General features: G+C 55.4%; 50 protein-coding genes and 2 tRNA genes (1 of these 52 running past the window's edge). 31 read left to right on the top strand and 21 right to left on the bottom strand.

Features of this window, described 5'->3' with window-relative positions:
* From dnaK to ACT3TF_RS13700, 3 genes are all read left to right on the top strand, one after another.
* Positions 1-1,666, top strand: partial view of a molecular chaperone DnaK gene (gene dnaK / locus ACT3TF_RS13710; RefSeq protein ID WP_441686524.1) — the 3' portion only. Its footprint begins 269 nt before the window's first position; 1,666 of the gene's 1,935 nt are visible here — the last part of the coding sequence; its start codon lies off the left edge, out of view; it ends in the stop codon at positions 1,664-1,666.
* Positions 1,667-1,804: 138 nt separating this feature from the next.
* Complete coding sequence (gene dnaJ / locus ACT3TF_RS13705; RefSeq protein ID WP_096276265.1) at positions 1,805-2,950, top strand: molecular chaperone DnaJ; 1,146 nt, start codon at positions 1,805-1,807, stop codon at positions 2,948-2,950.
* Positions 2,951-3,038: 88 nt separating this feature from the next.
* Positions 3,039-3,950, top strand: coding sequence for a DMT family transporter (locus tag ACT3TF_RS13700; RefSeq protein ID WP_444672363.1), 912 nt, complete (start codon positions 3,039-3,041; stop codon positions 3,948-3,950).
* On the opposite strand, the gene ACT3TF_RS13695 is transcribed toward ACT3TF_RS13700, so the two are convergent.
* Genes ACT3TF_RS13695 through ACT3TF_RS13685 form a run of 3 tightly spaced genes read right to left on the bottom strand, consistent with a single transcriptional unit; the run spans position 3,928 to position 6,879 of the window.
* Positions 3,928-4,677 carry an ABC transporter ATP-binding protein gene (locus ACT3TF_RS13695; protein ID WP_444672362.1) on the bottom strand — a complete coding sequence of 250 codons (750 nt, stop codon included), beginning with the start codon at positions 4,675-4,677 and terminating at the stop codon, positions 3,928-3,930. The genes ACT3TF_RS13700 and ACT3TF_RS13695 overlap by 23 nt on opposite strands.
* On the bottom strand, positions 4,671-5,756 hold the full coding sequence (locus ACT3TF_RS13690) for a FecCD family ABC transporter permease (RefSeq protein WP_444625799.1): 1,086 nt from the start codon (positions 5,754-5,756) through the stop codon (positions 4,671-4,673). The genes ACT3TF_RS13695 and ACT3TF_RS13690 overlap by 7 nt, the downstream gene beginning before the upstream one ends.
* Complete coding sequence (locus tag ACT3TF_RS13685) at positions 5,746-6,879, bottom strand: ABC transporter substrate-binding protein (RefSeq protein ID WP_444672361.1); 1,134 nt, start codon at positions 6,877-6,879, stop codon at positions 5,746-5,748. Before ACT3TF_RS13685 ends, ACT3TF_RS13690 begins: the two co-directional genes overlap by 11 nt.
* Before the next feature lie 312 nt (positions 6,880-7,191).
* Here ACT3TF_RS13685 and ACT3TF_RS13680 point away from each other — a divergent pair, with 312 nt between their 5' ends.
* From ACT3TF_RS13680 to greA, 5 genes are all read left to right on the top strand, one after another.
* Entirely contained in the window at positions 7,192-7,473 is a 282-nt protein-coding gene (locus ACT3TF_RS13680; protein ID WP_444672360.1) for a DUF2218 domain-containing protein, read from the top strand.
* A 92-nt stretch (positions 7,474-7,565) separates the two neighbouring features.
* Positions 7,566-8,372, top strand: a complete 807-nt coding sequence (gene dapB, locus ACT3TF_RS13675; protein WP_444625802.1) for a 4-hydroxy-tetrahydrodipicolinate reductase — start codon at positions 7,566-7,568, stop codon at positions 8,370-8,372.
* A 393-nt stretch (positions 8,373-8,765) separates the two neighbouring features.
* Positions 8,766-9,911, top strand: a complete 1,146-nt coding sequence (gene carA / locus ACT3TF_RS13670) for a glutamine-hydrolyzing carbamoyl-phosphate synthase small subunit (RefSeq protein ID WP_444672411.1) — start codon at positions 8,766-8,768, stop codon at positions 9,909-9,911.
* A 98-nt stretch (positions 9,912-10,009) separates the two neighbouring features.
* Entirely contained in the window at positions 10,010-13,240 is a 3,231-nt protein-coding gene (gene carB / locus ACT3TF_RS13665; RefSeq protein WP_444672359.1) for a carbamoyl-phosphate synthase large subunit, read from the top strand.
* Complete coding sequence (greA, locus tag ACT3TF_RS13660) at positions 13,237-13,713, top strand: transcription elongation factor GreA (RefSeq protein WP_096276249.1); 477 nt, start codon at positions 13,237-13,239, stop codon at positions 13,711-13,713. Before carB ends, greA begins: the two co-directional genes overlap by 4 nt.
* Before the next feature lie 118 nt (positions 13,714-13,831).
* On the opposite strand, the gene yhbY is transcribed toward greA, so the two are convergent.
* Complete coding sequence (gene yhbY / locus ACT3TF_RS13655; protein ID WP_096276247.1) at positions 13,832-14,158, bottom strand: ribosome assembly RNA-binding protein YhbY; 327 nt, start codon at positions 14,156-14,158, stop codon at positions 13,832-13,834.
* A gap of 114 nt (positions 14,159-14,272) precedes the next feature.
* On the opposite strand from yhbY, the gene rlmE reads away from it, so the two are divergent.
* From rlmE to ACT3TF_RS13560, 19 genes are all read left to right on the top strand, one after another.
* Positions 14,273-14,920: a 23S rRNA (uridine(2552)-2'-O)-methyltransferase RlmE gene (gene rlmE / locus ACT3TF_RS13650; RefSeq protein WP_096276245.1), complete on the top strand. Its 648-nt coding sequence runs from the start codon at positions 14,273-14,275 to the stop codon at positions 14,918-14,920.
* Between the two features lie 254 nt (positions 14,921-15,174).
* Positions 15,175-17,178, top strand: a complete 2,004-nt coding sequence (gene ftsH, locus ACT3TF_RS13645; protein WP_096276243.1) for an ATP-dependent zinc metalloprotease FtsH — start codon at positions 15,175-15,177, stop codon at positions 17,176-17,178.
* 103 nt (positions 17,179-17,281) lie between these two features.
* A complete protein-coding gene (gene folP, locus ACT3TF_RS13640) occupies positions 17,282-18,208 on the top strand; it encodes a dihydropteroate synthase (RefSeq protein WP_096276241.1) in 927 nt (308 codons plus the stop codon).
* Positions 18,205-19,554 (top strand): phosphoglucosamine mutase, encoded by a 1,350-nt coding sequence (gene glmM / locus ACT3TF_RS13635; protein ID WP_096276239.1) that lies wholly within the window; start codon positions 18,205-18,207, stop codon positions 19,552-19,554. Before folP ends, glmM begins: the two co-directional genes overlap by 4 nt.
* A gap of 93 nt (positions 19,555-19,647) precedes the next feature.
* Positions 19,648-20,397, top strand: coding sequence for a triose-phosphate isomerase (gene tpiA, locus ACT3TF_RS13630; protein WP_441685306.1), 750 nt, complete (start codon positions 19,648-19,650; stop codon positions 20,395-20,397).
* A gap of 4 nt (positions 20,398-20,401) precedes the next feature.
* Positions 20,402-20,761, top strand: coding sequence for a preprotein translocase subunit SecG (gene secG / locus ACT3TF_RS13625; protein ID WP_096276235.1), 360 nt, complete (start codon positions 20,402-20,404; stop codon positions 20,759-20,761).
* A 45-nt stretch (positions 20,762-20,806) separates the two neighbouring features.
* Positions 20,807-20,893: transfer RNA gene (locus ACT3TF_RS13620), tRNA-Leu, on the top strand.
* A gap of 162 nt (positions 20,894-21,055) precedes the next feature.
* Positions 21,056-21,132 (top strand) — tRNA-Met (locus ACT3TF_RS13615).
* A gap of 312 nt (positions 21,133-21,444) precedes the next feature.
* The gene (rimP, locus tag ACT3TF_RS13610) at positions 21,445-21,906 is read left to right on the top strand and encodes a ribosome maturation factor RimP (protein WP_096276233.1); all 462 of its coding nucleotides are present in this window, start codon (positions 21,445-21,447) and stop codon (positions 21,904-21,906) included.
* Positions 21,907-21,978: 72 nt separating this feature from the next.
* Positions 21,979-23,493, top strand: a complete 1,515-nt coding sequence (nusA, locus tag ACT3TF_RS13605) for a transcription termination factor NusA (protein WP_096276231.1) — start codon at positions 21,979-21,981, stop codon at positions 23,491-23,493.
* A gap of 27 nt (positions 23,494-23,520) precedes the next feature.
* On the top strand, positions 23,521-26,073 hold the full coding sequence (infB, locus tag ACT3TF_RS13600; RefSeq protein ID WP_444672358.1) for a translation initiation factor IF-2: 2,553 nt from the start codon (positions 23,521-23,523) through the stop codon (positions 26,071-26,073).
* 18 nt (positions 26,074-26,091) lie between these two features.
* Complete coding sequence (rbfA, locus tag ACT3TF_RS13595; RefSeq protein ID WP_441685309.1) at positions 26,092-26,526, top strand: 30S ribosome-binding factor RbfA; 435 nt, start codon at positions 26,092-26,094, stop codon at positions 26,524-26,526.
* Positions 26,526-27,446: a tRNA pseudouridine(55) synthase TruB gene (gene truB / locus ACT3TF_RS13590; protein WP_444672357.1), complete on the top strand. Its 921-nt coding sequence runs from the start codon at positions 26,526-26,528 to the stop codon at positions 27,444-27,446. The genes rbfA and truB overlap by 1 nt, the downstream gene beginning before the upstream one ends.
* 206 nt (positions 27,447-27,652) lie before the next feature.
* Positions 27,653-27,922 carry a 30S ribosomal protein S15 gene (gene rpsO, locus ACT3TF_RS13585; RefSeq protein WP_007111823.1) on the top strand — a complete coding sequence of 90 codons (270 nt, stop codon included), beginning with the start codon at positions 27,653-27,655 and terminating at the stop codon, positions 27,920-27,922.
* A 314-nt stretch (positions 27,923-28,236) separates the two neighbouring features.
* Entirely contained in the window at positions 28,237-29,037 is an 801-nt protein-coding gene (locus ACT3TF_RS13580) for a DUF4886 domain-containing protein (RefSeq protein WP_441685313.1), read from the top strand.
* A gap of 163 nt (positions 29,038-29,200) precedes the next feature.
* On the top strand, positions 29,201-30,124 hold the full coding sequence (locus tag ACT3TF_RS13575) for a hypothetical protein (protein ID WP_441685314.1): 924 nt from the start codon (positions 29,201-29,203) through the stop codon (positions 30,122-30,124).
* 57 nt (positions 30,125-30,181) lie between these two features.
* Positions 30,182-31,705: an OprO/OprP family phosphate-selective porin gene (locus ACT3TF_RS13570; RefSeq protein WP_444672356.1), complete on the top strand. Its 1,524-nt coding sequence runs from the start codon at positions 30,182-30,184 to the stop codon at positions 31,703-31,705.
* Positions 31,706-31,905: 200 nt separating this feature from the next.
* On the top strand, positions 31,906-34,074 hold the full coding sequence (gene pnp, locus ACT3TF_RS13565; protein WP_444672355.1) for a polyribonucleotide nucleotidyltransferase: 2,169 nt from the start codon (positions 31,906-31,908) through the stop codon (positions 34,072-34,074).
* A gap of 119 nt (positions 34,075-34,193) precedes the next feature.
* On the top strand, positions 34,194-35,363 hold the full coding sequence (locus tag ACT3TF_RS13560; RefSeq protein WP_441685320.1) for an MFS transporter: 1,170 nt from the start codon (positions 34,194-34,196) through the stop codon (positions 35,361-35,363).
* 72 nt (positions 35,364-35,435) lie between these two features.
* Here the strand turns inward: ACT3TF_RS13560 and ACT3TF_RS13555 are convergent, their stop codons facing one another.
* The 11 genes from ACT3TF_RS13555 to dksA form a co-directional block, all read right to left on the bottom strand.
* Complete coding sequence (locus tag ACT3TF_RS13555; protein ID WP_444672354.1) at positions 35,436-36,614, bottom strand: acetyl-CoA C-acetyltransferase; 1,179 nt, start codon at positions 36,612-36,614, stop codon at positions 35,436-35,438.
* A gap of 189 nt (positions 36,615-36,803) precedes the next feature.
* Positions 36,804-37,184, bottom strand: a complete 381-nt coding sequence (panD, locus tag ACT3TF_RS13550; RefSeq protein WP_096276210.1) for an aspartate 1-decarboxylase — start codon at positions 37,182-37,184, stop codon at positions 36,804-36,806.
* A 28-nt stretch (positions 37,185-37,212) separates the two neighbouring features.
* A complete protein-coding gene (gene panC, locus ACT3TF_RS13545; protein ID WP_444672353.1) occupies positions 37,213-38,085 on the bottom strand; it encodes a pantoate--beta-alanine ligase in 873 nt (290 codons plus the stop codon).
* Between the two features lie 83 nt (positions 38,086-38,168).
* A complete protein-coding gene (panB, locus tag ACT3TF_RS13540; protein ID WP_444625813.1) occupies positions 38,169-38,960 on the bottom strand; it encodes a 3-methyl-2-oxobutanoate hydroxymethyltransferase in 792 nt (263 codons plus the stop codon).
* A 146-nt stretch (positions 38,961-39,106) separates the two neighbouring features.
* Complete coding sequence (gene folK / locus ACT3TF_RS13535; RefSeq protein WP_096276204.1) at positions 39,107-39,604, bottom strand: 2-amino-4-hydroxy-6-hydroxymethyldihydropteridine diphosphokinase; 498 nt, start codon at positions 39,602-39,604, stop codon at positions 39,107-39,109.
* Positions 39,605-39,610: 6 nt separating this feature from the next.
* The gene (gene pcnB / locus ACT3TF_RS13530) at positions 39,611-40,999 is read right to left on the bottom strand and encodes a polynucleotide adenylyltransferase PcnB (protein WP_096276202.1); all 1,389 of its coding nucleotides are present in this window, start codon (positions 40,997-40,999) and stop codon (positions 39,611-39,613) included.
* Positions 41,000-41,872: 873 nt separating this feature from the next.
* Positions 41,873-43,261 (bottom strand): sigma-54-dependent transcriptional regulator, encoded by a 1,389-nt coding sequence (locus ACT3TF_RS13525; RefSeq protein ID WP_096276200.1) that lies wholly within the window; start codon positions 43,259-43,261, stop codon positions 41,873-41,875.
* Positions 43,239-46,187 carry an ATP-binding protein gene (locus tag ACT3TF_RS13520; RefSeq protein WP_444672352.1) on the bottom strand — a complete coding sequence of 983 codons (2,949 nt, stop codon included), beginning with the start codon at positions 46,185-46,187 and terminating at the stop codon, positions 43,239-43,241. Before ACT3TF_RS13520 ends, ACT3TF_RS13525 begins: the two co-directional genes overlap by 23 nt.
* Positions 46,177-46,353 (bottom strand): hypothetical protein, encoded by a 177-nt coding sequence (locus ACT3TF_RS13515; RefSeq protein WP_007111811.1) that lies wholly within the window; start codon positions 46,351-46,353, stop codon positions 46,177-46,179. Before ACT3TF_RS13515 ends, ACT3TF_RS13520 begins: the two co-directional genes overlap by 11 nt.
* Before the next feature lie 42 nt (positions 46,354-46,395).
* A complete protein-coding gene (gene gluQRS / locus ACT3TF_RS13510) occupies positions 46,396-47,289 on the bottom strand; it encodes a tRNA glutamyl-Q(34) synthetase GluQRS (protein ID WP_444672351.1) in 894 nt (297 codons plus the stop codon).
* A gap of 109 nt (positions 47,290-47,398) precedes the next feature.
* A complete protein-coding gene (gene dksA, locus ACT3TF_RS13505; protein WP_007111809.1) occupies positions 47,399-47,836 on the bottom strand; it encodes an RNA polymerase-binding protein DksA in 438 nt (145 codons plus the stop codon).
* Between the two features lie 196 nt (positions 47,837-48,032).
* Between dksA and ACT3TF_RS13500 the strand changes: the two genes are divergently transcribed.
* Both ACT3TF_RS13500 and sfsA read left to right on the top strand, forming a co-directional pair.
* On the top strand, positions 48,033-49,193 hold the full coding sequence (locus tag ACT3TF_RS13500) for an aminotransferase class I/II-fold pyridoxal phosphate-dependent enzyme (RefSeq protein WP_444672350.1): 1,161 nt from the start codon (positions 48,033-48,035) through the stop codon (positions 49,191-49,193).
* Positions 49,190-49,978 carry a DNA/RNA nuclease SfsA gene (gene sfsA, locus ACT3TF_RS13495; RefSeq protein WP_444672349.1) on the top strand — a complete coding sequence of 263 codons (789 nt, stop codon included), beginning with the start codon at positions 49,190-49,192 and terminating at the stop codon, positions 49,976-49,978. Before ACT3TF_RS13500 ends, sfsA begins: the two co-directional genes overlap by 4 nt.
* On the opposite strand, the gene metW is transcribed toward sfsA, so the two are convergent.
* The 5 genes from metW to ACT3TF_RS13470 all read right to left on the bottom strand — a co-directional run bounded on the left by metW (position 49,925) and on the right by ACT3TF_RS13470 (position 54,062).
* Entirely contained in the window at positions 49,925-50,518 is a 594-nt protein-coding gene (gene metW, locus ACT3TF_RS13490) for a methionine biosynthesis protein MetW (protein WP_441672411.1), read from the bottom strand. The genes sfsA and metW overlap by 54 nt on opposite strands.
* The gene (gene metX / locus ACT3TF_RS13485; RefSeq protein WP_096276188.1) at positions 50,518-51,729 is read right to left on the bottom strand and encodes a homoserine O-succinyltransferase MetX; all 1,212 of its coding nucleotides are present in this window, start codon (positions 51,727-51,729) and stop codon (positions 50,518-50,520) included. The genes metW and metX overlap by 1 nt, the downstream gene beginning before the upstream one ends.
* 84 nt (positions 51,730-51,813) lie before the next feature.
* Positions 51,814-52,407 carry a YggT family protein gene (locus tag ACT3TF_RS13480; protein WP_096276186.1) on the bottom strand — a complete coding sequence of 198 codons (594 nt, stop codon included), beginning with the start codon at positions 52,405-52,407 and terminating at the stop codon, positions 51,814-51,816.
* Between the two features lie 38 nt (positions 52,408-52,445).
* Positions 52,446-53,270 carry a pyrroline-5-carboxylate reductase gene (proC, locus tag ACT3TF_RS13475; RefSeq protein WP_444672348.1) on the bottom strand — a complete coding sequence of 275 codons (825 nt, stop codon included), beginning with the start codon at positions 53,268-53,270 and terminating at the stop codon, positions 52,446-52,448.
* Between the two features lie 75 nt (positions 53,271-53,345).
* Positions 53,346-54,062 (bottom strand): YggS family pyridoxal phosphate-dependent enzyme, encoded by a 717-nt coding sequence (locus ACT3TF_RS13470; RefSeq protein WP_444672347.1) that lies wholly within the window; start codon positions 54,060-54,062, stop codon positions 53,346-53,348.
* 32 nt (positions 54,063-54,094) lie between these two features.
* On the opposite strand from ACT3TF_RS13470, the gene ACT3TF_RS13465 reads away from it, so the two are divergent.
* Positions 54,095-55,138: a type IV pilus twitching motility protein PilT gene (locus ACT3TF_RS13465; protein WP_096276180.1), complete on the top strand. Its 1,044-nt coding sequence runs from the start codon at positions 54,095-54,097 to the stop codon at positions 55,136-55,138.
* A 47-nt stretch (positions 55,139-55,185) separates the two neighbouring features.
* Here the strand turns inward: ACT3TF_RS13465 and ACT3TF_RS13460 are convergent, their stop codons facing one another.
* Positions 55,186-56,328 carry an anhydro-N-acetylmuramic acid kinase gene (locus ACT3TF_RS13460; RefSeq protein ID WP_444672346.1) on the bottom strand — a complete coding sequence of 381 codons (1,143 nt, stop codon included), beginning with the start codon at positions 56,326-56,328 and terminating at the stop codon, positions 55,186-55,188.
* Between the two features lie 129 nt (positions 56,329-56,457).
* Between ACT3TF_RS13460 and tyrS the strand changes: the two genes are divergently transcribed.
* Entirely contained in the window at positions 56,458-57,657 is a 1,200-nt protein-coding gene (gene tyrS / locus ACT3TF_RS13455) for a tyrosine--tRNA ligase (protein WP_444672345.1), read from the top strand.
* Positions 57,658-57,671: the final 14 nt, after the last annotated feature.

Below are 57,671 nucleotides of genomic sequence, written 5' to 3'. Positions count from 1 at the left end.
TTACAAAATTGCCGAAGCAGACAATGGTGATGCGTGGGTTGAAGTAAAAGGCAAAAAAATGGCACCCCCGCAGGTTAGTGCGGAAGTGCTGAAGAAAATGAAAAAGACCGCCGAAGACTACTTGGGCGAAGCGGTGACCGAAGCGGTTATTACTGTGCCGGCCTACTTTAACGACAGCCAGCGTCAGGCGACTAAAGATGCCGGCCGCATCGCGGGTCTAGACGTTAAGCGCATTATCAACGAGCCGACCGCTGCCGCACTGGCTTACGGTATGGACAAGTCGCGCGGCGACAAAACCATCGCGGTTTATGACTTGGGTGGCGGTACTTTCGATATTTCTATCATCGAAATTGCTGACGTTGACGGCGAAACTCAGTTTGAAGTGCTGGCCACCAATGGCGACACCTTCCTGGGCGGTGAAGATTTCGATTTGGCGCTGATTAACTACCTGGTTGACCAGTTCAAAGCGGATAGCGGTATTAATCTTTCCGGCGACAACCTGGCTATGCAGCGCCTGAAAGAAGCGGCTGAGAAAGCTAAAATTGAGCTGTCTAGCGCGCAACATACCGACGTCAACCTGCCGTACATCACGGCTGATAACACCGGTCCGAAACACCTTAACGTTAAAGTGACACGCGCTAAGCTTGAATCACTGGTAGAAGACCTGGTTCAGCGTTCGCTTGAGCCGTGCAAAATGGCGCTGAAAGACGCCGGTTTGTCCGCTTCTGAAATCGACGAAGTCATCTTGGTCGGTGGTCAGACACGTATGCCGATGGTGCAGAAGAAAGCCGCTGACTTCTTTGGTAAAGAAGCCCGCAAAGACGTTAACCCTGACGAAGCGGTTGCTGTAGGTGCAGCGATTCAGGGCGGTGTATTGGGCGGTGACGTTAAAGACGTGCTGCTGCTTGACGTGACGCCGCTGACCCTGGGTATCGAAACCCTGGGCGGCGTAATGACGCCGCTGATAGATAAGAACACCACTATCCCGACCAAGAAGACGCAAACCTTCTCGACCGCGGACGACAACCAAACGGCGGTCACCATTCACGCCGTGCAGGGTGAGCGTAAACAGGTCTCGCAAAACAAATCGCTGGGTCGTTTTGACCTTGCCGACATCCCGCCTGCACCGCGCGGCGTGCCGCAGATCGAAGTCGCTTTTGACTTGGATGCTAACGGTATCCTTAACGTGTCGGCGAAAGACAAGGCAACGGGTAAAGAGCAGTCCATCATCATCAAGGCGTCTAGCGGCTTGTCGGATGAAGAAGTCGAGCAGATGGTGCGCGACGCTGAAGCACACGCGGAAGAGGACAAAAAGTTCGAAACGCTGGTACAGCTGCGCAACCAGGCTGATGGCATGATTCACGCCACGCGCAAAACGTTGGAAGAAGCTGGTGATAAAGCGACTGATGACGAGAAACAGGCTATCGAGACCGCTATCACTGAGCTGGAAGAGGCCGTGAAAGGCGACGATGTCGATAACATCCAGAAGAAGCTGGATGCGCTGACCGAAGCTTCTGGCCAGCTAGCCCAGAAGATGTACGCCGAGCAGGCAGAAGCGGCTCAGCAAGAGGGCGGTGAAGGCGATGAAAATGCAAGCACCAAGCCGGAAGATGATGTCGTTGATGCCGAGTATGAAGAAGTTAACGACGATCAGAAAAAGCCGTAAGTAACGTCTTTCTGACAAGCAGTGCGGTGACGCGGGAGCCTACTCCCGCGTTGCTGTTTCCGCAGCCAAGACGCGCGTCGTTAAATGTGTGTTAAAAGGCGCAGTGAAATGCGCAGCTAACCAGGAGGCGTAGGGCCTATGTCCAAACGCGATTATTACGAAGTCCTGGGTGTTGAAAAAGGGGCCGATCAGAAACAGATCAAGCAGGCCTATCGCCGTCTGGCGCAAAAATTCCACCCTGATAGAAACCCGGACGATAACACCTCAGCAGAGAAATTCCGCGAGGTGTCTGAAGCCTATGAAGTGCTTAGCGATGGCGAAAAGCGCGCTGCTTATGACCAGTTTGGCCATGCGGGCGTTGACGGTCAGGGCGGCGGTTTCGGCGGCGCGGGTGCCGGCGCAGGTGATTTCAGCGATATCTTTGGCGATGTGTTTGGCGATATCTTTGGTGGCGGCGGTGGTCGTCGTCGTGGCCCTAACGCACCCGCTCGTGGTTCAGACCTACGCTACAACCTAGAGCTGGACCTGGAAAGCGCGGTGGCTGGCACCACGGTCGATATTCGTGTGCCGCGTCATATTGAATGCGATCGCTGTGACGGCGGTGGCGCTGAACCTGGTTCCTCTAAAGATACGTGCCCTACCTGCCATGGCCACGGCCAGGTGCGCATGCAGCAAGGCTTCTTTGCCGTGCAGCAAACGTGCCCGACGTGTCACGGGTCTGGTCAGCACATCAAGGTGCCATGCCATAAGTGTAATAGCGAAGGGCGCGTGCGCGAAACGCGGACACTCTCCGTTAAGATTCCGCCCGGCGTGGATACCGGTGACCGCATTCGTTTAAACAGCGAAGGCGAAAGCGGCGTCAACGGTGGTCCGGCAGGCGATCTTTACGTTCAGGTATCGATCAAACCGCACCACATCTTCCAGCGTGACGGTAAGCATCTGCAGTGCGAAGTGCCGATCAACTTTGTGGATGCTGCGCTAGGTGGTGAGCTTGAGGTGCCGACGCTCAATGGCCGTGTGAAGCTGAAGATTCCGCCGGAAACTCAAACCGGCAAGCTTTTCCGCTTACGTGGTAAAGGCGTTAAGCCGGTACGTGGCGGCGTCGCTGGCGACCTACTGTGCAAAGTGGTCGTGGAAACGCCGGTGAAACTCAACGACGAGCAGCGTGATTTACTGCGCCAGCTTCAGGAGAGTTTTGACGGCAGCAACAGCCATAGCCATTCGCCTAAGAAAAGTGGCTTCTTCGATAGCGTGAAAAGCTTCTTCGAAGATATGAAGCCCTAATCTGAGATGATGGATCTACGCTAGATATCTGGTTCAAAAACCCTCGGTTCGTCCGGGGGTTTTTGCTGTTTAGGAAATGCTACGCGCCATGGATAATCTTCAAGAAAAAGTGTCTCTGGGCATCTGGCTGAGGATTCTCTCAGGGATGCTGTTCACGGGAATGCTGGTGTGCATTAAAGCCGTGAGTGATGACGTGCCGGTCGGGCAGTCGGTCTTTTTTCGCTCGCTGTTTGCATTACTCCCCGTGGTGATTTTTCTCATGCTGCGGCGAGAATTTCCGCGCGGACTGGCCACTCGCCGCCCGGTAGGGCATGCGCTGCGTTCAGGGTTGGGAGCGGCGGCAATGTTTGCCTCTTTCGCAGCCGTTGCGTTACTGCCGGTGGCGGAGGCGACGCTGCTGGCCCAGCTTACGCCGGTGTTTATGGCGTTGGGTGGCGTGCTGCTACTGGGTGAACGGTTCTCGCGCTACCGTATGGGGGGCGTGGCGCTAGCGCTTGCTGGGGTGGCGGTGCTGATATTGCCTGGGTTAAATGCGAGTGCCGCCAGTGGGCAAGCGACCGGGTATGCGCTAGGCGCGCTCGGTGCGCTGTTAACGGCGGGAGCGCTATTAACCGTCCGGCGAATTTCGCGAACCGAAAGTGCGGCTTCGATTGCATTCTACTTTATTGTGGTCGCGACGCTGGCTGGGCTTGCCACGCTTCCGTTGGGGTGGGCCGCATTGACGCGGGTGGAATTTGTGCTGTTAGTGCTGTCGGGCCTGTTTGGCGGCGCTGCCCATATCGCGATGACATTAGCGCTGCGTTATGCCGAGGCGTCGCGGTTGGCGCCTTTTGAATATATTGCCCTGGTGTGGCCTGTGCTCGCCGACTGGGTGCTGTTTGGCATACCGGTCTCCAGCGGCTTCCTGCTAGCGCTACCGCTGATGTTAAGCGGGGTAGCGCTAGCGGCGATGGAAGGGCGGCGGCTTAGGTTAACGGCTAAATGGCTGCTTCGACGATAAGCTGCGGCTGGCCTTTCGAGCACGGTTCAATTCGGGCCGTGACTTTATATACTTGCTGCAACAGCGCTGGCGTAATCACTTCAGCGGTGGGGCCGCAGGCAATCAGGCGGCCATTTTCCAGCAGCATAGCGGCGTCGGCGAAGCGTAGCGCATGCCCCAGGTCGTGGAGTGCCACCAGAATCAGCATCTGGCGCTCATCGGCCAGCCGGCGCAGCACCGTCAACAGACTAATTTGCCGGTTAAGGTCGAGTGCCGAAGTGGGCTCATCCAGCATCAGAATCTCCGGCTCTTGCACCAGCGCTTGGGCGGCGCTGACCAACTGGCGCTGGCCGCCGCTGAGGTCGCCAATATCGCGCTCGCCAAGGACCGTAATCGCCAGCTCGTCCAATGCGCGATCCACCTGGGCTAAATCCTCAGGCTGCACTTTTAATCCACGCCCCTGCATGCGCGCCAAAAGCACTGATTCGTATACCGTGAGTACCGCTTTAGCGCCCGTGTCTTGGGGCATATAACCCACTGGCCGCTCGGCGCTGGTGCCGCTAATTGTCACCTCGCCTTCGCCTTTCAAGAGCCCTAAAATACGCCTAAAAAGCGTCGATTTGCCCGCCGCATTGGGGCCCAGCAGCGCGACGACTTGCCCGCCTTGAAAGCAGGGCGTGGTGATCTCTTGCAGAATAGGGCGTCGCCCATAGCGGGCGGATACGCGGCTCAGTTGTAGCGTTACCATGAGGCCTTCTTGTGGTTAAGCACTAGAAATAGAAAGAAGGGAATGCCCACCAGCGAAGTGATAATGCCAATGGGGATGATGGTGCCGGGGATAATGATCTTGGAGATAACCGAGCCCACCGAAAGGATGAGCGCGCCGCACAGCGCCGAACCGGGCAGGAAGAAGCGCTGATCTTCACCCAGCAAAATGCGCGCAATATGCGGGCCCACCAAGCCAATAAACCCGATGGTGCCGACAAACGCTACCGCGATAGCAGCGAGTAGCGACACCAGCACCAGCACTTCCAAGCGCAGCGCGCGGGGGTTGACGCCCATGCTCTCGGCTTTGGCATCGCCCAGGCGCATAGCGGTCAGTGCCCAGCCGTGCCGGGCAAGCAGCGGCATCGACAAAGCGAGAATGCTGAGGGCGATCCAGAACTTGGGCCAGGTGGCTTTGGTCAAGCTGCCCATGGTCCAGAATACCACCGCGGATACCGCCTCCTGGCTGGCAAAGAACTGAATCAGTGCCATCAAAGAGTTAAAGATAAACACCATGGCGATGCCGAGCAGCACAATCGTCTCCACCGTCACGCCGCGCTTTAGGCTTAAGGCATGAATTAAAAACGCGGTAAACATGGCCATCACGAAGGCGTTGATAGGCACCACAAACTCAATGGCGGCGGGCACAATAGCCACCCCAAAAGCGAGGCCCAGCGCGGCTCCAAAACTAGCCCCGGCGGAAATTCCCAGGGTAAACGGGCTAGCGAGCGGGTTGCTCAGAATGGTCTGCATCTGCGCCCCGGCAACTGACAGGCTGGCGCCCACCACCAATGCCATCAGTGCCACCGGCATGCGGATTTCCCAGACAATTACCCGCGCCTGCTGGCTAACGCTGCCCGGCGTGAATAGTGCCGCGATGACTTCGCCCAGGCTGTAGCGGGCGGGGCCGAGGGCCAGGTCAACGCAGAGGCTAAAAAACAGCGCTAACACCAGTGCAACCAATATCAGTTGGCGGCGGAACACCTGGCTATGGTAAAAGGCGCGCCCCTGTGAAAGGCGCTCTGTTACCTCCGTTTCCGTTATCCTCGTATCAGTCGTCATGGAGCGATATCCAGTAGCCGGGTTCATAGTCGATGGGCAGGAAGCGTTCGTGCAGTTCTTCCATGGTGGCTTCCGGGTCCAGGTCTTCAAATAGCTCGGGGTGTAGCCACTTGGCTAATTGCTGTACCGCCACGAAGTAGTAAGGGCTGTTGTAAAACTGGTGCCAAATAGCGTGGAAGTTGCCAGATTCAACGGCCTTAATGCCGGTCATCGCGGTGCGCTCGGTCAGCGCTTCCAGCTTGGCGTGAGCCTGTTGCATATCTGAGCCAGGCCCCACGCCAACCCAGTCGCCGCCGGGTACGTAGGCATCCCAGTTGCCGCCGGTAACAACGACATGGTCAGGGTTGGCGGCAATGATTTGCTCCGGGTTCAGATTGCCGAAGCTAGCGGGAATAATGCCCTCGGCAATATTGGTGCCGCCAGCGAGGGTTACATATTCGCCAAAGTTGGCAGGGCCAAAGCTCATGCAGCACTCATCGGAGTAGCCGCCGGCGCGGTCGATAAATACGCTTGGGCGATCAGGGTTTGCCTCGGTAATCACATCAGTGACGCGTGCCAGCTGGCTCTCTGCAAACTCGATGAAGGCTTCGGCCGCGGCTTCATCGTTCATGATTTGGCCGATAATCCGCATGGACGCAATAGTGTTTGCCAGCGGATCTTCACGAAAGTCTACATAGATAATAGGAATGCCCAGCTGTGCCAGTTTTTCATCGTAGGCAGCGTCCTCTGTGGCCGCTTTAGCTTCGATATTCATCAGTACTACGTCGGGATTAAGAGAGGCTGCCTGCTCCACATCGAAGGTGCCGTCTTTAAAGCCGCCAAAGGTAGGAATCGCTTCAATCTCTGGGAAGCGCTCGAGATAGCGGGCATAGTTATCAGGGTCCGCCTGAGAAAAATCTTCGCGCCAACCCACTACATGGGCAAAGGGGGCTTCTGGCTCGAGTAGCCCCAGTAGGTAAATTTGCCGCCCTTCCCCTAAGATAACGCGCTCTGCAGGTCCGTCTAGCGTGACTTGGCGGCCAGCGATATCGGTAATGGTGATGTCATCAGCTATTGCAGTGGCGCAGAAGCCAGATGCTATGAGAGTGCCAAGCAGGCGTTTTAAGTGCTTAAAGCTGAGCATTTTTTTCTCGGAGGTCGGTGTTGATAAAAAATCGAGGTTGATTGACGAATCGATGTTGGGAAGTTGCACGCGACAGATAAGCAATGAAAGGACTTTTCTGGCGCGTTATCGTGATCTGATCGAACTAAAGATGCAATCTGTATTATAACTGATTCTCATTGTTTTTTGTGAGGGCGTGATTTTTGTCTATTTCAGCGTGGTTGTCATGGCTTAGCCACGCAAATTGCCGTGAAGGCACGGTGTTTTTTCATCCATAATGCTAATGTTAGAGCGGCTTGACGCGTGTGAGTACTTATAAAATGGAGCAGTACTATGCCTTTATCTCGTGCAAAGATTGAAACCACGTCGGCTGAGCGATTGATCAACCGTTTATGTAAACACTGGGCGCATAAGCTAGAAGTTGAACAGGACGACCAGCAAGGCAAGATCACGTTTGCGACGGGCACCTGCTTAATGCGCGCTGAGTCCGGTACATTATTGATCGCTATTGAGGCGCTGGAAGAGGAGCACCTGGATGAGCTTGAAGGTGTGGTTGAGCGCCATCTAATCCGTATGGCTGGCGATGAAGAGATAGTCGTGGTGTGGGAGAACTGAGCGAGTAAAGAGAGCTTTTGTGCATCTGCTATAATCGCGGCCAATTAGTGAGCACTTTCTTTTACCTATCAAGTCGTAGCACAGGAGTTTGCATGACTCGAATTGCCATTGTAGGCGTGGCTGGTCGAATGGGCCGCACGTTGGTAAATGCGATAGAGCTAGAGGCTGAGGCGACGCTGGCGGGCGGCGTTGTAGCGCAAGGCAGTTCCTTGGCGGGGGCTGATATTGGTGAACTTGCCGGTGTGAGTAAGCGCGGCGTTGTCGCGGTCGATTCGCTTGAATCGATTGTCGATGACTTTGATGTGCTAATTGACTTCACGTCGCCTCAGGTCACGCTGGCCAACCTGGCATTCTGCGCCGAACATGGCAAGCGCATTGTGATTGGCACCACGGGGATGAGTGATGACGAGCTAGCAACGCTGGATAGCTATCGCGATCGCGTGCCCATGGTGTTTGCGCCCAATATGAGCGTTGGCGTCAATCTTACCCTGAAGCTGCTGGAGACCGCTGCTAGGGCGCTGGGCGATGAAGGCTATGATATTGAAGTGATTGAGTCGCATCATCGCCATAAGGTCGATGCCCCATCAGGCACTGCGATCAAAATGGGCGAAGTCATCGCCGCAAGCCTGGGGCGTAACTTGAAAGAGCACGGCGTGTTCGAACGAGTTGGCCAGTGCGGCCCGCGCACCGACAAAGAGATCGGCTTCGCCACCGTGCGCGCAGGCGATATTGTCGGCGAGCACACGGTGATGTTCGCGACCGAAGGTGAACGTATTGAAATTACCCACAAGGCCTCCAGCCGCATGACGTTTGCCAAAGGTGCCGTACGCGCCGCTCGATGGGTCGCGGATAAAGACAACGGCCATTACGATATGCAGGATGTGCTGGGGCTGGCTTAAGGCGTTGCCGCTATTTTAGTAGAGACCCTTCGCTAGGATAGTTCTATGTAGAATGGTTCTATGTAGGATCGCTCTATGATTAAGGGGTAGTCTTAGGTCTAAAATTCCTGTAACATTTCAAAAATTTTGGCCGGGTGGCTAAGAAGACTCAAACGGCGCGCTTGTTGCGTTGGCCAGCCCAAAGCCTGCCCGAGTCCGCTTTCATATTGATGTTAAGTGAGCGGCTCTGAAAGGGCATCGAACAACAAGCGGGATGAAACCGATTCTTTTTATCGGCTTCGTCCCGCTTTTTTACGGCCCTTATTTCAAAGAAGTTTTAATGCAGAAATTGCTGAGCCTGCGCCCAACAGGCTCCCACCAGCATGGGAGGATCTTGTTTTGAATAACACCGCATTGAGCAAACCCGCAATATTGGCTCTGGAAGATGGTAGCGTTTTCCATGGAATCGCCATTGGCGCGGATGGACTAACAAGCGGTGAGGTGGTGTTCAATACGGCCATGACCGGCTACCAAGAAATCCTCACTGACCCTTCCTACACTCGCCAAATCGTTACGCTCACCTATCCTCATATCGGCAATACCGGCATTAATGCCGAAGACATCGAGTCTGGGTCGATTGCGGCGGCGGGCTTGGTGATTCGCGATTTGCCGTTAATGGCCAGCAGCTTTCGCTCTGAGCAATCGCTATCGGATTATCTGAAAAGTCAGAACGTGCTGGGCATTGCCGATATTGATACTCGCCGCCTAACGCGCATTCTGCGCGATAAAGGTGCCCAGAACGGGGCGATTTTGGCGGGTGCTGATGCCGAAGGCGATGACGCGGTAGCGCGGGCGCTAGACGCCGCCAAGGCATTTCCTGGCCTGAAGGGAATGGATCTGGCTAAAGAAGTGTCGTGCAAGGCCCCTTACGAATGGACAGAAGGCGAGTGGACGCTGGGCCAAGGCTACGCGGATACCACGCAAAGCGAGCGCCCTTACCACGTGGTGGCGTTTGATTACGGCGTTAAATTCAACATCCTGCGCATGTTGGCTGCGCGCGGCTGCCGGCTTACCGTGGTGCCGGCGCAAACGCCCGCTGCTGACGTGCTGGCCATGAACCCTGATGGGGTCTTTTTGGCCAATGGCCCGGGCGACCCAGAGCCCTGTGATTACGCCATTAAAGCCATTCAGGACGTGTTGGAAGCCGATATTCCGCTGTTTGGAATTTGCCTGGGCCATCAGTTGCTGGCGCTCGCCTCTGGTGCGAAAACGCTCAAGATGAGCCATGGCCATCACGGCGCTAACCATCCGGTGCAAGATCTAGACACTGGCAAGGTGATGATTACCAGCCAAAACCACGGTTTTGCGGCAGATGAAGCGAGCCTACCTGCCAATCTGCGGGCAACGCATCGTTCGCTGTTCGACGGCACCTTGCAAGGTATTGAGCGCACTGACCGCTCAGCGTTCAGCTTTCAAGGTCACCCAGAGGCGAGCCCCGGTCCGCGAGACGTAGCACCGCTGTTTGATCGCTTTGTGGCCATGATGCAGGCGCGTCGCTAAGGCAGCGGGTTGCTGCTGAAAGCTTTCGCCTAGCACCGCTGCATCACTTTATCGCCGTCTTTTGTCGCTCATCGTCATTATTTTTTGTGGGAACCGTTATGCCTAAGCGTACCGATATCAGCAGTATTTTAATCATTGGCGCTGGACCGATTGTGATCGGCCAGGCCTGCGAATTTGACTACTCCGGCGCTCAGGCGTGTAAAGCGCTGCGCGAGGAGGGTTACCGCGTTATTTTGGTTAACTCCAATCCCGCGACCATCATGACCGACCCGGCGATGGCCGACGCCACCTACATTGAGCCGATTACCTGGCAGGCGGTGGAAAAAATCATCGAAGCCGAGCGTCCGCAGGCTATTTTGCCCACCATGGGTGGTCAAACGGCGCTTAACTGCGCGCTGGAATTGGACCACCATGGCGTGCTCGCAAAATACGGCGTTGAGATGATCGGTGCCAACGCCGATGCGATCAATATGGCCGAGGATCGCGATCTGTTTGATCAGGCCATGAAGCGCATCGGTCTAGAGTGCCCCAAGGCCAAAGTCGCGCACAGCATGAGTGAGGCCTGGGAGATTCAGGCTGAGCTGGGCTTTCCAAGTATTATTCGCCCCTCCTATACCATGGGTGGCTCCGGCGGCGGTGTGGCGTACAATAAAGAAGAGTTTGAAGAGATTTGTACGCGCGGCTTTGAGCTTTCTAACAACCATGAGCTGCTCATTGATGAGTCGCTGCTGGGTTGGAAAGAGTATGAAATGGAAGTGGTGCGCGATAAAAACGACAACTGCATCATCGTCTGCGCGATTGAAAACTTCGACCCGATGGGCGTGCACACCGGAGATTCCATCACTGTAGCACCAGCGCAAACGCTGACCGATAAAGAATATCAGATCATGCGTGACGCCAGCCTGGCCGTACTGCGCGAGATTGGTGTGGAAACCGGTGGCTCCAACGTGCAGTTCGGCATGGACCCGAAGACTGGTCGCCTGGTCGTTATCGAGATGAACCCACGGGTCTCGCGTTCCTCGGCGTTGGCCTCTAAGGCGACCGGATTCCCGATCGCGAAAATCGCCGCTAAGTTGGCGATTGGCTACACGCTGGACGAGCTGCAAAACGATATTACAGGTGGTCGTACGCCGGCGTCGTTTGAGCCGTCGATCGACTACGTGGTTACTAAAATTCCGCGCTTCACCTTTGAAAAATTCCCACAGGCCAATGACCGTTTAACCACGCAGATGAAGTCAGTGGGTGAGGTAATGGCGATTGGCCGCACCTTCCAGGAGTCGCTGCAAAAAGCATTGCGCGGCCTGGAAACCGGTAACGATGGCCTAGACCCGATCATCACCGATTTCACGCCGGAAAACATGGCGATTATTCAGGGCGAGCTTCAGGCCGCCGGCGCCGAGCGTATTTTCTACGTGGCAGACGCGATGCGCGCTGGCATGAGCGTTGATGAAGTCTTTGCACTGACCAATATCGACCCTTGGTTCTTAGTTCAACTTGAAGATTTGGTGCTGACCGAAGCCGCTGTTGCTAAGCGCTCGCTGCCCGATCTTTCTGCCCGTGAGCTTTACCAGCTTAAGCGCAAAGGCTTTGGCGATGCGCGTCTGGCAACGCTGCTGAGCGTGAGCGAAAAAGACTTCCGTCAAACGCGTCAGGCCGCCGGTATTCGCCCTGTCTACAAGCGCGTTGACACCTGTGCCGCTGAGTTCGCGTCGGACACCGCCTATATGTACTCCACGTACGAAGAGGAGTGCGAGGCAGATGTATCTGATCGTCAGAAAATTATGGTGCTGGGCGGTGGCCCCAACCGTATCGGCCAAGGCATTGAGTTTGATTACTGCTGTGTACATGCCGCTATCGCGATGCGTGACGACGGTTATGAAACCATCATGGTCAACTGCAACCCAGAAACAGTGTCTACCGATTACGACACCTCTGATCGTCTCTATTTTGAGCCGGTGACGCTGGAAGACGTGCTCGAAATTGCTGATAAAGAGAAGCCGGTCGGCGTTATCGTGCAGTTTGGCGGCCAGACGCCGCTGAAGCTCGCGCGTGAGCTGGAAGCCGCTGGCGTACCGATCATCGGTACCACGCCGGATGCTATTGACCGTGCAGAAGACCGCGAGCGCTTCCAGGTGATGATCGATAAGCTTGGCCTGAAGCAGCCGCCTAATGCGACAGCGCGTAGCTTTGCAGAAGCGTTTGATAAAGCCGAGGTGATTGGTTATCCGCTAGTGGTGCGCCCAAGCTACGTACTTGGCGGCCGTGCTATGGAAATCGTTTACGACGCCTCTGAGCTTGAAAACTACATGACTCACGCGGTGAAAGTCTCCAACGACTCTCCGGTATTGCTGGATCACTTTCTGAGCGCGGCGATCGAGATCGATATCGATGCGGTGTCAGATGGCCAGCAGGTTGTGATTGGCGGCATTATGCAGCACGTCGAGCAAGCGGGCGTTCACTCCGGCGATTCGGCCTGTGCTCTGCCGCCTTACTCGCTACCTGCCGATGTGCAGGACAAAATGCGCGAGCAGGTGAAGCAAATGGCCGTCGAGCTGGGCGTTAAGGGCTTAATGAACGTGCAGCTGGCTTGGCAGGATGGCGAGATTTATGTAATTGAAGTGAATCCGCGCGCCTCACGTACCGTGCCTTTTGTGTCTAAGTGCATCGGTATTTCGCTGGCCCAAATTGCCGCTCGTTGTATGGCGGGTAAAACGCTAGCGGAGCAGGGCTTTGAGCGCGAAATTATCCCGCATTTTCATAGCGTGAAAGAGGCCGTCTTCCCGTTCAATAAGTTTCAGGGCGTGGATCCGATTTTATCGCCGGAAATGAAATCAACCGGTGAGGTCATGGGCTCTGGCGATACCTTTGCTGAGGCTTTCTTTAAAGCGCAGTTAGGGGCGGGTGAGGCGATTCCTACGCTTGATGGTTCGCGTAAAGCATTCCTTTCCGTGCGTGAACCGGACAAGGCGGGGATTATCGAAGTAGGGCGTTCTCTGTTAGCATTAGGTTTTACGCTATGCGCAACACGAGGAACAGCGGCTGCTTTGGAAGCTGCTGGGCTTGCCGTGGAGCACGTCAACAAAGTCTACGAAGGTCGTCCCCATATCGTCGATCTGCTCAAGAACGACGAAATTGCCTACATTGTGAACACTACTGAAGGTCGTCAGGCGATTAACGACTCTTCGGTCATTCGCCGTACTGCTCTCTCGCGCAAGGTGCCCTATGCGACCACCTTGGCGGGCGCTAATGCTGTTTGCATGGCGCTTGAGTACGGTAGGGAAATTACGGTGCGGCGCCTTCAGGATCTGCATGCAGGAGCAAATAAATGAACAAGGTCCCGATGACAGTTGCGGGGGAAAGAAGCCTTCGTGAAGAGCTTGATCATCTGAAAAGCGAAGCTCGCCCTCAGGTGATCGCGGCCATCGCTGAAGCGCGTGAACACGGTGATCTGAAAGAGAACGCCGAGTACCATGCCGCTCGCGAGCAGCAAGGATTTATCGAAGGGCGAATCCAAGAGATTGAGGGCAAGCTCTCCGTCGCCCAAGTGATTGATGTCGCTAAATTGCCAAACACGGGCAAAGTGATTTTTGGCGTCACCGTGTCGATGCAGAATCTAGACACCGATGCCGAAGTCACTTACCGGATCGTTGGCGAAGACGAGGCCGACATTAAGTCTGGGCGCATTTCGGTGACATCCCCTATTGCTCGCGCCTTAATCGGCAAGGAAGAGGGTGATATTGTGGTGGTGAAAACACCGGGCGGCGATGTCGAGTACGAAATAGGTAGCGTCGTATATATTTAATAAAAAAACGCCCCTCAGCGAACGAGTGCGCTGAGGGGCGTTTGATGTGTCTTTACGAACTATATTTTTTCAAACATAGCCAGCGGCGCGTCAATTTAACGCGCTGCCCGTTTCGTGATTAATAGCGGCCGTGGTGGTTCTCAAAGCGGGTGACATTAGACAGCTTCGGATTTACCTGTGGATTCCTGCGATAAAGCAGGGCCATTTTACCAATGGTTTGCACAAGGTCAGCACGGCTGTTGGTGATCAGTTCGGCTACCATGGCAGCACGTTCATCACGTTCAGGAAGGGCGAGCTTCACTTTGATCAGTTCGTGATCGGTGAGCGCGCGGTTAAGTTCTGCTAGCAAATTTTCGGAGACGCCGTTCTCAGAAACGGTGACCACAGGGTTAAGGTGGTGGCCAATGCTACGAAATGCTTTCTTTTGTGCCTGTGACAAGCTCATGGTATCTTGCGGTATCCCGGTTAGCGCTTAACGCACCATCTTACGGTGAAACGCCATCGAGTGAAAGCGATCGCGTAAACGCGCCCCTCTCTTATTCTAGTGTTAGATTTTCACATGCAGCAAAAGCCCCCAAGTCGTAAGCATTCAGTAAGCAAGACTAGTAATAACTGGAAGAAGGAGCATTTTGACGACCAGTACGTCAAGCAGAGCTGGCAGGATGGGTATCGTTCTCGCGCTAGCTACAAGCTGCTTGAGTTGGATGAAAAGGATAAGCTACTGCGTCCCGGTATGACGGTGATCGATTTGGGCGCTGCGCCCGGAGGCTGGAGCCAGATTGCTGCGGAGAAAGTAGGGCCTGAGGGTATTGTTATCGCCTCCGATATTCTGGAGATGGACGCCTTGGCCGGTGTAGACTTTATCCAGGGCGATTTCACAGAAGAGGCGGTGCTTGAAGCGATACTAAAACGCCTCGATAATCGTCGTGTAGACCTTGTGATGTCAGACATGGCCCCCAATATGAGTGGGATGGCTGCGATAGATCAGCCCCAGGGGATATATTTAGTGGAGCTGGCATTAGAGCTGGCGCGCGAAACGCTGTCACCCGGTGGTCGGTTTTTAGCGAAGGTATTCCAAGGTGAGGGGTTTGACGCCTACTTGAAGGAGCTGCGCGGTAGCTTCAGCAAAGTGGTGACTAGAAAGCCAGATGCGTCGCGGGCGCGCTCTCGTGAGGTGTATTTCCTGGCAGAAGGTTTTCGCGGGTAGCTGACCTTGTGAGCGTTCTTATGACAGGGGCAAATAACCGCGTGGTTCATAGCCAAGATTTATTAGCGCAATTGCCAGACAGGCAAATGCAATGCGTGTCACATTAGACGCAGCCAATGCGCGTGACACAGATGGCCCGAGGCAGAACACGCTTTGGCAATGGTTGAGTACTTGATGCTGATATGCGGTCTTAACGGCAGCGTTTATTTGGCATCAGGGTTTAACTGACGGATTCTTGTAATGAGGGTAGCCCCTTGAATGATATGGCGAAGAACCTGATTCTGTGGTTGGTCATCGCGGCCGTCTTACTGACAGTGTTCAATAATTTCAGTACGGAAAGCGCACCGCAAAGCACAAATTATTCCCAATTTGTGCAGCAGGTGCAAAACCAGCAGGTGCGTAGCGTGACGATTGATGGTTACACCATCAGCGGTGAGCGTACGGACGGCTCTGAGTTTCAGACGATTCGCCCTTCGGCGGAAGACCCTAAGCTGATGGACGACCTGCTAAGCAATAACGTCACGGTTGTGGGTAAGGCGCCAGAGCAGCAAAGCATCTGGACGCGCCTGCTGATCGCTAGCTTCCCGATTCTGCTGATTTTGGGCATCTTCATGTTCTTTATGCGCCAAATGCAGGGTGGGGCCGGCGGTGGTAAAGGCGGCCCAATGAGCTTTGGTAAATCAAAGGCTAAGCTGCTCTCTCAGGATCAGATTAAAACGACCTTTGCCGATGTGGCGGGTTGTGATGAAGCCAAAGAAGAAGTGGAAGAGCTGGTCGACTTTCTGCGTGATCCGACTAAGTTTCAGCGCCTAGGCGGTATGATTCCGCGCGGCGTGCTGATGGTGGGGCCGCCGGGTACCGGTAAAACGCTGCTGGCAAAGTCGATTGCAGGCGAAGCCAAAGTGCCTTTCTTCTCTATCTCAGGCTCTGACTTTGTTGAAATGTTCGTCGGCGTGGGTGCGTCTCGAGTACGCGACATGTTCGAGCAGGCTAAGAAGCAGGCGCCGTGCATTATCTTTATCGATGAAATCGATGCCGTGGGCCGCTCGCGTGGTACCGGTATGGGCGGTGGTAACGACGAGCGTGAGCAGACGTTGAACCAGCTGCTGGTCGAGATGGATGGCTTTGAAGCTAACGAAGGCATCATCGTGATTGCGGCCACCAACCGTCCAGACGTGCTTGACCCCGCACTGATGCGTCCAGGCCGCTTTGACCGTCAGGTAACCGTGGGCTTGCCAGATATTCGTGGTCGTGAGCATATTTTGGGTGTTCACCTGCGCAAAGTGCCGCTTGCCGATGATGTTAAGCCACAGCTGATTGCTCGCGGTACGCCGGGTTTCTCCGGGGCCGATTTAGCTAACCTGGTCAACGAGTCTGCACTGTTTGCTGCGCGCCGTAACAAGCGTGTTGTCAGCATGGAAGAGCTTGAGCTGGCCAAGGACAAGATCATGATGGGCGCTGAGCGCAAATCGATGGTTATGACCGATAAAGAAAAGCTCAATACGGCTTACCATGAAGCCGGTCACGCCATTATTGGTTTGGTCGTGCCGTCTCATGACCCGGTTTACAAGGTGACGATTATCCCCCGTGGCCGAGCGCTGGGCGTGACGATGTTCTTGCCTGAGGAAGATCGCTATAGCCTTTCACGCCAACAAATTTTGGGCCAGATTTGCTCGCTGTTTGGTGGTCGTATTGCTGAAGAGATGACGCTAGGCCCGAACGGTGTGACTACCGGTGCCTCTAACGACATCAAGCGTGCTACCGAGCTGGCGCATAATATGGTCGCTAAGTGGGGTTTGTCGGACGCCATGGGGCCGATCATGTATGACGAGGACGAGTCGCATCAGTTCCTTGGTGGCCCAGGTCAGGGTGGTGGCAAGATGAAGTCTGGCGATACCACCACGCGTCTTGATAAGGAAGTGCGCAAAATTATTGATGACTGCTATGAGCAGGCACGTCAAATCTTGGCCGATAATCGCGATAAGCTTGATGCGATGGCTGAGGCGCTGATGAAGTATGAAACTATTGATGCCTCTCAGTTGAAGGACATCATGGAAGGCCGCGATCCGCGTCCGCCGGAAGGTTGGAATGATGGCGACTCGCCGGGCGGCGGCACGCCTGCCGGTGGTGAAAAGTCTAACGTTCAGGCCGGAGATAACGTTGCTTCTGGCCCGCCTGACAGCGATGCTGAAGAGGATGACGACGATACGCCGCGCCGTCGCCCCTCAGACCCGCTGGGCGGTCCGGCAGGGCCATAGTGACAGCGTTGAATGAGCCAAAAGGCGCCCCGTCAAGGGGCGCCTTTTTTGTTATGCTTTTCACATACGACTGCCACGTTTTTCTTCTTGACTAGGCTGCAGCATGAAATCAACTTTGGACACATATCCTCAGCGCGTCGCTGGCAGTGATTTACAGCTGCGCTGTGGGCGTCATCTGCTGGATTTATCCTTCCCGCGTGTGATGGGTATACTAAATGTGACGCCGGACTCTTTTTCCGATGGCGGGCAGCACGTGGCGCTAGATGACGCGTTACGGCATGCCGAGCAGATGCTGGCAGAAGGGGCGGCGATCATTGATGTCGGTGGCGAATCGACACGCCCCGGCGCTCTAGCGATTGGCTCCCAAGAGGAGTTGGATCGAGTGGCTCCAGTGGTAGAGCGCTTGGTGCGCGAGCTGGATGCGCTGGTCTCTGTGGATACCAGCTGCCCGGCCGTGATGCGGGAGGCAAGTGGGCTGGGCGCCGGAATGATTAACGACGTACGTGCGTTAGAGCGCGAAGGAGCGCTGTTGGCGGCGGTGGGCAGTGGCTTGCCGGTGTGTTTGATGCATCGCCAGGGCGAGCCTCAGGATATGCAGCAGGCGCCGAATTATCAGCAGCCTGTTGAGGTCGAAGTGGCCGAGTATTTGGCGCGGCGAGTGGCCGAGTGTGAAGCGGCCGGTCTGCGTCGGAATAGGCTGTTAATCGACCCGGGCTTTGGTTTTGGAAAGACCGTTGAGCACAACTTGCGCTTGCTGAAGTGCATGGCGTCTCTTCAGGCACTGGGGCTTCCGCTGTTGGTGGGTATGTCACGCAAAAGCATGATTGGCAAGGTATTGGGCCGCCCGGTAGAAGAACGCCTGTTTGGTGGCGTGGCGCTGGCGGCGATGGCGGTGGAGCGGGGTGCGAATATTCTTCGCGTGCATGATGTCGCTGCAACGGTTGATGCGGTCAATATGACCTGGGCGGTACTGCAAGAAGGCTGCGAGCCGCCGTTTGAGCTGTCGATGATTAAGGAGTTTGGTGCATGACAAGGCGCTATTTTGGTACGGATGGTATTCGCGGCACCGTGGGAAAAGCCCCCATTACCGCTGATTTTATGCTCAAGCTGGGGTGGGCCGCCGGTCAGGTGCTGCGTCGTGATAAGGGCCGAACGCGCGTGCTCATCGGTAAAGATACGCGCATCTCTGGCTATATGTTTGAGTCCGCGCTTGAGGCAGGGCTTTCTGCCGCGGGAGTCGATGTGTCTCTGCTGGGGCCCATGCCAACGCCGGGTATTGCCTACCTAACCCGCACGTTTCGTGCGGATGCGGGAATTGTTATTTCAGCATCGCATAATCCTTTTGATGACAACGGCATCAAGTTCTTCTCAGCAGAAGGCAAAAAGCTGCCTGATGAAACGGAAGATCGTATTGAGGCGATGCTAGAGGCGCCATTAACCACGGCGGAGGCCGCTCAGCTGGGTAAGGCAACGCGTATTGATGACGCGGCGGGCCGCTATATTGAATTTTGCAAATCGACGCTTCCCGACCGGCTGAGCCTGCATGGCCTGAAAGTCGTGTTGGACTGTGCTCACGGCGCTACTTATCATATCGCACCCAATGTTTTCCGTGAGTTAGGAGCTGACGTCTCGACGATTGGCGCCTCGCCTAACGGGCTAAACATTAATCAGCTGGTGGGTTCAACGCATCCTGCTGCGCTGCGTGCGGCGGTCATTCAGCAGAGTGCTGATTTGGGCATTGCGTTTGATGGCGACGGCGACCGCTTGCTGTTGGTCGACGCTGACGGTCGTGAAATTGATGGCGATGATATTCTTTATCTTATTGCCCGAGACCGCCACGAGCGCGGTTTGCTCGAAGGGGGTGTTGTTGGCACTCTGATGTCCAATTTTGGATTAGCCATGGCGCTAGATAAGCTAGGCATACCCTTTGAGCGTGCTAACGTCGGTGATCGCTTTGTGATGGAGCGCATGGCCACGAACGGCTGGGAGCTGGGCGGCGAGTCTTCGGGGCATATTGTCTGCGGCCATGTGCAAACGACCGGCGACGGTATCGTATCGGCGCTGCAAGTGTTGGCGCTGATGATGCGAGAGCAAAAGAGCCTGCCAACGCTGTTAAGAGAGCTAGAAAAAGTCCCGCAAGCGCTCGTCAACGTGCGCCTGCCCGCTGATACCAATGCCAAAGAAGTGATGGCATCGGCGCCGCTTCAGCAAGCGGTTGCTGCATTGGAGCAGGCGTTGGGTGATGAGGGTCGCGTATTGCTCCGGCCTTCCGGTACAGAGCCTTTAATTCGCGTGATGGTAGAGGGTCGTGCCCATCTGGATGTGGATCGATTGGCGAACGACCTGGCCGCTCAGGTGAAGGCTTTACTGGATTAATGATGCCGTAAACTGAGTCTGTGCTTGTAACAGCGGTTGTCTTGATAAGGCCGCTCCTATACCATTTCGCTCCACCTTGAGTGAGGACAGTCGATGCGTACGCCTTTAATTGCCGGTAACTGGAAAATGAACGGTTCCGTGGCGTTGATCAATGAGTTCGGTCAAGCCTTCTCCGCCGCCGTGTCGCCAGCGAATGTAGATGTCGTTATTATTCCGCCGTTTCCTTATTTGGATGCGGCGCGTCATGCGTTCGAAGGGACAGTGCTGGCACTGGGCGCGCAAACATTGAACCCTCTTCACTCAGGGGCACATACCGGTGAAGTCAGTGGTCGTATGCTCAAAGAGTTTGCGGTGTCCTATGTGTTGGTAGGACATTCGGAGCGCCGCCAGCTCTATAAAGAAAGCGACGAGCAGATTTTTGCCCGCCTGCTGGCAGCCTTAAGTGTCGAGCTTACGCCGATTCTCTGCGTGGGTGAGTCTCTTGAAGAGCGCGATGCAGGGCGTACGATGGATGTCGTGCTTCGTCAGGTCGGGCATGTGATGTCGCGTTTAGAGCCCGATCAGCGCCAGCAGGTAGTCATTGCCTACGAGCCCGTTTGGGCAATTGGTACGGGGCGCACGGCGTCGCCTGAGCAGGCACAAGAGGTGATGGCGGGCATTCGCGCCTACCAGGCCGGTTTTGATAAAACGCTCGCCGAGCAGCTGCGGCTGTTATACGGCGGCAGTATGAATGCAAGTAATGCGGCGGAGCTGCTTGCTCAGCCGGATATAGACGGCGGTCTAGTGGGCGGAGCCTCACTTAAGATCGATGATTTTTATGCCATTTGTCAGTCAGCAGGATAACGCCATGCAAGTTGCAATACTTATGATCCATGTGGTGATTGCGATCGCCCTAGTGGTACTCATTCTGCTTCAGCAGGGTAAAGGTGCCGAAGCCGGTGCTGCCTTCGGAGGCGGTGCGTCGCAAACGGTCTTCGGCTCGCGCGGTAGCGGCAACTTTTTGTCGCGTACGACGGGGCTGCTTGCTGCCGGGTTTTTCGTCACCTCAATGGCGTTAGCTTACTTTGCTACCCAGGCTGGCCAAGCACCGGAAGCAGGCATCCCAGACTCGCGTTTGATCGAGCAGCAGCAAAGCGTGCCAACGCTTGACGATAGGCCTGCAGGTGTGGATAATACCGCGCCAGTGCTAGAGGAAAGCAGCGACTAAGTGGTTGATGACTTAGCAGCAAACGTTTCTTTAGCCTCCCCTGATGCCGAAGTGGTGGAATTGGTAGACACGCTATCTTGAGGGGGTAGTGACCGTATGGTCGTGCGGGTTCAAGTCCCGCCTTCGGCACCATCTGTTAGGCTGATTTATCAGCTTCCCAGAATGTCTGTTTTGTTCTCACAGTGCACAGTTTGGTGCCTGAGTCGGAAAAGGCAGTTTCAAGTAAGTGGTTCTTGGAACAAGTAGTTCTTGACGTAAGTAGATTAAGTGTCTATTATCGTCGACCTAGATTGATGCGGGGTGGAGCAGTCTGGTAGCTCGTCGGGCTCATAACCCGAAGGTCATCGGTTCAAATCCGGTCCCCGCTACCATTTTCTAGTAGCATGTAAATAGGATAGATTGTTTTCTCATGTTGTTATTTGAATGCAGTCAGACTTGGCAGGTTTAACCCGCCGCATGTTGTTAAGATGGTACCCAAGGTTTCTTTTAAAAAGCCCCTTCCAGTGAAGGGGCTTTTTGTTAGTAGCTTTTGGTTAGCCGGCGCTTTTGTGAACAAGAGTGCTTTAAAGCGGATGCCGCCCGGGTTGCCGGAGGCACATTTCCGAGTAACGCCAATCAGTCACCTCGCTTTTCTTATAACTCCTGGCCAGGTGTCTGACTCAACGGCTATAGGAGCTTTGTCTGTGGCCACTAAACACGCTGCGCTTCATGCGCTGATCGAACCTGTCGTTGCCGCCATGGGCTTTGAGCTATGGGGTATTGACCATCTTTCCCAGGGCAAAAACTCGCGGCTGGTGATTTATATCGAAAGCGAGAATGGCGTCAGCGTGGAAAATTGCGCAGATATTAGCCGCCAGGTCAGTGCCGTCATGGATGTAGAAGACCCCATTGCCGGTGAGTATCGGCTGGAAGTTTCCTCGCCAGGCATGGCACGTCCCTTGTATTCCCTGGATCAGTTTACCCGCTTTCAAGGTCACCACGTCGCGCTGAAACTGCGCACTGCCTTTGATGGGCGGCGCAAGTATCAAGGGCTGCTGGTGGGTGTTGAGGGAGATGAGGTGCTGCTACAGCTGGATAGCGAAGAGTACTGCTTTCCAATTGAAAGTATTGATTCTGCTCACATTGTACCGCAGTTCGACAATTGACCGAGTGGCGGCGCTGCCGGCAGGCTGCCGGGGTGATGCACATAAGGATAGGTTTTCTGGCGAGGCATACGCATGAGTAAAGAAATTTTAATGGTCGTTGACGCGATCTCCAATGAGAAGGGCGTCCCGCGTGATGTCATCTTCGCAGCGGTAGAAGCCGCTCTTGCGAGCGCGTCACGCAAGCGTTTTGATAAAGAAGAAGCCAATGTGCGCGTGCATATTGACCGCCGCACCGGCGAATACGAAACCTTCCGTTTCTGGACAGTCGTGGAAGATGACGAATTCGAAACGCCTGATTACGAAATCAAAGAGACCATCGCCGAGCAGCGTGACCCGCCGCTTAAGCTAGGCGACGTGGTTGAGAAAAGCATTGAAAGCGCGTCTTTTGGCCGTATTGCTGCGCAAACCGCCAAGCAAGTGATCGTGCAAAAAGTGCGCGAGGCTGAGCGTGCAGAAGTGGTGCGTCAGTACGCTGATCGTGAGGGCGAGCTGGTTGCCGGTATTGTTAAAAAGACCACTCGTGATGGCCTAATCATTGATTTGGGCGAAAATGCTGAAGCATTTTTACCGCGCAATGAAATGATTCACGGCGAACGCTACCGCATGAACGAGCGGGTGCGTGCGCTGTTAGTTAAAGTGGATCCTGAGGCTCGCGGTGCACAGCTTCAGCTGTCACGCACATGTCCTGAGTTCATTATTGAACTGTTCAAAATTGAAGTGCCTGAGATCGCTGAGCAGCTAATTGAGATCAAAGGGGCTGCGCGCGATCCCGGTTCACGCGCTAAAATTGCGGTAAAAACGAATGATCGCCGTATTGATCCCGTGGGTGCCTGTGTCGGCATGCGCGGTTCACGCGTTCAAGCCGTTTCATCTGAACTGCAAAATGAGCGTGTCGATATCGTGCTTTGGGACGACAACCCCGCTCAATTGGTGATCAACGCCATGGCGCCGGCTGACGTTGGGTCGATCCTGGTGGATGAAGACGCCCACGCGATGGATGTGGCGGTGGCGCAAGATAATCTTGCCCAGGCCATTGGCCGTAGTGGTCAGAACGTGCGTTTGGCCTCAGAGCTAACCGGCTGGCGTATCAATGTCATGACCGAAGAAGAAGCTGAGACCAAGCGCGATCAAGAAATTGATAGCCTGGTCGACTCTTTTGTCCAGCACCTTGAAGTGGATGAAGACGTTGCCCGCCTGTTGGTGGAAGAAGGGTTCACAACCCTAGAAGAAGTCGCCTACGTGCCGCTGGAAGAAATGCTCGAAATCGAAGAGTTTGATGAGGATTTGGTCGAGGAACTTCGTGCACGTGCGAAAGACGAGCTGCTGACGATGGCGATTGCCTCGGAAGAAGCGCTAGACGGTGCCCAACCAGCGGCCGATCTGCTGGAAATGGATGGCATGGAGCGCCATCTGGCCTTCATTCTGGCCAGTCGCGGCATTGTTACCATGGAAGATCTCGCCGAGCAGTCTGTCGACGATCTGGTCGATATCGAGGAGTTGGACGAAGCGCGCGCAGCGGCATTGATCATGACTGCCCGTGCGCCCTGGTTTGAAGTCGATGACGCATCGGATTCGAACACACAGTAAACAGGTCTCGGGCTGAGGAGGGTCACTATGTCAGATATGACAGTTAAAGATTTCGCAGTAAAGGTGGGCCGTGATGCGCCCCGCCTATTAGAGCAAATGAAAGAAGCGGGTTTGAAGCACGCTTCTGAAAGCGATGCTGTATCTGAAGAAGATAAGCAAAAGCTGTTGAGTTTTTTGCAGAAAAGCCATGGCGGTAGCGATACGGCCGAGGCAGGTAAAAACCGCATCACGCTGACGCGTAAAACACGCAGCCGCATCAATACCGGCGAGCGCGGTAAAACCATCGAAGTGCAGGTACGTAAAAAGAAAACTTACGTAAAAAGCGCTGAAAATGAAAAGCCGAAAGCTGCCGAGCCAAGCTACACGGGCCCGCGCCAGCTGGTAGGCGATATGGCTGAAGCCGAAGCTGAGCGTAAAGTGTTGGACGCTCGCCAAGCTGAAGAGAAAGCCCAGGCAGCTAAAGCCACCGAAGAAGCTGCTAGTAAGAAGGCTGCTGACGCTAAGCCGAAAGCACCTGCTGCAGCGAAAGCGCCGGCGACGCCTGATATCGAAGTGCCTAATCTTGAAATCGACGATGCACCGTCGGGTGAAGATATGCCGCCAGCGCCGCCGAAAGAAGGCCGCACTGACCGTCGCACTGCTCCGCCTAAGAAAGCGGCAGCTAAGAAAGGTCGTCGTGACGATGAAGATCGTGGTGATCGAGAAGAGCGTAAACGCGGTGGCGCGGGCAAGAAAGTAAAACGTGCCGAGCAGCGTCGCGGTGGTCGCCGTGGTGGCAACCAGACCGGCAATGGCAAGCACGCTTTCCAAAAGCCGACCCAGCCGATCGTGCGTGAAGTATCGATCCCTGAGTCTATCAGCGTGGCGGAATTGGCCGACAAAATGTCGATCAAGGCCAACGAAGTCATCAAGGCCATGTTTAACATGGGCGCGGCGGTCACCATCAACCAAACCATTGATCAAGATACAGCAGCGATCGTGGTAGAAGAGATGGGCCATACGCCGAAGCTAGTCAAAGATGATGCGCTGGAAACGGAAATGCTGGAAGGCATCTCCTATGAAGGCGAAGAGATTACGCGTTCGCCCGTCGTTACCGTTATGGGTCACGTTGACCACGGTAAAACCTCGCTGCTGGATTATATCCGTAAAGCGAAGGTCGCAACCGGTGAAGCGGGTGGTATTACGCAGCACATCGGTGCCTACCATGTGGAAGATAACCACGGCGGTGTGACCTTCCTGGATACTCCTGGCCACGCAGCGTTTACCGCTATGCGTGCCCGTGGTGCCAAGGCAACGGACGTCGTGATTCTCGTGGTCGCAGCGGACGACGGCGTTATGCCGCAAACCGTTGAGGCGATTGAGCACTCCAAAGCTGCTGGCGTACCGATGGTCGTCGCGGTCAATAAGATTGATAAGCAAGGCATCGATCTGGATCGCATTAAGAATGAGCTTTCCCAGCACGGCGTTATCTCTGAAGAGTGGGGCGGTGACACGCAGTTTATTCACGTGTCTGCCAAGACCGGTGAAGGTATGGAAGAGCTGCTGGAAGCGATTCAGCTGGCCTCCGAAGTGCTTGAGCTAAAAGCCGTGCCTTCCGCACCGGGTAAAGGTGTTGTCGTTGAGTCACGCCTTGATAAAGGTCGTGGCCCGGTCGCTACTGTACTGGTTCAGAACGGCACGCTTAAAAAGGGCGATATCGTTCTTGCTGGCCTGCACTACGGCCGAGTGCGTGCACTGACCAACGAACTTGCCCAGCAAGTTGATGCGGTTGGCCCGGCCATGCCGGTCGAGATTCAAGGCTTGGGCGGTACGCCGGATGCCGGTGACGACTTTATGGTTGTCGCGGACGAGAAGAAAGCGCGTGAAGTCGCTAACTTCCGTCAAGGCAAATACCGCGAAGTGCGCCTAGCGCGTCAGCAGAAGGCCAAGCTGGAGAACATGTTCAGCCAGATGGGCCAAGACGAAGTGGCCAAGGTCAACATCGTCCTCAAAGCCGACGTTCAAGGTTCACTGGAAGCGATCAAAGGTGCCTTGGAAGAGCTCTCGACGGAAGAAGTTGAAGTGGCCGTGGTGTCCTCGGGTGTTGGTGGTATCACCGGTACCGATGCCAACTTGGCGCTAGCATCTGAAGCCATCGTTGTTGGCTTTAACGTCCGTGCTGACGCCGCTGCCCGCGAGATTATCGAGCGTGAAGGCTTGGATCTGCGCTACTACAGCGTCATCTACCACTTGATCGATGAGGTCAAACAGGCGATGAGCGGTATGCTCGCACCTGAGTGGAAAGAAGAAATCGTGGGTATTGCTGAAGTGCGCGATGTATTCCGTGCACCGAAGATTGGCGCGATTGCTGGCTGTATGGTTATTGAAGGCAGCGTACATCGTAATAAGAAGATTCGCGTACTGCGTGATGACGTCGTTATTTACGAAGGTGAACTCGAATCGCTGCGTCGCTTCAAAGATGATGTACAAGAAGTGCGCAACGGTATGGAGTGTGGCATCGGCGTGAAGAACTACAACGATGTTCAAGTCGGTGACAAGATTGAAGTCTTCGACCAAGTGAAGGTCGAGCGTAGCCTGTAAGGTTACGAGGAGCTAACCATGCGCGAATTTAAGCGTACCGACCGGGTAGCCGACCAGCTCCAAAAGGAGCTGGCGGTACTTATTCAACGCGAAGTGAAAGACCCGCGCTTAGGCATGGTCACGGTAAGCGGTGTCACCGTTAGCCGCGACCTTGGCTACTCCGATGTGTATGTCACCCTGCTGGGTGAGCAGGAGCCTGAGCGTATTAAAGAGAATCTCCAGGTGCTTAAACGTGCCGCTGGTTTTCTAAGAAGCCAAATTGCTAAGCGTATCAAGCTGCGTCATGTCCCGGAGCTACGCTTTCATTTCGATGAAAGCGTGGTTCGGGGTCAGCATCTCTCTTCATTAATTGATGAGGCGGTGACGACTGACCGCGCGCGCTATCAAGACGATAGCGATGGCGATTATCAGGACAGTGACCCAGACGCCGAGCAAAGTGAGGAAACTCGCTAGTGGCACGTCAACGTCGCGGCTTGCCGGTTAACGGCGTACTGCTGCTGGATAAGCCCAAAGGGCTTTCCAGCAATCATGCGCTGCAGCGTGTTCGCCGTTTGTTTCAGGCCCAAAAAGCCGGTCATACGGGCACGTTAGATCCGATGGCAACCGGCTTGTTGCCGATTTGCTTAGGCGAAGCCACCAAGTTTTCATCGCACTTGCTGGAAGCCGATAAGGTATATCGCACTCGTGTAGAGCTGGGTGTGATGACCGATACCGGCGATGCAGAAGGCAGGATTATTGCGCAGCATGACGTACCCAGTTTAACCATTGATGACGTGGAAGCAGTGCTAACACGATTTCGTGGTGAGATTGACCAAGTGCCGCCCATGTATTCTGCTCTCAAGCATCAGGGCAAAAAGCTTTATGAGCTGGCCCGCGAAGGCAAGCACGTAGAGCGTGCAGCGCGGCGAGTAAGCGTGTATGATGCGCGCCTATTATCGTTTGACGGCACCGCTTTTGAGCTGGAAGTAAGCTGCAGTAAAGGCACTTACATCCGCACGTTAGCCGAAGATATTGGCCAGGCACTGGGCTGTGGTGCGCACATTAGTCAGTTAAGAAGGCTTAAAACAGGGCCTTTTTTAGCCGATGCAATGTGGACACTAGAGGCGCTAGAAGCGTTGGCCGATCAAGCCGCTTTAGAAGCTGAGCTAATGCCGGTGGATGTGTTGGTCAATCACCTGCCGTTATTAACGGTCGATGACATCGCGCATTCGCGTTTGGCCTATGGCCAGCCCGTTACGCTCGAAACCGGCGCCTTAGGGCCGGACGACGTAGCCAGACTTTATTATGCCGAGACGTTTATCGGCCTTGGTGTAGTGAAAGGCGCCCAGGAAGTGGCGCCTAAGCGACTGTTAAGTACCGTCGCTATCTCGTAAACAGCGTTGCAAGGATGCCGCCGTCTACGTAAAAATGGTAAGACGAAGATAGTAAGACGAAAATAGTAAGACGAAAATAGTACGAGCAAGAACGTCAGGCGAGCATTGCAATTCGTAAATTGTAAGTCGCAAATAGCAGATTGAGACTGCAAATATGCGTGGTCTCACCCATTCATTTTTAGGCATATTGCTTACTGGAGATACAGATGGCTTTAACCGCTGAGAAGAAGGCCGAGATCGTCACCGAATACGGCCGCGGCGATAACGATACGGGTTCCCCTGAAGTGCAGGTTGCACTGCTGAGCGCCAACATCAATGGCCTGCAGGATCACTTCAAGACCAACAAGCAGGATCACCACTCACGTCGTGGTCTGATCCGCATGGTTAACCAGCGTCGTAAGCTGCTGGACTACCTAAAGCGTAAAGATTTCGAACGCTATCAGTCTCTGATTCAGCGTTTAGGTCTTCGCCGCTAAGTATTACTGGCAAAGATTGAGAAACGGGCAGCTCCTTGTGAGCTGCCCGTTTTGCGTTGGTGGATAGGCCATGAAGTACAAGTGTTAGTGAGCGGAAATCTGCACAAACGTCGATTTTAATCGTGCGGATTTCCATCCATCGGCAGGTGTGGGCCTTTCGACGTTTGTCGCGTGTGAAATTTTCAACTGTTTGAAATAAAGAAGTAAAGCAGTGAGCGGAATGTAGTTTGCACAAGTATTTGGGAGGTACTGAGGTGTCTGGACTTAATACGCCTTAGATTTTACAAACGACTCCTTGGATGGAACTAACACCAATGAAAACATCCCTCGCCAGCATTGGCATTCTCGCCATAACCGCGCTACTCCCAGTTTCAGCCATGGCCGAAGCCGAAACCGAAACCCAGTCCAATGCCCTTGGCTCACCAAACCCGCAGCAAATCCTCTATGTAGGCAATAGTTATCAGTACTACAACAATAGCCTGCACAACTACGTTAAGCGTATGGCGGAAGCCGCCTACCCGGACACTGCCGATCAGCTCAAGAGCAAGTCTGTGACCATTTCAGGCGCTTCTTTATCGCAGCACGAAGTCAAAAACTATCTGTTCCCAGGGGCCTTGGGATTTCCTAACCCGTTTGATGTTGTTGTCCTTCAGGGGCACAGCGCGGCTGCATTGAGCGACGAGCAGCAGCAGGAATTTCGTGATGCTGTTCTGCGGCATCATAATGCCATTGAGGCGACGGGGGCAGAGACCGTCCTTTACATGACGCCTGCCTACAGTGAAGATCATGATAGTTACGATGCTGGCATGATCGATAAGATCGAAGAGCTATATACCTCTGTGGGTAATGAGATCGGCGCCCCGGTGATTCCCGTTGGTCTTGCTTTTCAAAATTCCTACGAGCAACGCCCAGAGTTGGCCTTGCATGTTGATTACGATGGCAGCCACCCCTCTCCAGAAGGCACCTATCTAGCCGCCGCCACCGTGTTTGCCACACTCTACGACAAATCGGTCGTCGGTAATCCGTACACCTATTACGGCCGTATCGATGAAGATACGGCGGCTTTTTTGCAGCAGGTCGCCGAAGACACGGTAGCCGAGTACAACCGCCGCTAACGCGCTAAGACCCAAGTCTGGTTAAGTGAGTTGTCTACTGCCAGCGCAGTTCGACTGTCGGCCTGCGCTGCTAGGCGCGCGTGTAACCGTGATTTGTACACGCCAGGTAGAAGGTTCTGAGCAAGGCTATCCACATCTGAATTAATAAAATAAGAGAGCAAAAATGAGAATCCTATGGTTCGCATTAATGGTGCTGTGCCTGCCATTGTCGACGGTCGCCGCTAATGAGCGCGTGGCAAGCCTGGAGGCCGGTGCTGGGCGCTATGTATTTGAAGACCCCTCTACACGCCAGGAGGTGGGGGTCTATTACTATCAGCCGAGCAACTATACGTCGGATACGCCGATAGTTCTCATTCTGCACGGGCTGCGACGCAACGCGAAGGAGTATCGTGACAACTGGGCCGAACTTGCTGAGCGTGAGGGGCTGATGGTCTTGGTGCCTCGGTTTAGCGCGCAGGCCTATCCAGGCGGAAATGGTTTCAACTTGGGTAACGTATTCAAGGCCGGGTCAGCAGAGCAAGCGCGTGGTTTTACTCAGTTAGAGGAGATGAACCCGCCAGATCAGTGGGTCTTCACTCTTGTTGAGAGAGTGTTTGCTGACTTCAGAACGCACCGCAGCCATAGTAATCGTGAAACCTATTATCTGTATGGCCACGGTGCCGGTGCACAGGTAGCCCATCGCTTCGCAATGTTCATGCCCGAGTCTAATGTAGAGGAAATTATCGTCGGTGCAGCAGGCTGGTACACGATGCCTGATGAGACGATTGCGTGGCCGTATGGGACCGGTGGTGTACCGATGCTGAATGCCACCGCGATAGAAGCTTTTTTTTCTCAGCCGATGCTGTTGCTGGCAGGTGGAGCGGATACGGCCACACTTCACACTGTTATGCGCCAGACGCCTGAGACCAATGCGCAGGGCGAGACTCGCGTGGAACGAACTCGCCACTATTTTGAATTTGGTGAACGCCAAGCCCGGTCTTTGAACACCACATTCAATTGGCGGCATTGGGTTTTACCCGGCGTGACACACAGCCCCAGTCAGATGACGCCCTTTGCGGCTCGCTATATTGCATCGCGAGCACGCTAGTCGAGCGATTTGCACAACAACAATCAGAATCCGATCCTCAAGGGTCATGGGACAATCATGCTAAATAAAACTAATTCAGGCCGCAGTGTCCTGCTATCTGCGGCCACCCTCGGGTTATTTGTTTTACCTGTCTTTAGTGGTAGTGCGTTGGCCAGTGAGGCGACACCTGCCGAACTTGCTGAACTGATTGCGCGCCAGTCTGAGCTGCTGGCTCGTCAGGCGCAGCAATTGGAGGCTATGCAGGCCCGTTTAGGACAGCTGGAGTCTTCTCGGGATACAGTTCTCGTAGCATCAGCGCAGAACCCAACCACGGCGTCTACACAACCCAGCGCTGAGGTGACAGCATCGGGAGATAGTGTGGCCATTGCAGAGCTACAAAGCCAGGTCGCATTGCTAGAGGCATCCCAGGTTGACCAGTCGCGTATTGACTGGTCGGGTGGTGGGCCCGAATTTATCAGCGCCGACGGCAGCCGTCGTCTGGAGATAGGGGGGCGGCTACAGTTTGATACCTCGGCCACGCGTGGCTCTGATTTTGAAGATCGTAATATCAGCGGCTCAACGGCAAGGCGCTTGCAATTGGATCTTGCTGGTCAGCTATCTGAACGCGTTGGTTACAAGCTGGGCTACGACCTGTCAAACAACTCTGTCAGCATGCGTGATGCCTATATATCTAGCCTATTTAACTGGGGCGGAAGAGATGCAGAGCTGTATGTCGGCAATAAATATGACGACCGCACGATGGATGGTGCTACTTCATCCAACAATACTTGGTTCATGGAGCGAAACTTCGTTAATGAAGCAGTTGCTCCAGACCGTGGCTCATACGGACTGGGGGTGAAAGGCAAAGTGTTCGGCAACAACCGTGACTGGCATGCATCCTTAGCAGTGACCAATGGCAGGCTCGGCGGTGACACCGATCGCTCTGATACGACCACCTACATGAGCCGAGCCCACTGGAATCCCTGGCATAGCGGTGGTGATATGGTCCACTTAGGTGGCTGGGGATTCTATGAAGATTTTGATAGTAGTTCAGGTAATGTGACCAACAACATCAATGCCGCCGATGATTTCAATGACAACGTTACTATTCGTAGTCGTGCTGTCACCGATCCTGAGTCGAGCACTGCTTATGGGCTTGAATTGGCTACATCGCTGGGTTCATTTGCGGCGGCCGCAGAATATGGCCAGCGCACCGTTGATCAGCGTGAAGTTGCTGGAGGTCAGAGCCTGAGCTATGACGCTTGGGCTGTTCAGGCCAGCTATTTTTTAACGGGTGAGCAGCATGGCTACTCTCGTAAATCAGGCCTCTGGCGGAGCCCGAATATCAAGAGCCCGGTTTCGTCGGGGGGAATGGGGGCATTTCAGTTTGCCGTCCGCTATCAGGAGTTGGATTTTTTCGATGAGCCCAATTATCTCGGTGGCGAGGGGAACGCAACGACACTTGGTCTGAACTGGTATCCGAACGACTGGGCGCGGGTGATGCTTAATTACACGCTCTGGGACACCCATAATCGCTCTGTCTCCTTCAGGGGGCCAGATGATGGTGATACGCTCTCCGCTCGATTGCAGTTAGTGTTCTAATAAGATCGCTTTAGATGTTGTGAAGGGCAGTGTCTGGCACTCAGTTTTATCCGTGTGACAACGGGCAGCTCCTTGTGAGCTGCCCGTTTTTTTATGTTTTGGCTTGCCCAAAGAGGGAACTGGTAGCCCTATCGCGTTCCAGCGCCTAGAATGGTATCGAGTCAAAACGACCTAAACGAATAGACAAGTAGATATTGATAATGCTGAAGGAAGTCGCTGTGAATCCGGTAAAGAAAACGTTCCAGTACGGTCGTAGCACCGTCACGCTCGAAACCGGGCGTATTGCTCGCCAGGCTAGCGGCGCTGTCATGGTTACCATGGACGACACTGTCGTGCTGTGTACCGTGGTCGCCAGAAAAGAAGCTAACCCGAGCCAGCCCTTTTTCCCCCTCTCGGTACATTACCAAGAGAAGACCTACGCGGTGGGTAAAATTCCTGGCGGCTTCTTCAAGCGTGAAGGTCGACCCACTGAAAAAGAGACGCTGACCTCGCGTCTGATTGATCGCCCTATTCGCCCGCTGTTCCCTAAAGGCTTTATGAACGAAGTGCAGGTCGTCTGTACCGTTCTTTCCACCGATCGCAACCACGATCCGGATATTGCTGCACTGCTGGGTACCTCTGCGGCGCTGAGCATCTCTGGCGTGCCTTTTAAAGGCCCGATTGGTGCTGCGCGCGTTGGCTTTAATGAAGAGCAGGGCTACTTCCTCAACCCGACGGTTGAAGAGCTGGCGACCTCTGAGCTCGACATGGTCGTTGCCGGTACTGAAAAAGCCGTATTGATGGTTGAGTCTGAAGCCAAAGAACTGCTTGAAGATGAAATGCTCGGCGCGGTGTTGTTTGGCCACCAGGAAATGCAGGTCGCGATTACGGCGATCAATGAACTGGTCGCCGAAGCAGGCAAGCCACGCTGGGAGTGGAAGGCCGCTGAAGAAAATGCGGAATTAAAAGCTGCCATGAGCGATGCTTTTGAAGCCAAGGTAGGAGATGCTTACCGCATTACCGATAAAATGCAGCGTCAGGATGCGCTGGCGGCGCTGAAAGATCAGGCGGTTGAGCAACTAGTCGCCGTTGAAGGCGAGCCCGTTAACGATAAGTTTACTAAAGATGAAGTGAAAGGTGCTTTCGCGGGTCTTGAAAAACGCGTCGTGCGTTCACGTGTGGTCAAGGGCGAGCCGCGTATTGACGGCCGTGATAACCAAACAGTGCGCCCGCTAGCCATCGAAGTGGGTGTGCTGCCGAAGACTCATGGGTCGGCCGTGTTTACTCGCGGTGAAACGCAGGCTATTGCCATTGCCACGCTGGGCACGCTGCGTGACTCTCAGCTGATTGAGTCTTTAGAAGGCGAGCGTAAAGACCGTTTTATGCTGCACTACAACTTCCCTCCTTATTCCGTTGGTGAAGCTGGCTTCATGGGTGGTCCGAAGCGTCGCGAAATCGGTCACGGCCGCTTAGCGCGCCGTGGCGTTCAGGCAATGCTGCCTTCCGCTGACGTTTTCCCGTATACCATTCGCGTAGTATCTGAAATCACCGAGTCTAACGGCTCAAGCTCAATGGCTTCAGTCTGTGGCTCTTCATTGGCCCTGATGGATGCAGGCGTACCGCTGAAAGCGCCGGTAGCCGGTATCGCCATGGGCCTAGTGAAAGATGCTGACGGCTTTGCGGTATTGACCGATATCCTGGGTGACGAAGATCACCTCGGCGACATGGATTTTAAAGTCGCCGGTTCTGAAGAGGGCATTACCGCCCTGCAGATGGACATTAAGATCGAAGGCATCAACGAAGAGATTATGGAGCTCGCACTGCAGCAAGCACTGGCTGCGCGACTGAGTATTCTTGAGCAAATGAATGTCGTGATCAGCCAGAGCCGCACCGATGTCTCTGACAACGCACCGTCCATGGCGACGATCAAAATCGATCCTGACAAAATCCGTGATGTCATTGGTAAAGGTGGTGCGACGATTCGCAAAATTTGCGAAGATACCGGCGCCTCGATCGATCTTGACGATGATGGCACCGTACGTATTTACGCGGAAGACAAAGCCGCCGCGAAGCGAGCCATTGATACCGTATTGGCGATTACCGCTGAAGCGGAAATTGGCAAGCTGTACAACGGTAAGGTCGTACGTATTGCTGACTTCGGCGCCTTTGTGAACATCATGCCGGGTACCGATGGTCTGGTGCACATCTCGCAGATCGTTGCCGAGCGTGTTAATAACGTGCGCGACTTCTTGAACGAAGGCGATGACGTGATCGTGAAAGTGCTCGATATTGACAACCGCAATCGCGTGAAGCTGTCGATGAAAGAGATCACCGAAGAAGAAAAGACTGCTTTCGCAGCGCAAGAAGCGGAAACCGACACCACGATTTAACATGCAGGTCGTTAAATCGTAATTCGGTTTCTGATACCGCCCTCGTAGCCCCTGGTTACGAGGGCGGTGTTGTTTGATAGGCACGCTTATATTGTCAGCAGCAGTAAGAGAGAGTCGCTATGGAGCAGGAACAAGCGCCGCGGTGGAGAGCGGTGGTGGCCGTGATGATCGGCATTTTTTTATTGGTGACCGCTGAGCAGTTGCCTATCGGGTTATTGTCTCAAGTGGCCTCGGCGATGGGCGTGACGCCAGGCACGGCGGGGTTAATGGTGACCGTACCCGGCGTCATTGCGGCTTTTTCAGCCCCGCTTTTGCCGGTAGCCGTGGGGCGCTTGGATCGGCGCATCATGCTCACGCTGCTGATGATGGTGATGGTGCTGGGCAGTGTGTTGACGGCGCTGGCAAGCAGCTTTGCACTGCTGCTTGCCGCGCGCGTGCTGGTCGGGTTGAGTATTGGTGGATTTTGGGCGGTAGCTGGAAGTATTGCGCCACGCCTAGTGCCAGAAGCTAAGGTGCCGAAGGCGATGACGCTTATTTTTGGTGGCGTAGCGGCGGCGTCAGTACTGGGTGTACCGCTTGGCACGCTGCTGGGAGATCTTAGCAACTGGCGAGTCGCCTTTGGTGCGCTAGGCGGGTTCAGCCTGCTAACGGCCATCGCGCTATGGTGCTGGCTACCCCCTTTACCGCCGAGAGAGCCGGTGCGTTTACGCGTGCTAGCGCAGCAGCTAAGTAATCGTGGCGTGCGGGTGGCCGTGCTCACAACGGGGTTTGTGGTGGTGGGGCACTTCGCGGCCTATACCTTTATTAGCCCTATTCTGCAGGAAATAAGCGGTATTTCTCAGCGCCATGTGGGCAGCCTGCTGCTGCTTTACGGCGCAGCTGGTATTTTGGGCAATATAGCGGCAGGCGTATTTGCCGGGCGCCACCCGTACCGTGCCGTGCTGGCCATTCCTAGTTTGCTACTACTGGTTGTCGCGGCCTTCCCATTGCTGGGCATTCAACCGCAAAGCGGCGTTATCTTGCTGATGATTTGGGGGGCGGTTTTCGGCAGTGTATCGGTGAGTATTCAGACCTGGATTCTACGCACCGCGCCGAATACGGAAGCCGCCACGGCCTTGATGGCCTTTGCGTTTAATATGTCGATCGGCCTGGGAGCGATGCTGGGCGGGCGAATCGTCGATGGCACTAGCTTGCCCATTGCCATGTGGGCTGCATCGATATTCTTTCTGATGGGCGCGTTGCTGGTGTTGAGGACGCCACCTAGGGTGGTGGGTGTAAAGACTCGCTGAAGGCATGGCATTAAAAAAGCCCTCATCTACTGATGAGGGCTTGAGGCTAGCTAAATAACGCAGGCGAGGCCGTTAAGGACGCTCAATGGCAAGCGCTACACCCTGACCGCCGCCGATACATAGCGTCGCTAGGCCTTTCTTGACGTCTCGGGCGATCATTTCGTGTAGCAGTGTGACCAATACGCGACAGCCTGAGGCACCGATAGGGTGCCCGATAGCAATGGCGCCACCGTTAACGTTTACCTTGCTGACATCCCAGCCTAGCTCTTTATTAACAGACAGGGCTTGGGCAGCGAAGGCTTCGTTGGCCTCGATAAGATCAAGGTCATCTAGGCTCCAGCCAGCTTTTTCTAAACAGCGGCGGGTGGCCGGTGCCGGGCCGATGCCCATAATCGCAGGGTCTACCCCAGCGTTGGCATAGCCTGCAATGCGCGCCAGCGGCTCAAGGCCTAACTGCTTGGCTTTTTCAGCGGAGCAGAGCATAACCACCGCCGCGCCGTCGTTCAGCCCCGACGCGTTACCGGCGGTGATCGTACCGTCTTTCTTAAACGCAGGGCGCATGCCGCTGAGTTTATCGGCCGTGACTTCTCGCGGATTTTCATCGGTATCAAAGACCAGCGGATCGCCTTTACGCTGGGGAATTTCCACCGGCACGATCTGGCCCTTAAACTTACCTTCTTTGATCGCTGCTGCGGCTTTCTGCTGGGAAGACGCCGCGAATTCATCCATCGCTTCGCGGGTGATGCTGTATTTCTCAGCTAAATTCTCGGCGGTAATACCCATGTGATAGTCATTGAATGCATCCCACAGGCCATCGTGGACCATGGAATCAATGGCTTTCCAGTCACCCATGCGTTGTCCGGTGCGTGAGTTGGGTAGCACGTGAGGTGATGCGGACATGTTCTCCTGGCCACCTGCCAGAATGATGTCAGCGTCGCCACAGCGAATGGCCTGAGCCGCCAGATGAAGCGCTTTAAGACCTGAGCCGCAGACTTTATTGATGGTCATGGCCGGTACCGAGTCTGGCAGGCCTCCTTTAATCGCCGCTTGGCGAGCCGGATTCTGGCCTACGCCAGCGGTGAGCACTTGGCCTAGCAGCACTTCGTCAACTTGATCAGGGGCAACGCCGGTAGATGCAAGGATATCTTTGATCACCAGCGCACCAAGGTCGCTGGCTGGAATGCCCGCGAGAGAGCCTCCGAATGCGCCCACGGCGGTGCGGCGTGCCGCAACAATGACTACGTCTTGCATAAAATGACTCCTGGAGTAAATAACAGACAGGCTGATGCCAGATGCCCGGTAGGCGTACTCTGTCAGCCGACACTCTCAGCCGTCCTTTCAGGATAGAGGAAGGGTATGCGTTGCGGCAATACGCATTTATAAGCAAATAAAAGCGGGCCACGTCAGGGCCCGCTGCTTAATCTGTCTAGCGCCTTCTACTTAGGCTAACTGCACTGGAATAATGTTGCTGGTGTGGCTAACGTCATTACCTTCTTGTAGGTAGACCAGCGCGGGCTGATGGCAGGCCAGTTCGGCTTGTGAGTAGTGAGCATAGCTGCAGATAATGATGCGATGACCGGGAGCCGCCAGGTGGGCAGCCGCACCGTTGATCGAGATTAGTTTGGAGCCTTCCTCTCCGCGAATGGCGTAGGTCGTGAAGCGCTCGCCATTTTCGACGTTATAAATCTGAATCTGTTCATTTTCACGAATGCCGGCCAGATCCAGCAGGTCGCCGTCGATGGCGCAGGAGCCTTCGTAATTAAGTACCGCGTGGGTGACGCGGGCCATGTGCAGCTTGGCTTTGAGCATAATGGTATGCATGTGAGCTCCTTTATTTCCCTGTATATTTTTATTTTGTAGCGGTGTTGATGGCGCTAGCCGGTAGCTCAACGCGGAGATTGTCGATTAAACGTGCCGGGCCGAGCTTGGCTGCCGCCAGCAGCACCGAGTGATGAGTAGCACCGCTGATCGGGCCGAGCATGAGCTCACGTAGTTCAAGATAGTCCGGCGTAAAACCAGCGTCGCTGAGCGCGGCTGTGCCTTGCTGCAAGGCGGCCTCTACCGGGGCGCCGCGCTCCAGGGCATCGCGCAGCGAACACAGAGTGCGATAAAGCGCCGGTGCTGCGGCGCGCTCTTGCTTACTCAAGTAGCCATTGCGCGAGGAGAGCGCTAAGCCATCATCAGCACGCACAATCGGCACACCGATGATGTCGATCGGCATGTGAAGATCGCGCACCATTTTACGGATCACCGCGAGCTGCTGGTAATCTTTCTCTCCAAAGCAGGCAATGTCGGGCTGTACGAGATTAAACAGCATGCTGACGACGGTGGAAACGCCGTCAAAATGCCCGGGACGCGAGCCGCCACACAGCCCTTCGCCCACTACGGGCACATGGACACGCGTCTGGGCATCTAACCCGTTTGGGTACAGCGCGCTGACGGTCGGGGAAAACAGGACGTCGCAGCCTGCATCGCTCAGCTGCGTTTGGTCAGCGCTGAAGGTCCGCGGGTAGCCGTCTAAATCCTCACCTGGGCCAAACTGCATCGGGTTCACAAATAGGCTCGCAACCACAATGTCGGCGTGCTTTCGGGCACAGGCGATCAGCGCTAGGTGGCCGGCATGAAGATTACCCATTGTGGGTACCAGGGCGATGCGCTGGCCGCGTAGGCGATGCTCTCGCAGGATGCTACGTAACTGATCAATATCTCGCAAAGTGCGCATAGTCGTTTCGCGTTATTAACAAAATAAAAGAGATGGCGGGCTAATCGAGCCGGCTTCTAAAAATGTTCTTTTAAAAAAATGTTTTAAAAGCAATGCTCTGGCGCTGGGAAGGTGCGGTTTTTAACGGCCTCATGATAGTGCTGGAAAGCCGTTTGGATGCTATCGGCCTCTGCCATAAAGTTCTTCACAAAGCGTGGCGTACGGCCATGAGTTACGCCAAGCACATCGTGCATGACGAGAATCTGGCCATCGGTGTCCGGTCCTGCACCGATGCCAATTACCGGCACATCCAGTGCTTCTGTTACTGCTTTGCCTAGGCTGGCGGGCACGCACTCAAGCAAAATGACCGCAGCGCCCGCATCGGCAAGCACCTTGGCATCATTGATGATTCGCTCAGCGTTAGCGGCGTCGCGCCCCTGTACTTTATAGCCGCCGAGCTGGTGAACGGTTTGCGGTGTTAGGCCAAGGTGCGCGCATACCGGCACGCCGCGGCGTGTGAGTTCACGAATGCCTTCGGCCATCCACGCTTCGCCTTCAAGCTTCACAAGTTCGGCTCCAGCGCGCATCAGCGCACCGGCATCTACCAATAGGCGCTCGGTTGAAATGTTGCTCATAAAGGGCAGGTCAACCATCAGCAGGCTATGGCCTTTACCGCGAGCGGCACAGCGCGTGTGATAAATGATGTCTTCCATGGTGACAGGCAAGGTGCTGTTGTGGCCTTGTAGCACCATGCCTAGCGAATCGCCGACCAAAAGCACGTCAATACCGGCTTGGCTTGCCGCATGGGCAAAGGAGGCATCGTAAGCAGTCAGGCAGCTAAACGTTTCACCCGCCTGCTTATAGGCTTGCAGCGTGCTTAGGGTAACGGTTTTCATGGCATGCTCTCATCGTGTGCGTGAGGCCAGCGCTGCATAGGCGACCGACCATTATTAGCGCAGTCTTAAATAGTTGCGTGCTGCGATACCGTGATTGTTACCTGATTGCGCGCGCGCTGTCGAGATTTGGGTAAAAAAGTAACAGTTTACGAGGGCGCGTCTTCAACTAACCGCTGAATGCCGGGGTTGGATATCTGGCCAAGCCACGCAGTGAGCGGCTTATGATGCAGTAGGAGTGCAGGCGCAATTTCTGCCAGCGGTGCCAGCACAAACGCTCGCTGGGTCATCTGTAGATGTGGAACGCATAGGCGCGGGGTTTCGATGTGCTGATCGCCGTAGACGAGCAGATCAAGATCCAGCGTGCGTGGGCCCCAATGACGCTGGCGACGGCGTCGGTGCTGCTGTTCTAGCGCTTGGAGCTGATCAAGCAGCGCCAGTGGCGAGAGGCTGGTTTCCAGCGCCGCCACGGCGTTGATAAAGTCCGGTTGATCTTGCGGTCCAACGGGGCGGCTGGCGTAGAGCGATGAAGCTATCACTAACCGGCTCAATGGCAGCCCAGCGAGCCCGTTCAGCGCTTGGCGAACCTGTTCAACGGGTGACGCTAGATTGCTGCCTAGGCCAATATAGGCGAGTTGGATCGGCATTGCTGGCTACTCTGGATCTTGGCTGCGCGGTTTCCGCCGTTTTTTACGGCGACGATCACCCTGGCTGGCCGGATCGCCACCCACTTTTTGCAGCAAGCGGCGCTGTTCATGTTCATCGCCGCGCTGGAAGGCAGTCCACCAGTCGCCTAAGCCACGCGGTATTTCGCCAGCCTGTTCACGTAGCAATAGTAGGTCGTAACCCGCCCTAAAGCGCGGATGCTCGCGGGTCTGGAAGGCTTTCTTGCCGCGTCGTTGGGGTAGGCGTTGCTGTAGCTCCCAAATTTCGCGCATGGGGATGCCGAAGCGCTTGGGAATCGAGGTGTGCTCTAACTGGCGAGATACCACCTGTTGAGCGGCCGCCTGTAGTGCGGGAATGGCCGCCATGCCCTCTTGCTCTAGCTCTTCCATACGATGCTTAACCGGCGCCCAAAGGAAGGCCGCCAGCAGAAATGCAGGCGTAACCGGGCGCTCTTCAGCAATCCGCTTGTCGGTATTGGTGAGCGCTTGCTCAATCAGCTCTTCTGCCCAGGCAGCATCGACCATCGCTTCTTCGGCTTCGGGGAACAGCATGCCGAACAGGCCGTAATGACTGAGCAGACGAAACGCGACTAAGCCGTAGCCCGACATAAACAGCTTGAGTACTTCATCGAACAAGCGTGCGGGAGGAATCTGTAGCAGCAGCGATGCCTGTTCATACATCGGGGCTTCAGTGGCTGGGTCTATCGTGAAGTCCAGCTTGGCCGCAAACCGTACCGCGCGCAGCATCCGCACCGGGTCTTCACGATAGCGTGTAGCCGGGTCGCCAATCAGGCGCAGGGTGCGGGTTTCAATGTCACGCACGCCGTTGGCAAAATCGGTGATACTGAAGTCAGCGATGTTGTAGTAGAGCGCGTTCACGGTGAGGTCGCGGCGCACCGCATCCTCTTCGATATTGCCCCATACGTTGTCGCGCAGCAGTAAGCCCTCATCGGACTGATGGGCAATATGGTCGCTATGCTCGTCTTGGGGTTTGCCACGGAAGGTGGTGACTTCAATGACCTCGCGGCCAAAGCGCACATGGACAATCCGAAAACGGCGGCCGATCAGGCGCGAGTTACGAAACAGATCACGTACCTGTTCGGGTGTAGCGTTGGTGGCCACATCGAAGTCTTTGGGCATCTTGCCCAGCAGCGCATCGCGAATGCATCCGCCTACCAGATAGGCGTCATAACCTGCGCCGCTCAGCCGATAAAGCACTTTTAGTGCGGCATCGCTAATTTGCTGGCGAGAAACAGGATGCTCGGACCGAGGAATATGGCGTGGAGAGAGGGCAGTGGTAGAACTCTCTTGGGGATCGAGCAACGTTTTCAATTGCTCCCCCGGACTGTGTAGGAAACGGGTAAATCCTTTAAACATGCGATGATTTCAACTCGCAGGGTACGAAGAAATGGTCGTCAATAGTTGCTACAAAGCACTTCAAATAAGTACTCAATAAAAACAGTTAGTGGATGAGTGTAGCCGACCCCTTTGAGCTTGCAAAGCACTTGACGCTAGCGTGTGCTAACTCAATCCTCAAATACGGAAAGGGGAGGCTAAGAGAGCCTCCCCTATAAAGCAGTGAATCAGCGTCCATGCTGCTGTTTTTATTCATGATGGCACATCGCTCTGAATACGCACCGCAGTCGGTAGGCGTAAGGATCACGTTAGTTCCGACCGCCTCGTATTCAAAACAATAATCCAACCGCGAACTTTTTCTTACCCCGGGGAATTATTGTTGGCGCCGGGGTGTACACCTGACTGCTATTGTTATTGTTAGTATGCAAGCTGCTGTGTACGTCGCGTCCTTTCGGGCTACTTACTGTGTTTATTATTGTTCTCAGCGCCTGTCTTGCCTGCGCTAGCAAGTGATGAGATTCAAGCCTGTTGTTGTTATTAGTGCCGTTATCTCTACCTGGCCCTGTTGTATTTGTTATGGCTCAGGTGGTGGCAAGGTCATGTTGTTTTTGTTGGTGACCTACCGCTATGCCCAGTTTGTTTTTCTTACCCAGTAATATTGCAGTCGCTGTGCCACCTCTAAGATAAATGATAAGTTTCAGAAGGTTGGCATTTTTTAAATTGTTGAGGAACTTTTTCTAGCAAGAAGTGTTACCCCTTTTGCTCCCGTTTGTGGGCGACGTTGTGTGGGAAGGTAACAGTGTTAGCAGCGTATAAAGTTAGATATTTCTTATTTAAATCAGAATATTAGACAATGGTCGTAAGGAGGCTGGCGTCAAGCCAATGCCCAGGTGGTTAGCCTGGGCGACGAGCGGTCTTTTTGCGCGGAATGCCAAGCCTTTGGCGCCGCTCCCAAAGGTTTTTCCGGCTAATGCCAAGTTTTTGCGCCAGCTCGGTTTCGCTCATTTGGTCCTGGTGCTCTAGCACAAAGTGCTGAAAATAGTCCTCTAAAGAGAGATCGTCTTCATTCTCTTCAACGCTTTTATCTACCTCACCGTTGGCCGCTGAGGCAATAGCGGATGGTGCATGGACGCGTGCGGAGGTAGGCGCTAGCCCAAGATCATCAGGATGAATAAGGTGCCCTTCAGCGAGAATAACGCCGCGTTCAAGCGCATTTTCTAGCTCGCGCACGTTGCCGGGCCATGGATAGTCGCGCAGATCTTGTCGGGCAGCGCGGGACAGCCGCAGGCCCGTGCGCTCATGGCGTTTACATGCCTTGTCGAGCAGGATGTCGGCGATTTCGAGGACATCATCTTCTCGCTCGCGCAGCGGCGGCAGCTCTATCTGCATGACATTCAATCGGTAGTAAAGGTCGAGGCGAAACTCGCCGGTTTTCGACAGCTCCCGTAGGTCGCGGTGAGTGGCGGCGATCAAACGGACGTTAACGTGACGGGTTTCCACCGAGCCAATTTTGCGGATTTCACCCTCTTGAAGCACGCGAAGTAAACGTGCCTGGGCGTCTAGCGGCAGCTCACCAATCTCATCCAGAAACAGGGTCCCGCCGTCGGCAGCTTCTACTAGGCCGGTGCGCGCAGCGCTGGCGCCGGTAAAGGCACCTTTTTCATGCCCGAATAGCTCAGATTCGATCAGCGTTTCTGGAATCGCTGCACAGTTAACGCTGATCAGCGGTGCTTTGGCACGTTTGCTTTGCTGATGAATGGCCCGCGCTACCAGCTCTTTACCAGTGCCTGACTCGCCTAGAATCAGCACGGTGACATCGGCGGGTGCGGTTTTTCGAATGCGGGTATACACCTGCTGCATGGCAATGCAGTTGCCAATCATGGTTTGTCGACCGCCGCCTGCGTCAGTGATGTCGGGTGGCGGGCTCTGCTGCATCGCCTGCTGGTGGAGGATGCGCTCGACGGTTTCGAGTAGCTCAGCGTGGTCAAATGGCTTAGCGACGTAGTCGATGGCACCCAGTTTCAGCGACTCTACCGCTGAGCGCATGCTTGCGTAACTGGTCATAATCAATACCGGCACAGGCGCCGCTTTGGCAATCAGAGTGATGCCTTGTTCGCCGGGCAGACGCAGGTCGCTGATGATGAGATCGAACCCTGTGAGCTCAAGCTTGCAGGCTTCCTCAGCGCTGCCTGCTTCGCTGACCGTATAGTCGTTGCGTTCTAGCAACCGCTTCAACGCGCTGCGAATAATCGCTTCATCTTCAACAATCAGAATCCTGGGCATGGGCTGGCTGATCATCCTGTTGGTAAAGCGGCAACCATAACGTAATGGCAGTGCCGCGAGGCTGTCCGGGCGGTGGCGAGGCCACGTCTATTTTACCCTGGTGTTCATTGATAATTTGATACGCCAGTGACAGGCCCAAGCCGGTGCCTTCACCTGCTGGCTTGGTGGTCGTAAACGGTTCAAATAAGTGGTCGCGTACCCTGGGGTCGATACCCTGGCCGTTATCGGTTATTCGCCACCAGGCAAGCTGTTGATGGGCGCCTGCATCAATATGGACCTGCCCGCCTTGGTCGCAGGCATCTCGAGCATTGCTGAGCAGGTTGACCATCACCTGCGTCAAGCGCTGCGCATCACCACGGACCACTACGTTCTCGGGCGTATCATTAGACAAGGTGACATCCTCTCCCGAGCGGGCGAGGTGGATCAAGTGCAATGCATCTTCGCTAATCGATGACAGCGTCACCGGTGAAGCGGGGGGCGGTGTTGCTTGGCGCCCGCCGTGGGCAAAGCCAACCAGGGAATTGACGATTTTAGTCACTCGCTGGGTTAGCTGTTGGATTTGGTCCGCCGTTTCCAGCAGCGCCGGGTCGTTGGTGTCGTAGCGAAGATTCTGCGCCAATGATGAAATGCCGGTAATCGGATTGCCGATTTCATGGGCGACGCCGGCGGCTAGCTGGCCGATCGAGGCCAGGCGTGCCGCATGTACCAGCTCATCTTCCAGCCACTTCATTTCAGTATGATCTTCTATCAAAATAACGCTGCCACCACGGCTATCGTGGCCGCTGAGAACGGCTTTATGCAGGGTTAAAAAGTAGTCTTTTTCGTGCAGCGTGACGGACTGTTTGTAGAGTGGGCCTGGCGTTGCGTCGAGCACGCTGCCCAGCAGGCTTGGCCAGGGGGCTGGGAGACTATCGCGGCGCGAACCTATCACGCTTTCACCGCTAATGCCTGAGAGCTGTGAAAGCGCCTGATTCCACATTAGCAGCTCGTCGTCATCGCCCAGCACACAAAGCCCAACGGGCAAGTAGGCCAACGTTTGACGATGGTGGCGGCGCAGGCCGTCGAGCTCGCGGGCTAGCCCCGTTAGCCGCGAGCGATAAGCCTCCAGGCGGCTTTCGACAAAATGAATGTCGTCGGTTTCTGGGGCGTCGTCATGGCGATAAGGCAGGTAGCGATCAACGATGTCTCGCGCGACTGATGGCCCCATGAGGCCTGAGAGATTCGCTTGAATGCGATCGCGTAAGCGGCGCAGCGCGTAGGGTCGACGCTCTTGAGGCGTAAAGTTGAGTGCCTTTAAAGCACGGGCAACTTCGCGCTGCGCCGCTTCGTCGCCGATCGCCTGCGCCAAATGGGTGGCAAAGTCGTTAGCCGTGGCGGCTTCTAATGGAGAGCGCTTAGAGCGGATAACCGCATCGACCGAACATGCTTCGGCGGCAGAGCGCTCGCCTTCAGAGATACGTGTAAAGAGTGATATGACGATTAGCAGCAGAATATTAACGGCTAAAGAAAGCAGCGTAACGTTATACCACAGCGGCGAATCAGCAGTCGTGAGGGGCGTTGAAGGCAGCGGTGGTAAGGGCAGTGAAAGAATGAGAGGTAGCCAAAGGCCCCAAAGCCATACGCTGACGCCAGCGACCAGCCCTACAATCATGCCTTTACGATTAGCGCCCGGCCAATAAAGTAGTGCCAGCATGCCTGGCAAGCACTGGGCCATGCCCACAAACGCAGCTAACCCCAGCCCAATTAAGCCGTGGTGGCGGCCTATCCACTGATAGAACAGCCAGCCACTGATAATCACCGCGACCACCAGGCCACGCCGCAGCCATAGTAGCCAGCCGTAAAGATCACTGCGTGCTTCAGGGGGTCTTGCCACTAATACAATGTGGTTGAGCACCATGCCGGAGAGCGCCAGCGCGATCATCATCATCGTGCCGGAGGCGGCAGCTAGCCCGCCGATAAATGCAAGCGCGCCGACCCACCAGTGTTCCGTCATCAAATAGGCGGCATAGGCCGTTATGGGGATGTCGGGATTGACCGACTGTGCGGCCCACCAAATTACCGGTACGGGTAGCGCCATGAGCAATAGAAACAGCGGTAACGCCCAGCTGGCTTGTAGCAGGGTGTGCCGCGATAAGCTTTCTGAGAAGCTGATATGGAAAAGATGCGGCATCATAAACGCCGCGGCAAAGAACAGCAGCAGCAGGGTGCGCCACTGCGCAGGATCAAGCTGTGGGGTTTGCTGTTGAAGTATCGCGCCGGGCCCTTCCAGCCACAGCTGCAGATCGCCAGGGCCGTCGAAGACCATCCATAGCGCCACTGCCCCTAACCCCAGCATGGCCAGCAGTTTGACGATGGATTCAAACGCGATGGCGCTGAGCAGGCTATCGTGGCGGTCATGCGCTTGACTATGACGTGCGCCGAAAATTACCGCAAAAGCGGCAATGAGCGCGCAAAAAAGCAGCGCAACGCTACTCCCTGCCTGGCTGGCCGTCATAATATTAATGGCATTGCTCAGCGTTTGTACTTGAATACCCAGCAGCGGCAATACCGCCAGCAGACTGACGACCGTGACCAGCGTGCCCGCCCACCGAGAGCGAAAGCGAAAAGCAAATAGGTCAGCTAGTGACGTTAACTGATAGGTACGCGTAATGCGCTGGATGGGCACCAGCAGCACGGGCGCGAGCAGGAAGGCGCCAGCGGCGCCTAGGTAGTAAGCAAGAAAGCCAAACCCCGCACTGGCCGCCATTTCCAGGCTGCCGTAAATTGCCCAGGCGCTGGCATAAACGCCTAGCGCAAGCGTGTAAACAACGGGATGGCGGGTAATGCGCACCGGCACCCAGCCGCGCTCAACGGCAAAACCGCAGCCGAACAGCAGGGCCAAGTAGCCCAGGCCGAGCGCTAATACTCCGATTAACTCAGCGTTCATCAAGCTTTCTCTTTTGCTCTAGCCAGAGCGTCAAGGCAATTAGCCCGCCCCAAATTGCAAACGGCCGGTACCAGGCGGCCTCTGGGTCGCTCCAGCCATTCATAAGCAGCGGAGAGAGTAAATAACCGCCAAACACCAAAAACAGCATGATGCGATAGACGTACATGTCACTCTCCTGTGGGTATTGGAAAAGATAGTCACAAGGATATTAAGCTGGCGTTCGGCGATGAGCCGTGGGGCGCAGCTGCGCCGGTGACCAGTTTGCTACTGCCCAGTGTAACTGAGTCGACGGTGGTTCATCGCTAAGCGCCTTAGGTGGTGCTTGGTCAAGTGCTTGTAGCGCCTGAAAGAGCTGCAGGCGGACACCGTGGTCATCCGTTGCCAGCGCGGGGGCTAAGTTTTGTTTTGAAAGCTTTTGGCCTTCAGCGGTCACGATTAGCGGCAAGTGCAAATAGCGAGGCCGCGGTAGCTGAAGGGCGATTTGCAGCTGGCATTGCCAAGGAGTGTTATCCAGAAGATCTACTCCCCGTACAATGTCAGTAATTTGTTGCTCGGCGTCATCGACGATAACGGCAAGCTGATACGCCCACAGGCCATCTTTGCGCTTTAATACCACATCGCCTAGCGTGATTGGGTCAAGCTGCTGTTCACCAAATAGCCGGTCATGCCAGCGGATAGGGCGTTCGCCGCGGTCGCTACGCAGCCGCCAGGCCGCTGGCTTGGTGGGGGCGCATACGCCGTTGCGACACCAGCCGGGGTAGATGTCGTGCCCTTGCCACTGCTTGCGAGAACAGCTGCAGGGATAGGCCTGGCCTAGCTTGAGAAGCTGCTCTAGCCCATGTTGATACGCCTCGCCACGGGCGTGCTGCCACATGACCGCTTCATCCCACGCCAGGCCGAACGTTTCTAGTTGGCGCAAAATAGTACTCGCTGCGCCCTGGGGGCAGCGGGGAGGATCGATATCTTCAATGCGCACCAGCCACTGTCCGTGAGCCGCACGGGCGTCTAAGTAGCTGCCTACGGCGGCGACGAGTGATCCAAAGTGCAGCGGGCCTGAAGGCGTTGGGGCAAAGCGGCCACGGTAGCGAGCAGAGGAGGGCATATCAGCATTGTCCTAGGGGGTACAGGCAAGCGCCTCGTCGTTAACAAAAACGGGCACCCGAAGGTGCCCGCGTTCACGTAGAGCATTCTTTAAAACACCGCTCTAGAGATCAGCCGCCGAGCTGCTTCTCTTTGAGTTCCGCCAACGTTTTGCAATCCACGCAAAGCGTGGCAGTGGGGCGGGCTTCAAGACGGCGAATACCAATTTCAACGCCGCAGGCTTCGCAGAAGCCATAATCGTCGTCGTCAATATTATCCAGAGTCTCGTTAATTTTTTTGAGCAACTTACGCTCGCGATCCCGAGTGCGCAGTTCCAGGCTAAAGCCTTCTTCCTGAGTCGCGCGGTCCGCGGGGTCGGCGTAATTGTTAGCATCTTCTTGCAGGTGGCGTACTGTGCGATCCACCTCTTCCATGAGATCCTGTTTCCAATCCAGCAGCAGCTGTCGGAAGTGCGCTAGCTGCTGCTCGTTCATATACTCTTCACCCGGTGCTGGCTCATACGGAGTGAAGGACTTGGACGCTTCCGGTTTCTTTTCTGCTACTGGCATGGGACTGCCCCTTACATATGTGACTACTGATCGACCATGAGCCTATGTCACGATCTCACGCCAAAGGGATGCTTGTTTATCTGAAAAATGGCGACGTTGCAAGCATAATAGTGATTTTGCGACCATGGTCTTGCATAGAGTGTGGCGAGTGCCATGTTTTAAGTGACGTTAATAATAGCTTGGTGAAGGAGCCGTTATGGCCTGGAATTCACGTGTCGATCACGTTGCCCCTTTTCGGGTCATGCATTTGCTGGAAATGGCTCAGGCGCGAGAAGCCGCTGGCCACGATGTGATTCATCTGGAAGTTGGCGAGCCAGATTTCGCTACTCCGGAGCCGATTGTGGCCGCCGGGCAGCAAGCGCTTGCCAATGGCCAAACCCGCTACACGCCGGCGGCTGGGCTGCCCGCCCTGCGTCAAGCGATTGCGGAGCATTACGCTGAGCATTTCAATGCCGCGGTTGACCCTGCGCGCATATTGGTAACGCCCGGCGCATCGGGGGCGCTACTGTTAGCCAGTCAGCTATTAGTTGAAACCGGCTCGCGAGTGCTGATGGCCGACCCTAACTATCCCTGTAACCGCCACTTTATGGCGTTAGCGGGCGCTGAGATTGATGCGGTATCGGTGGGGCGCGCGAGTGGCTGGCAGCTAAACGCCGCGCTGGTTGCCGAGCACTGGCGCAAGGAGACGAGCCTAGCGATGCTGGCCTCGCCTTCTAACCCGACTGGCCACACCCTGAGCGCTGAGCAGCTTTGTGCCGTGCTGGCCGCGGTCGCCGAGCGTGAAGGTGAGGTGATTGTTGATGAAATTTATCAAGGCCTCAACTATGACGATGCGCCGCTGTCGGCGACCTCGCTTTCAGCAAATGCTTTTGTGGTGAACAGCTTCTCAAAATATTTTGGGATGACCGGCTGGCGCTTAGGCTGGCTGGTGGCGCCCGAACATGCCATAGAGCCGCTCACCCGCTTGGCGCAGAATATGTTTCTTGCCGCCTCAACGCCTGCCCAGCATGCGGCGTTGGCAGCTTTTACCCCCGAGTGCCGGGGTATTCTTGAACAACGCCGAGCAACCTTGAAGCAGCGCCGAAAAGTGTTGTTAGAGGGCTTAGCAAGATTGGGGTTGGCGCCGGATCTGCCACCCCAAGGGGCCTTCTATGTATGGCTGGATATTTCCCGCTACAGCCGAGATAGCCAGGCGTTCTGCGAGCGCCTGTTGCAGGAAGAGAATGTGGCCATCACCCCCGGCATTGATTTTGCCGTGCGGGGTGGCGAACACCATGTGCGCATTGCCTTCACTAATGACGTTGCCCGTCTTGAAGAAGCCATAGCGCGCATCGCGCGTTTTGTGAGCCGACTATGACGCTTAACTATCCCGCGCTTGTGCCGGGCATGCTACTCAAGCGCTACAAGCGATTTCTTGCCGATGTTCGTTTAGATGATGGTCGTGAGGTCGTGGCGCACTGCCCTAATACGGGGTCGATGAAAGCGGTGAGCGTGCCGGGCTGCCGCGTGTGGCTTTCACCCAGCGATAACCCTAAGCGTAAGCTTGCCTGGACCTGGGAGTTTATTGAGCTACCGCAAGCCGATGGGCAGGTGGCGCTTGCTTCTGTGCATACCGGCCGTGCTAACCGAATAGTGGAGGTGGCACTAAACGCTGGGGGTTTAGTGCCCTTGGCGGGCTACGCCACGCTGCGTCGTGAGGTGAAAGTGGCCGATGCACGGCTTGATTTTATGCTTGAGGATCCTGAGCGGGGGCGGGTGTATATCGAAGTTAAGCAGGTCACTCTCAAAGAGCCGGACGGCCACGGCTACTTTCCTGACTCGGTGAGCGTGCGCGGCACCAAGCATCTGCATACCTTGCGGGCGATCGCTGAGCAGGGCGAGCGAGCAGTGCTGCTATTTTGCGTGGCTCACGAAGGTATTGCTGACGTGGCCGCCGCTGCGCATATTGATGCGACCTATGCAGCGGCACTGGCGCAGGCCTCGGCCAGCGGAGTGGAGGTGCTGGCCTATGGTATTGACGTGATACGGGCACAGGGCTGCCCCAGCGGGGTACGGTTAAGCCGTGATCTGCCCGTGCGGATTGAGCGCCTAGCGGCGCCGAACGCGGAAAATGGCTATTTCACCAAACAGATTGGGCCATAGCCGTGATTTCCAGTGCCCCTGATGGTCCCCCACGCCCACGGCGCGATCAACAATGACCAAGCCTTTCTCGCGACATAGATGCTCAAAGTCATTGAACGTCGAGAGGTGGATGTTGGGCGTGTCGTACCAGGCGTGAGGCAGAGACTTCGACACCGGCATGTAGCCGCGCAGGCCTAAATGGATGCGGTGGCGCCAATAGGCAAAGTTGGGAAACGTAATAATCCCTTCTTCGGCGACCCGCAGCATTTCATCCAGCATCTTGTCTGGGCGACGCAGCGCCTGCAGCGCTTGAGTCATGATTACTTGATCGTAGCTGTTATCGCAGAAGCTGCTTAAGCCATCGTCTAGGTTGTGCTCTATGACGCTAACGCCGCGCGCCACGCAGGCGTTGATGCCGTCATGATCAATCTCTAACCCATAGCCGGTGACGCCCTTATTGCGCGCTAGGCTCTCGAGCAAATCGCCGTTGCCACAGGCAAGATCAAGCACGTGTGATCCTTCGGGCACCCAGTCGTAAATCAGTTCAAGATCGGCGCGCATTATGGCGTCTCCTCTTTGCCCAGCACATTGATGCCCAGCTCGTTGAGATGAAGCTCGCCGGCAGCGCGGCTCATGAAGGCGCTTAAAATGGCGTCGTAACGTGGCTCTGAGAGTAAGAAAGCATCGTGGCCATGGGGCGAGTCGATATTGGCATAGCTGACTGATTTACCCGCCCGAGTAAGCGCATCCACCAGCTCGCGCGAGCGCGACGGCGGAAAGCGCCAGTCGGTGGTAAAGCTAACAATCAAAAACGGGCACTGAACGGGTGCTAATGCTTTGGCAAAGTCGCCCCCTTGGGTGGCGGCAGGGTCAAAGTAGTCGAGTGCTTTCGTCATCAGCAGATAGGTGTTGGCGTCAAAGGCGGTGGAGAATGTATCGCCTTGATAGCGCAAGTAGGACTCCACCTGGAACTCAACGTCAAAACCGAAGTTGAGATCATCACTACGCAGGTCGCGCCCAAACTTGCTGCCCATGGCGTCTTCTGACAAGTAGGTAATATGGCCCACCATGCGTGCCAGCTTCAGACCACGCTTAGGCACCGTGTCATGCTCAGCGTACCAGCCGTCGAAGAACTCAGGATCAGAGCGAATCGCCTGGCGAGCCACTTCGTTAAAGGCAATATTTTGCGCCGAGAGTCGGGGCGTTGCGGCAATCACCACCGCGTTGGCGACGCGCTCTGGGTAGGTCATGGTCCACTGCATTACCTGCATCCCGCCAAGGCTGCCGCCCACCGCTGCCGCCCAGCGCTCAATGCCCAGATGATCGGCAAGCTGCGCCTGGCTGGCGACCCAATCGCTAACGGTCACCATGGGAAATTCCGGCCCCCACTGGCGGCCGGTTTCGGGGTTGTGGCTCACGGGACCGGTGCTACCATGGCAGCCGCCTAAGTTGTTGAGCGATACAACAAAAAAACGGTTGGTATCGATCGCCTTGCCGGGGCCGATATGGGCATCCCACCAGCCGGGTTTACGATCTTCCTCGCTATGGTAGCCCGCCGCGTGGTGGTGGCCGGAGAGCGCGTGGCAAATCAATACTGCGTTACTGCGCTCAGCGTTCAGCGTGCCGTAGGTTTCGTAAATCAGCTCGTAAGCAGGCAGTACTTTGCCGCAAGCCAGGGCGAGCGGCGTGTCGAAGCGTGCCACGTGCGGAGTAACAAGGCCGACGGAGCCCGTCGGCCGGTCTGCAAACGCAAGCGTATCTGAATCAGGCATTGAAGGCGCGAGTCCTGCTAATTAAGAGTGCGGCTGAATAGACCCTGCTGATCGAATCCATGATGAAAATGGGTTGGGCCGCTATCACAGCCCGACTAGCGCGCCGGAAATGCCGGCAGCACGAATCATCGAACCAACGATCAAGCTATCGATTAGGTTAATGGCAATAAACACGACGATAGGCGAGAGGTCGATCATGCCAAGCGCAGGAACGACTTTGCGCACCGGTGCCATAATCGGTTCTACCAACTGCATTACCAATAGAGCACCCGGGTGGCTGGCATTGGGAGCTACCCAGCTCAAGATAATCATCACAATCATGGCGAAGAAGTAGATTTTTAAAATCGCATTCGCCAAGGCGGCGATACCCGCTATTAATAGCCCTGGAATAGGCGGCATGCCGATACCGATGACCATGAAAATAGCGATGATGCTGACTACTTTTAACACGAAGCCAGCGGCGAGCGTTGCAAGATCAAAGCGACCGGCCACGGGGCCTAAAAAGCTCTGAAATAAGCCGACCAGCGGCTGAGTGATCTTAACCACCGACTGACTTAGCGGGTTGTAGTAATCCGCCCGTGACGCCTGCAGCAGAAAGCGCAGCATGAGTAAGAACAGATAAATATTGATCAGTGTGTTGACCAACATTAACCCTGCACTGCCTAATCCGTTGCCCATTATGATGTCTCCTTGGTGATTCGTTGCTGAGCGGTTCTTTAGTCGCCGCTAAGTTCTTTGGCCATAGCCTGAGCACGGTCAGCGCAGGCCTGCATAGCATCGGCAATGGTGGTGCGCAATTGTGCCGCTTCCATGTGCGCAATGGCACGCTCGGTGGTGCCGCCGGGCGACATGACATTGTTCTTCAATGTCGCCGGGTCTTTGTCACTCTGCTGTGCCATGGTGGCGGCACCCAGCGCTGTTTGAATAGCGAGCCGGCGCGCGGTGGCGGCGGGTAGGCCGAGCTTAACCGCCGCCTCTTCCATGGCCTCGAACATCAAAAAGAAGTAGGCCGGTGCACTGCCCGAAACGGCGGTGACGGCATCCAGCAGCACTTCTTCTTCAACCCATTCCACAATTCCTACCGCTTCCATAAGCTGAGTAGCCACGTCGCGCTGCGCGTCGCTTACCTTGGCATTGGCATAAAGACCGCTGGCGCCGTAGCCCACCAGCGATGGCGTATTGGGCATGCAGCGTACCATGGCATTGTGATCGCCTAGCCAGCGGTCGATAGTGCCTGCATCAAGGCCGGCTGCAATCGAGATAACGAGCGGCTGCTGACGCTGAACGCTGTCGCGCAAATTTTCGCATACGCTGCGCATAATTTGAGGCTTTACCGCTAATACCACGACGTCTGCATCGGCGACTGCCGCATTGTTATCTGTCGTTGTGTGTATGCCCAGACGCTTTGCCAGCGTTGCCAGCTCTTTTTCATGAGGTGCAGTGGCGGTGATGGTAGAGGGCGCCGCGCCGCTGTCGATTAGTCCGCCGATAATGGCACTCGCCATATTGCCGGCTCCAATAAAGGTAATCTTACTCGCCATTCTAGGTGTCCTTTAATAAACGTTGGCTCAGTGAAAGAGTGGGCTGCAGCAGGCAGCCGGATAGTTGTGGTTCGCCTAAGCCCTCTGGCGGGCGCCAAAAATGGAGGTGCCTAAACGCACCAGCGTAGCGCCCTCCAGTACTGCCGCTTCTAAATCGTCGCTCATGCCCATCGAAAGCGTATCAAGGGGCGTCTCGGGGAGTTGGCTCTGTAGAGCCGTTAACGCCTCACGCAGCGCGGCCAATGGCTGGCGCTGGGCGGCTAGCGTTTCCGCCGGGGCAGGAATCGCCATTAAACCGCGCAGGCGCAGGTTTGGCAGCGTGGCAACCTCGCGTGCTAGCGCTTCCAGTTCTTCCGGCAGTACACCCGCTTTGCTATCTTCGTGGCTAATATTAACCTGTAGGCAAATATTGAGGGGTGCAAGGTGCGCCGGGCGCTGTTTGTTAAGGCGCTGGGCAATTTTTAATCGGTCGACGCTGTGCACCCAGTCAAAATGCTCGGCGACGGCGCGGGTTTTGTTGGATTGCAGTGGCCCAATAAAATGCCATACAAGGCCTTCAAGGTCCGCCAGCTCGGCCTGTTTTTCTAGGGCTTCTTGCAGGTAGTTTTCACCAAATTCACGCTGGCCAAGCTGCCAGGCCTGACGAATCATCGCTGCCGGTTTCGTTTTGGTGACGGCCAATAGCGCTGCAGCGTTCGGAGCCCGCTCTGCGTCCTCTAGCGCTTTGCGCAGGCGTTCACACGCTTGTTCATATGAATGGGCGAGCGACTCGTTAAGCGCGATGTCTGACATACTCAAGCACCTTACCGCAGCTGGGAGGAGAGATGGATATTACCGAACTGCTAGCATTCTCGGCAAAGCAGAATGCCTCTGACGTGCATCTTTCGGCAGGTTTGCCGCCCATGATACGTGTTGATGGCGACATTCGTCGGCTCAATGTGCCCGCTATCGATAATAACGGTGTGCGCAAGTTGATTGACGACATCATGAATGATCGCCAGCGGCGCGACTACGCTGAAAGGCTGGAAACTGATTTTTCGTTTGAAATGCCGGGCATCGCACGCTTTCGCGTTAATGCGTTCACTCAAGCCCGCGGCGCGGGAGCCGTGTTTCGTATTATCCCAAGCCAGGTGCTTTCTATGCAGGCTCTGGGGCTGGGTGAGATGTTTGAGCGCTTAGCCATGCTGCCGCGCGGGCTGGTATTAGTCACCGGGCCGACCGGGTCGGGTAAAAGTACGACGCTTGCGGCGATGATTGATCACATTAATGACCATCGATATGGGCACATCCTGACCATTGAAGATCCGGTTGAATTTGAGCATTCAAGCAAGCGCTGTTTGGTTAATCAGCGCGAAGTGCACCGCGATGCGCATAGTTTTGCAGATGCGCTGCGCAGCGCGCTACGCGAGGACCCAGATGTGATCCTGGTCGGTGAGTTGCGCGATTTAGAGACTATTCGCCTAGCGCTGACCGCGGCAGAAACGGGGCATCTGGTGCTGGGTACGCTGCATACCACCTCGGCGGCTAAAGCCGTTGACCGCATTATCGATGTTTTTCCTGGCGACGAAAAAACCATGGTGCGTTCGATGCTTTCTGAATCGCTCCAAGCGGTAGTGTCGCAAACGTTGCTTAAGCGTCAGGGCGGCGGGCGCGTAGCGGCTCACGAAGTGCTCGTCGCCACGTCGGCAGTGCGCAACTTAATTCGGGAAGACAAAACGGCGCAAATCTATTCGGCTATTCAAACCGGCGGAAGTCTGGGTATGCAAACGCTAGACTTTGCGCTCGCTCAGCTAGTAAAAAAAGGCTTAGTGAGCGCAGAAGAGGCGCAATTGCAGGCCAAAGGAGCGCACGCTCTGCAGGTGTCATAGCGCAACAGTGCGCGCACTTTCGTCACGGTGTTTACGTGTGGCGGGAATCAGCCTGCGTAAATGCCGCCGAGTACCCGTGGGCCTGCTGCACCGGTGACCGATGGCAAGTTGCCCGGCAAATGGTGTAACCGCTGGTGAGCCAGCCAAGCAAAGGCGCCTGCTTCGATCCAATCCTCAGGCCAGCCGTGTGCTGCGGGCGATGTGAACGTTGCCCCCGGTAGATGATAGGCAAGACGCTGCATCAAGTAGGTGTTATGAGCGCCGCCGCCAGCGGTGATAAGCGTGAGCGGGCCGTCATGGATTTTTAAGTGGGTAATGCCCTGGGCAACGCTAACCGCAGTGAGCTCGGCCAATGTCGCCTGTACATCTTCGGCGGCTTCCTGGCCGCTGAGATGTTTTTCTAACCACGCCATATGAAATAGCTCGCGCCCCGTGCTGCGCGGCGGCGGCTGCTGGAAAAAGGGTTCTGAGAGCAGCCGAACCAACAGCGCGTTATCTATTGTTCCACTTGCGGCCCAGGAGCCGTCCTGATCAAAGCGCCCGCCTTGGTGCCGCGCAAACCAGCCGTCCAGCAATGCGTTGGCAGGGCCGGTATCAAAGCCAATCACCGGGTCTGTCGGCTGGCTGGATAGCCACGTTAGATTGGCAAAGCCGCCTAGGTTAAGCACCAGCTGATGTGCGCTGGCTCTGCCAAATAGAGCCTGATGGAAGGCGGGGGCTAGCGGGGCAGCCTGGCCACCGGCGGCTAAGTCGCGGCGCCGAAAGTCAGCAACAACGGTGCAGCCGGTAAGTTCAGCCAGCAGGCTCGGATTATCCATCTGGAGGGTGTACGCCGGGCCGCCGTTGTGACCTAGAGGCGCATGCTCAATGGTTTGGCCGTGGCTGCCAATAGCACTGATCTGCGCATGGCTTATCGAGAGTGGCGCCAACAAACGTTGAACGGCTTGGGCCTGTGACTGGCAGAACGCATGCTCAGCGGCTGCAAGCTGTGCAAAGCTGACCTGCTTGGCATGACAAAGCGAGAGCAGCAGATGATGCAGCGCGTCAGGCATGGGTTCGGCATGCGTTGCCACTAAGTGTGGTGGTGAATCACCTTCGATAGCGATCAGTGCGGCATCAACCCCATCCAGGCTGGTGCCGGACATCAGGCCAATATAATAAAGCGGCGACGAAGCAGTAGGCGTTTTCATAAGCTAACTCGTGCAAAGCAGGGCGAAGTCTCAGCCAAGGCTCAACCAAGGCGAGCGAGCATGGTAACATCGTCGGCTATTTATCACCTGAGCCCGGCAAGGGCGGTTTTTTTATAGTGGAGAGAGGCAATGAGTGAGGTGGATCAGGCTTTAGCGCTGCTGTCGCGCGGTACGCAAGAAATCCTGGTAGAGGACGAGTTAAAACAGAAGTTAGCCTCAGGCCGCAAATTGCGTATTAAAGCGGGTTTTGATCCCACGGCCCCTGACCTGCACTTGGGGCACAGCGTTCTGCTGACCAAAATGCGCCAGTTTCAGGACTTAGGACATACGGTCATCTTTCTGATTGGTGACTTCACCGGGCGTATCGGTGATCCCACTGGGAAGAACGTTACCCGTAAGCCGCTTACCGAAGAGGACGTTAAAGCCAACGCTGAAACGTATAAGGCGCAGGTGTTTAAAATCCTTGATCCCGAAAAAACGGAGGTGCGCTTTAACGCCGAGTGGTTTGGCGAGCTGACCGCCGCCAAAATGATTGAGCTTGCCGCTCAGAGCACCGTTGCGCGCATGCTTGAGCGTGATGACTTTGAGAAGCGCTACAAGGCCAATCAGCCGATTGCTATTCACGAGTTCCTTTACCCGTTGGTACAGGGCTATGACTCAGTGGCGCTTGAGGCCGATATTGAGCTTGGCGGTACCGATCAGAAGTTTAACCTGCTGATGGGTCGTGAGATACAAAAGCATTTCGGCCAGGAGCCTCAGGTGGTCATCACCATGCCGCTGCTTGAGGGTTTAGACGGCGTGCAGAAGATGTCGAAGTCGCTGGGCAACTACATTGGTGTCGATGAAGCGCCTGGTTCTATGTTCAATAAGCTGGTTTCCATGCCAGATAGTTTGATCTGGCGCTACTTTGAACTTCTTTCGTTAAAATCTAACCAAGAAATTCAGGCGCTGAAAGACGCCGTTGAGCAGGGCGCCAACCCCCGTGATGTGAAAATGGAGCTGGCGCGTGAGTTAATTGCCCGCTATCACGGTGAGGAAGCTGCGGCCAATGCTCACAAATCAGCGGGTAATCAGTTGGCGGATGGTGAGCTGCCAGACGATCTGCCAGAAGTGACGGTGGATTTTGAAGGCAATGAGCATGCACCAATAGGCGCGATCCTAAACAGAGCAGGGCTGGCCAATAACAGCGCCCAGGCTAAAGATATGCTGGGTAACGGGCGCGTTAAAGTCGATGGCAACGTCGTTGCTAAAGACGCAATGCTGGCCACGGGAAGCAGCTATGTGATCCAGGCGGGCAAGAAGCGTTACGCCCGTGTGACGCTTGTGTGAACTTTTTGTGCTTA

It is taken from the genome of Halomonas sp. AOP25-F1-15, assembly GCF_052378675.1.
GTDB lineage: Bacteria > Pseudomonadota > Gammaproteobacteria > Pseudomonadales > Halomonadaceae > Vreelandella > Vreelandella casei.
The sequence above is the reverse complement of the archived record's forward strand: the minus strand, read 5'-3'. Positions and strand labels throughout refer to the sequence as shown.

Coding starts and splice junctions, on each gene's coding strand:
- dnaJ (WP_096276265.1), top strand. CDS start 1,805: ATGTCCAAACGCGATTATTACGAAGTCCTGGGTGTTGAAAAAGGGGCC.
- ACT3TF_RS13700 (WP_444672363.1), top strand. CDS start 3,039: ATGGATAATCTTCAAGAAAAAGTGTCTCTGGGCATCTGGCTGAGGATT.
- ACT3TF_RS13695 (WP_444672362.1), bottom strand. CDS start 4,677: ATGGTAACGCTACAACTGAGCCGCGTATCCGCCCGCTATGGGCGACGC.
- ACT3TF_RS13690 (WP_444625799.1), bottom strand. CDS start 5,756: ATGACGACTGATACGAGGATAACGGAAACGGAGGTAACAGAGCGCCTT.
- ACT3TF_RS13685 (WP_444672361.1), bottom strand. CDS start 6,879: ATGCTCAGCTTTAAGCACTTAAAACGCCTGCTTGGCACTCTCATAGCA.
- ACT3TF_RS13680 (WP_444672360.1), top strand. CDS start 7,192: ATGCCTTTATCTCGTGCAAAGATTGAAACCACGTCGGCTGAGCGATTG.
- dapB (WP_444625802.1), top strand. CDS start 7,566: ATGACTCGAATTGCCATTGTAGGCGTGGCTGGTCGAATGGGCCGCACG.
- carB (WP_444672359.1), top strand. CDS start 10,010: ATGCCTAAGCGTACCGATATCAGCAGTATTTTAATCATTGGCGCTGGA.
- greA (WP_096276249.1), top strand. CDS start 13,237: ATGAACAAGGTCCCGATGACAGTTGCGGGGGAAAGAAGCCTTCGTGAA.
- yhbY (WP_096276247.1), bottom strand. CDS start 14,158: ATGAGCTTGTCACAGGCACAAAAGAAAGCATTTCGTAGCATTGGCCAC.
- rlmE (WP_096276245.1), top strand. CDS start 14,273: ATGCAGCAAAAGCCCCCAAGTCGTAAGCATTCAGTAAGCAAGACTAGT.
- folP (WP_096276241.1), top strand. CDS start 17,282: ATGAAATCAACTTTGGACACATATCCTCAGCGCGTCGCTGGCAGTGAT.
- glmM (WP_096276239.1), top strand. CDS start 18,205: ATGACAAGGCGCTATTTTGGTACGGATGGTATTCGCGGCACCGTGGGA.
- tpiA (WP_441685306.1), top strand. CDS start 19,648: ATGCGTACGCCTTTAATTGCCGGTAACTGGAAAATGAACGGTTCCGTG.
- secG (WP_096276235.1), top strand. CDS start 20,402: ATGCAAGTTGCAATACTTATGATCCATGTGGTGATTGCGATCGCCCTA.
- nusA (WP_096276231.1), top strand. CDS start 21,979: ATGAGTAAAGAAATTTTAATGGTCGTTGACGCGATCTCCAATGAGAAG.
- infB (WP_444672358.1), top strand. CDS start 23,521: ATGTCAGATATGACAGTTAAAGATTTCGCAGTAAAGGTGGGCCGTGAT.
- rbfA (WP_441685309.1), top strand. CDS start 26,092: ATGCGCGAATTTAAGCGTACCGACCGGGTAGCCGACCAGCTCCAAAAG.
- rpsO (WP_007111823.1), top strand. CDS start 27,653: ATGGCTTTAACCGCTGAGAAGAAGGCCGAGATCGTCACCGAATACGGC.
- ACT3TF_RS13580 (WP_441685313.1), top strand. CDS start 28,237: ATGAAAACATCCCTCGCCAGCATTGGCATTCTCGCCATAACCGCGCTA.
- ACT3TF_RS13575 (WP_441685314.1), top strand. CDS start 29,201: ATGAGAATCCTATGGTTCGCATTAATGGTGCTGTGCCTGCCATTGTCG.
- ACT3TF_RS13570 (WP_444672356.1), top strand. CDS start 30,182: ATGCTAAATAAAACTAATTCAGGCCGCAGTGTCCTGCTATCTGCGGCC.
- pnp (WP_444672355.1), top strand. CDS start 31,906: ATGCTGAAGGAAGTCGCTGTGAATCCGGTAAAGAAAACGTTCCAGTAC.
- ACT3TF_RS13560 (WP_441685320.1), top strand. CDS start 34,194: ATGGAGCAGGAACAAGCGCCGCGGTGGAGAGCGGTGGTGGCCGTGATG.
- ACT3TF_RS13555 (WP_444672354.1), bottom strand. CDS start 36,614: ATGCAAGACGTAGTCATTGTTGCGGCACGCCGCACCGCCGTGGGCGCA.
- panD (WP_096276210.1), bottom strand. CDS start 37,184: ATGCATACCATTATGCTCAAAGCCAAGCTGCACATGGCCCGCGTCACC.
- panC (WP_444672353.1), bottom strand. CDS start 38,085: ATGCGCACTTTGCGAGATATTGATCAGTTACGTAGCATCCTGCGAGAG.
- panB (WP_444625813.1), bottom strand. CDS start 38,960: ATGAAAACCGTTACCCTAAGCACGCTGCAAGCCTATAAGCAGGCGGGT.
- folK (WP_096276204.1), bottom strand. CDS start 39,604: ATGCCGATCCAACTCGCCTATATTGGCCTAGGCAGCAATCTAGCGTCA.
- pcnB (WP_096276202.1), bottom strand. CDS start 40,999: ATGTTTAAAGGATTTACCCGTTTCCTACACAGTCCGGGGGAGCAATTG.
- ACT3TF_RS13525 (WP_096276200.1), bottom strand. CDS start 43,261: ATGCCCAGGATTCTGATTGTTGAAGATGAAGCGATTATTCGCAGCGCG.
- ACT3TF_RS13520 (WP_444672352.1), bottom strand. CDS start 46,187: ATGAACGCTGAGTTAATCGGAGTATTAGCGCTCGGCCTGGGCTACTTG.
- ACT3TF_RS13515 (WP_007111811.1), bottom strand. CDS start 46,353: ATGTACGTCTATCGCATCATGCTGTTTTTGGTGTTTGGCGGTTATTTA.
- gluQRS (WP_444672351.1), bottom strand. CDS start 47,289: ATGCCCTCCTCTGCTCGCTACCGTGGCCGCTTTGCCCCAACGCCTTCA.
- dksA (WP_007111809.1), bottom strand. CDS start 47,836: ATGCCAGTAGCAGAAAAGAAACCGGAAGCGTCCAAGTCCTTCACTCCG.
- ACT3TF_RS13500 (WP_444672350.1), top strand. CDS start 48,033: ATGGCCTGGAATTCACGTGTCGATCACGTTGCCCCTTTTCGGGTCATG.
- sfsA (WP_444672349.1), top strand. CDS start 49,190: ATGACGCTTAACTATCCCGCGCTTGTGCCGGGCATGCTACTCAAGCGC.
- metW (WP_441672411.1), bottom strand. CDS start 50,518: ATGCGCGCCGATCTTGAACTGATTTACGACTGGGTGCCCGAAGGATCA.
- metX (WP_096276188.1), bottom strand. CDS start 51,729: ATGCCTGATTCAGATACGCTTGCGTTTGCAGACCGGCCGACGGGCTCC.
- ACT3TF_RS13480 (WP_096276186.1), bottom strand. CDS start 52,407: ATGGGCAACGGATTAGGCAGTGCAGGGTTAATGTTGGTCAACACACTG.
- proC (WP_444672348.1), bottom strand. CDS start 53,270: ATGGCGAGTAAGATTACCTTTATTGGAGCCGGCAATATGGCGAGTGCC.
- ACT3TF_RS13470 (WP_444672347.1), bottom strand. CDS start 54,062: ATGTCAGACATCGCGCTTAACGAGTCGCTCGCCCATTCATATGAACAA.
- ACT3TF_RS13465 (WP_096276180.1), top strand. CDS start 54,095: ATGGATATTACCGAACTGCTAGCATTCTCGGCAAAGCAGAATGCCTCT.
- ACT3TF_RS13460 (WP_444672346.1), bottom strand. CDS start 56,328: ATGAAAACGCCTACTGCTTCGTCGCCGCTTTATTATATTGGCCTGATG.
- tyrS (WP_444672345.1), top strand. CDS start 56,458: ATGAGTGAGGTGGATCAGGCTTTAGCGCTGCTGTCGCGCGGTACGCAA.